Below are 57,671 nucleotides of genomic sequence, written 5' to 3'. Positions count from 1 at the left end.
CAGCTTTCGGTACGCCCGACGGGCGCCTCGCCACAGTCTGTGACCTCCGCCTGAGCAAGGTTCACGGACAGATCTCCTAGGCTGTTGTCCCATGAGTCATTCCGTGCCCGTCCCCGATCGTCGCCCTGCACGGGGGCACGCGCGGCGCGCCGCCCGGGCGGCCGTTCCCCTGGCATTGGGGCTGACACTGGTGGCGTGCGGCCCCTCCCCCGTCGACATGGTCGAGCACCCCATGACGACGACGCCGTCACGGATGGCGGGCGAGGAGCTGCAGCGCTCGGCTGAGCCCGAGGAGTCGTGCGCCCCGGCGCCGTTTCCATCGGAGTTCCCTGGTGCGGGTGACCGCCAGGTCCCCACCGAAGGGCCGGGCCCGGACACGGTGACGGTTCCGCGGTCGCCGGAACGGATCCTCGCGCTCGGTACGGGAGCGGTGGACACTGCTTGCGCACTCGGCCTGCAGGACCTCCTCGTCGGCACCTCCGGCCTGCCATTCGACGCCGATGTCTACCTGCCCGCCTCCCTCGTCGGACTACCGTCGATCGGTCTCGACACCGGGACGGATGCGAAGAAGGTCGAGGAGGCCGCGCGGAAGCTACGACCGGACCTCATCGTTGTGGCAGGATCACTGGAACTCGATTCGACCATCGTCGCGGCGCTGGGAGATGTCGCCCCCACGGTCGTCTACGACGCCGATGTGCTCGACTGGGCCGACGGCACCAAGTCGATCGCCGACGCCTACGGTCGGCCCCGAGCCGGCGGCGATCTCCTACTGGGTGTGATCGAACAGGCTCGGCGCGTCGCCAGTGCGGCTTCTCCATCAGATACCCGAGTCTCCCTAGTCTCGGTGACCGGCGGGGACGGTGATGGTGTGGCGGTGCAGCGTGCGGACACGCTGGGTTCTCTGATGCTGGAGGCCGTGGGTGCCGAGCGTCCGCCCGCGCAGCGCACGCGCGACGGCGAGCGCGTCCCTCCACTGCCGGAATCCCCTGCGCTCGGTGACGAGATGGACGGTGACGTGATCTTCGCGGTCGTCGGCGGCGAACCGGGTGCCGAGGATGCGGCGCGAGAGGTCTTCGCCTCCGACAGGTGGATGGCGCTCGAGGCCGTGGGGGCCCGACGCATGTTCGTGATGGACCGGGCCGTGTGGGAGGGTGCCGGGCCGGTGGCGGCACGCGCGGTTCTGGAGGACATCCGGAGTTCGATCAACGGGATCGCCCCCGACGGCTAGTCGCAGACACCGCCCCCGCCTGCGGACCGACGACGCCCCTGCGACCGTGCGCGGTCGCAGGGGCGTCGTGCGTCAGTTCTGGTGGGTCAGTGCTGACCGGGTCAGAAGTCCCAGTCCTCGTCCTCGGTGGCGACGGCCTTGCCCATGACGTACGAACTGCCCGAGCCCGAGAAGAAGTCGTGGTTCTCGTCGGCGTTGGGGCTGAGTGCCGCGAGGATGGCCGGGTCGACGTCGGTCTCGTCCTTGGGGAACATCCCCTCGTAGCCCATGTTCATCAGCGCCTTGTTGGCGTTGTAGCGGAGGAACTTCTTGACGTCCTCGGTCCACCCCACCGGGTCGTAAAGGTCCTCGGTGTAGTCCGCTTCGTTGTCGTACAGCTCGAACAGCAGCTCGAAGGTGTAGTCCTTGAGCTCGTCCCGCTCGGCCTGGGTGACGTGCTCGAGTGCGCGCTGGTACTTGTAGCCGATGTAGTAGCCGTGCACGGCCTCATCGCGGATGATGAGGCGGATGACGTCTGCGGTGTTGGTGAGCTTGGCCCGCGACGACCACCGCATGGGCAGGTAGAAGCCCGAGTAGAACATGAACGACTCGAGCATCACCGAGGCGATCTTCCGCTTGAGCGGATCGTCCCCCGCGTAGTACCCCAACACGATCTTGGCCTTGCGCTGGAGGTAGGGGTTCTCCTCGGCCCAGCGGAACGCATCGTCGACCTGCGGAGTCGAGCACAAGGTGGAGAAGATGGTCGAGTAGCTCTTGGCGTGCACCGACTCCATGAACGCGATGTTGGTGAGCACCGCCTCCTCGTGGGGGGTCGAAGCGTCGGGGATCATGCTCACCGCGCCAACAGTTCCCTGAAGGGTGTCCAACAGCGTGAGTCCCGTGAAGACGCGAGCGGTGAGTTGCTGCTCGTACTCCGTCAGGGTCTGCCACGACGGAATGTCGTTCGAAACCGGGACCTTCTCCGGCAGCCAGAAGTTGGTCGTCAGGCGACCCCACACCTGGTCGTCGACCTCGTCGGGGATGCGGTTCCAGTTGATGGCCGACACCCTGTCGACGAGCTTGGGCTGGATGCCGGCGGCGGGACTGTGGGATCCCGGAGCGTGGAGCTCGGCGGTCATCGGATCTCCTCCTGGTGGCGGGTGATGTGCGTGGCGCGGAACGGCAGCCGCGGGGTCAGAGCATGCACGAGACGCAGCCCTCGACCTCGGTGCCCTCGAGTGCGAGCTGACGCACACGGATGTAATACAAGGTTTTGATTCCCTTGCGCCATGCGTAGATCTGGGCGCGGTTGACGTCACGGGTTGTGGCGGTGTCCTTGAAGAACAAGGTCAGTGACAGGCCCTGGTCGACGTGCTGGGTCGCCGCCGCGTACGTGTCGATGATCTTCTCGTAGCCGATCTCGTACGCGTCCTGGTAGTAGTCCAGGTTGTCGTTCGTCAGGTAGGGCGCCGGGTAGTAGACGCGCCCGATTTTTCCTTCCTTACGGATTTCGATCTTCGAGGCGACCGGATGGATCGACGAGGTCGAATTGTTGATGTAGCTGATCGAGCCGGTGGGCGGGACAGCCTGCAGGTTCTGGTTGTAGATGCCGTACTTCTGCACGTCGGCCTTGAGCGCGCGCCAGTCGTCCTGGGTCGGGATCGAGACCTCTGCCTCGGCGAAGAGTTCACGCACCCGCTCGGTGGCCGGCTCCCACACCTGGTCGGTGTACTTGTCGAAGAACTCGCCCGAGGCGTACTTGGACTCCGGAAACCCCGCGAACCAGGTCCCGCGCTCGCGTGCGATGGCGTTGGACGACCGGAGCGCGTGATAGAGCACGGTGTAGAAGTAGATGTTCGTGAAGTCCACGCCCTCCTCAGATCCGTAGTAGATCCGCTCCCGTGCGAGGTAACCGTGGAGGTTCATCTGGCCGAGGCCGATCGCGTGGGACTCCGAGTTGCCCCGCTCGATCGATGGGACTGAGGCGATCGAGGTCTGATCAGACACGGCGGTCAGGCCGCGGATCGCCGTCTCGATGGTCTGCCCGAAGTCGGGCGAGTCCATGGCCTTGGCGATGTTGAGGGAGCCGAGGTTGCACGAGATGTCCTTACCCACGTGGGAGTAGGTGAGGTCGTCGTTGTAGGTCGACGGTGTGGATACCTGGAGGATCTCTGAGCACAGGTTGGAGTGCGTGATCCGACCGGCGATCGGGTTAGCCCGGTTTACCGTGTCCTCGTACATGATGTACGGGTATCCCGACTCGAACTGCAGTTCAGCGACGGTCTGGAAGAAGTGTCGCGCGTTGATCTTGGTCTTCTTGATCCGACTGTCTTCAACCATCTCGTGGTAGTTCGCCGAGATGTCGACATCAGCGAACGGCTTGCCGTAGATGCGTTCGACGTCGTACGGCGAGAACAGGTACATGTCGTCGTTACGCTTCGCCAGCTCGAAAGTGATGTCCGGGATCACGACACCAAGCGAAAGCGTCTTGATTCGGATCTTTTCGTCCGCATTCTCACGCTTGGTATCGAGGAACTTGAAGATGTCCGGATGATGGGCGTGCAGGTACACCGCGCCAGCGCCCTGACGTGCGCCGAGCTGGTTCGCGTAGGAGAAGGAGTCCTCGAGGAGCTTCATCACGGGGATGACACCCGAGGACTGGTTCTCGATGTGCTTGATGGGTGCGCCGTGCTCGCGCAGATTGGACAGCAGGAGTGCGACCCCGCCGCCGCGCTTGGACAGCTGCAACGCCGAGTTGATGCCGCGACCGATGGACTCCATATTGTCCTCGATGCGCAGCAGGAAGCAAGATACGGGCTCGCCGCGCTGCTTCTTACCGGAGTTGAGGAAAGTCGGCGTAGCGGGCTGGAAACGGCCCTCGATGATCTCGTCCACCAGTTGGCGGGCCAGCTTCTGGTCGCCGGCAGCGAGGGTGAGCGCGACCATGCAGACGCGATCCTCGTAGCGCTCGAGATAGCGCTTCCCGTCGAACGTCTTGAGCGTGTACGAGGTGTAGTACTTGAACGCACCCAGGAAGGTCTGGAAGCGGAACTTCTTGGCGTAGGCGTAGTCGAACAGTTCACGCACGAAGTTGCGCGAATACTGGTCCAGCACCTCGCGCTCGTAATAGTCCTTCTCGACCAGGTAGTCGAGCTTCTCGTCGAGGTTGTGGAAGAAGACCGTGTTCTGGTTGACGTGCTGGAGGAAGTACTCGCGCGCGGCCTCTCGGTCCTTCTCGAACTGGATGTTCCCGTCCGCGTCGTACAGGTTGAGCATGGCGTTGAGCGCGTGGAAGTCCAGACGCTGCCCCTCGGTCGCCATGGTGCCGGTGCTCTCGGGGGTCACTGTTGGTGCTGCCAAAACTCTTCCAATCCCTCTCGGACGCGGATGACGTCCTCGTGTGTACCCATCAACTCGAAGCGATAGAGGTACGGGACCCCCAGCTTTTTCGCGATTACATCGCCGGAGCGACCGAAGTCGCTTCCGAAGTTGGTGTTGCCGCCGGCGATGACTCCCCGGCAGAGACTTCTGTTGTGCTCGTCGTTGAGGAACGCGACCACCTGTCGCGGGACCGCGGCCCCGTTCTTCCCGGTTATTTCGAGGCTTCCCCCGTATGTCGGGACGATCAGAACATACGGATCCGACACTGTCGGCATCGGTTCAACCCTGCGCACCGGTATGCGCAGTGCGGGAAAACCTACCCGCTCGACGAATCGTTTCGTGTACTCGGACACGTTGGAGAAATAGACGATCCTCACCGGCTCCTCGGCCGGCATCGGAGCCGCCATCGCTGCCCCCTTGTCGAAGGAATTCTGGTGCTACCGCTTCGTCAGGCCGCGACGGAAGCCAAGGCCTTGATGCGGTCCGGGCGGTAGCCGGACCAGTGGTCAGACCCGGCGACCACCACGGGTGCCTGGAGGTAGCCGAGGGCCATGACGTATTCCCGAGCCTCATCGTCCATCGAGATGTCAATGATCTCGTATTCGATGCCCTGCTTGTCGAGCGCCTTGTAGGTGGCGTTGCACTGGACGCAGGCGGGCTTGGTGTAGACGGTGACCATGTGTCTCAGGACCTCTTTCGGCACGGCGCCCTGACGGCGCGAGGGGCTCTTCCAGTGACGGCCTCCCGGCCCGGGCACACGGCCCGGGCTGTGGATAACCGCGGTGTCTGTCGGGGGTTACGGTCCGAATCCCACGAATGGCATTCTCCGGCGCCGCAACACCTCTAGACACTACCCCTAGTGGCCGATGAGTCAATCGACCACAACATTTTGGTCTTACATCCCTGGTATTCCCAGGTCGCAATCCCGCCTTGTGGACACTTCGGTCCCCCGGTGGGAACTTCGCCCGGCGAACCTTCGCCCGGGGGCGCGTTCACCCACAGTCGCACGCCGGAGACCGTCCCGAACCGTCGGGTCGACATCCCACAGGACCTCCCCAGAGGCCCCACAGATTGTCCCCACACACTCCACAAGAGGCCCGCCCGCATGACCGCTCCTCCGCGAGGCGCGGCGACGCCGTTGTCGGGCCAGGACACCCCGCGCACCGAGTCACCGTCGGCCCGGGAGCGCGCCGCGGGAACGCAGTCTGGCGGGGAAACGACGACGAGGGCCCGCCGCCGGCGAACCGGTGGCGGGCCCTCGTGGGTGCGTGAGGACTCACGCGGACGCATCAGCCCTGACGGGCCTTGAACCGGGGGTCCTTGCGGTTGATCACGTAGACCTTGCCGCGACGACGGACAACCTGGGCGCCCGGCTTGTTCTTCAGCGACCGAAGGGACTTGCGGACCTTCATCTGGCGCTCCTTAGGCTCTCGGGGCGACCGTTATGGCCGCCGACACGACTGGGGATCACTGTGCGACACGTCCGCCCCAGGGGGCGGATGCACGACACACAACTGGTCCATCGTAACGGACGGCCCGGCCAGAACTCCAACCGGCGCCGGACCGCCCCCCACGCTCGCCAGGGATGTCACACGGGCGTCGCACACAGTTCCTATGCTGACGCAATGACCGAGATCCCGACCGACCGCGGCGACCTCCGCGCCACCATCATCTCCGAACTCGGCGTCCGTCCCGACATCGATCCCGCGCGGGAGGTCGAGTCGCGGGTCGCGTTTCTCGTGGACTACCTGCGCTCCACCCCCGCCACAGGCTTCGTCCTCGGCATCAGCGGTGGGCAGGACTCCACCCTCGCGGGCCGGCTCTGTCAGCTCGCCGCTCAGCGCCTGCGGGATGAGGGGATGTCGCAGGCCCGGTTCGTGGCCATGCGTCTGCCCTACGGAGAGCAGGCGGACGAGGCCGACGCGCAGACGGCGCTGGAATTCATCCAACCGGACGCGTGCCTCACGGTGAACGTCCGCGCAGCGTCCGACGCCGCGTCCGACGCCGCATCCACCGCGCTCGCGGCCCTGCCAGACCAGGCGGGGCCGCTCCGTGACTTCGTCCGCGGCAACGTCAAGGCGCGCGAGCGGATGATCGCCCAGTACGCCGTGGCCGGGCAGCTGAACCTCGTCGTCGTCGGTACAGATCACGCTGCGGAGGCGGTCACCGGCTTCTTCACCAAGTACGGCGACGGCGGTGTAGACCTGACTCCCCTGGCCGGTCTCACCAAACGTCAGGGCGCGGCGCTGCTGCGCCACCTCGGCGCGCCGGATTCCACGTGGCGCAAGGTCCCCACGGCCGACCTCGAGGATGACCGTCCGGGCCTGCCTGACGAGGCCGCGCTCGGCGTGACCTACGCCCAGATCGACGACTACCTCGAGGGCCGCGACGGCGTCCCGCCCGAGGCGTCCGCGCGGATCGAGCGGCACTTCCTTAGCTCTCGGCACAAGCGCACGGTCCCCGCCACCCCCTTCGACACGTGGTGGCGCTGACCGCGCAGCCCCGACAGCGACAGATCAGCGCAGCAGTGACCACACCGTCTCCAGCGCCTCACTCGTGCCGGGGACGTCGTAGGACTGGGTGGTGAAGACCGCCGCGGCCCGCCGGCGGCGACGGTCGACGTAACCGATGGTTCCCAGTCCCCCGGCCCACCCGACCGCACCGTCCGCACGGACCTCCACCTGAAACCCATAGCCACAGCCGGACTCCACGAAGCCCTCAGCGCTCGCCTTCTGCGTCGGGGTCAGATGATCGGTGGTCATCAGCCGCGCGCTCTCCGCGTCGAGCACCGGGCCACCGTCGACCAGCACCGACAACAGGTGCAGGTAGTCACCGACAGTCGAGACGAGCCCGCATGCCAGGGATTCGAACACCGGTGGTGACGAGAACCTCCCCTCGGTGTCGAGCGGCCGCGGTCGGCCGTCGGGCCCGGCGCCGTACGAGGTGGGCAGGCGGCCCGGAACGACCGTGAAACCCGTGTCCGTCAGCCCCAGGGGGCCCGTGATGTGCCCGGCGAGCAACTCCCCCACCGATGACCCGGTCACGCGCGCGAGAAGCACCCCGAGGATGTCGCTGCTCGTGTGGTACCACCAGCCCAGTCCCGGCTGACCCACGAACGGCAGTTCCGCCAGACGCCGGAGGTACTCGCCCGGCGGAACGGTCGGTGCGAACGGGCCGGGGGCGACGCCACGGGCGGACATCGCCTCCGTCAGCGCCGGATTCTCCCCCGCCCATCCGACGCCCGCGGTCATGGTGAGTAAATGCCGAAGCGTGACGGGTCGCTCGGCTGGGACTGTCCGATCCAGCGGGCCGCCCGGGTCGACGAGCACCCGCGGCGCAGCCATCTCGGGAAGGTGGGGGCTCACCGGGTCCTCGAGATCCAACACACCGCGTTCGACGAGTCGCATCGCGAGGATCCCGCCGACCGGCTTGGTGTTGGACGACAGCGGGAACACCGCGTCCTCCTCGAGCGCGGGCCCGCCCACAGCGCGGGTGCCGCCGGAGACGATCTGGGAACTCCCGCTCTCCCGGACGCCGCACACGTACCCGATCAGCCGACCGTCGTCGACCAGTCGGTCAAGCACGGCGGCGATCTCCCCAGGTTGCGCCATGCACCCGAGACTACGGTCGGCGACCACTCTGCGGAGGACGCCAAACGACGATGTCCCGGGACGTCGTTTCCGACCTCCCGGGACATCGTCCTCGGTGGAGCTAAGGGGACTCGAACCCCTGACCCCCACACTGCCAGTGTGGTGCGCTACCAGCTGCGCCATAGCCCCGTATCGATTTGTCCACCGGGCACCTCTCGGTGACCGGCCCGACTTAAGTTACACCACCCCGGTTCGAGCCTCCAAATCGGGTTCGGCCCCGCCGGGAAGGCGGGGCCGAACGCCGCACGTTCGCGTCCGGCAGGACCGCCGGACGCCTCTCCGGAAAAGCTACGCGAGAATGTCCTGGAGCCAGGCCGCGTTGCTGATCTCGACGACCTTGCCCTCGTACGCGACCGTCGGGGTGGACACGCGATCGGTGATCTCCCGGATGCTCTTCTGAGCGTTGTCGGCACTGTCGGACGCCTTGTCCATGCCCCCGTTGGTCTCGACGTTGCCGATGCACTCCACGGTGTCAGCGTTCGCACCAGCAGCCTCGGCGCTGCCCGCGAGCTCCCGGGTGGAGCGGTCGCCGCCGCCCTCCGCGGGCTGCTCGGCGAAGAAGGCGTTCTTGACGTCGAAGAACACAGGCAGGGATTCCTTGGCCGCCACACACTGGATGGCGGCGAGGGCACGCGTGGAGTACTCCCCGGACCCCGACTGGCCGTTGAGGAAGTTCAGGGTGTGGTACTCGACCCGCAGATCCCCGGCCTCCACGGCCTTGGAGATCGACTCACCGTACTGCGACTCGAACGAGCCGCAGGCGGGGCACATGTAGTCCTCCCAGATCTGCACGGTCGGCGCGCCCTGGGGGCCGACGACGACGACGCCGGCCTCTGTGATGTCGATGAGGTCATCGCTTGTTTCGCCGAACGTGATGGGGTTGGACTCTCCGCCCCGCTGTGCCATCCAGACGACGCCGCCGAGAACCACGACAGCGACCGCGATGAGCGCGACGACGGTGATGATCATCCCGTTATTTGATTTGGTCTGGAGGACCTTGGTGCTTCTGTTGGGCTTGGCGTTCACGTGTACGCGGGCCTTTCTCTACTGGGAGTCCGTCGACCTCTTCCGGGTGACCGGCACTAGGGAGAGGGTACAGAAGCTGCGCCCCCTCCCCCGATCCCCCGGGGAGGCTAAGCAACCGAAATGCACCACACCCCCGGTCGGTGACGACCGGGGGTGTGGCCCGAATGGTGGAGCTGCCGGGAATTGAACCCGGGTCCTCCGCAGCATCGGCAGGGCTTCTCCGTGCGCAGTCCGCGTTGGTCTCTGCTCGGATCTCGCCCTCATGCGGACATGTCGGCGATGACGATCCCAGTCACTGTGTGATGTCCCGACCCACCCCGTGACCGGGTGAGCCGGTGATCTCTCTAGATGATGCCGGTGACCGGGGCGAGAGCGACCCCGGGCCGACAGACTACGAGCTCGCTATCAGGCAGCGAGGGCGTAGTCGCGCTGATTAGTATCGGCGCGTAATTGGTTGCCACGACGCTTACGGTGGTCTCTGGCCTGCACCGGCACGCTTCCCCTGCGTCAGCTCACGTAGTCGAAACCACATCAGCCCCTCGCAGGTCCCACCGATTTTCGCCGGTGGACTACCTAATGTAACACGACCCGGACCTCTTCGATTCCCGGCAGCCGCCGGCGCACCACAAGCTGACCGCCGCTCAGGCCTTCATGCCCTTGATCTTCCTGCCCAGTTCGCTCACGGCTTCGCGCTCGGCGGTCCGGCGGGCGATGTCTTGGCGTTTATCGTGGGCCTGCTTACCCCGCGCGACAGCCAGCTCGACCTTCACGCGTCCGTTCACGAAGTAGAGCGATAACGGGACGAGGGTGGCGTTGCCGTCGCGCACCTTGCCCACGAGCGAGTCGATCTCGCGGCGGTGCAGCAGGAGTTTTCGGGCACGCTTCGGGGCATGATTCGTCCAACTCCCGTGCGAGTACTCGGGGATGTGGAGCCCGCGGAGCCACACCTCGCCGTCGTCAACCGTCGCGAAGGCGTCGACGAGTGAGGCCTTGCCCTCTCGCATGCTTTTGATCTCGGTCCCCACGAGAGCGATGCCTGCCTCGTGGGTGTCGAGGATGTGGAAGTCATGCCGAGCCTTGCGGTTGCTCGCGACGATACTGCCGTCGGTACCGAGGGACGACGCGCCCTTCTTCTTGTTCTTCTTGGCCACGCCGGTTCACCTCCATGTTGCCGTTCCGCAGCCCCCAGAGTCTAGAGGGAACGGTCGGTTAGTGCCGAACCGTCAGCCTCAGGGTGACCCACGCCGTGAGTGCGGAGACCACCGCGCCGGCCACCACGAGCCCCGGAGCGAGCACGAGAATGTCGGAGGTGGTGATCCGTTCGACCAAATTCGCGCGGTAGGCCTCCGCCAACACCCTGTCGAGGAAGACGTTCTTCGCCACCAGGAGGCCACCCACCGCCAGGAGGGCACCCGTCACCGCCGCGATCACCGCCTCGAGGACGAACGGGAGTTCGGTGTACCAGCGGCTCGCGCCCACCAGTCGCATGATCCCCAGCGCGGTCCGCCTGGTGATCGCCGCGATCTGGGTCATGTTCGCGATGAGCAACACGGTCGCCACCAGTTGGATGACCGCGATCGCGAAGGCCGCATTGCGGACCCCGTCGAGAACTGAGAAGACGCGTTCGACCAGTTCGCCCTGCCCCTGGACGATCTCGATCCCCGACACCTCGGACAGGTCCTGCGCCACGCCCTCAGCTCGGGTGGGATCGGTCAGGGTGAGGGTGAACCGCGAGCCGAGTGCATCCGGGGAGGTGGACTCCACCAGCACCGGGTCGGTGGAGGCGAACAACTCGACGAACTCGGCGTAGGTCTTTTGGGGGTTCTTGTACTCCACCGAGGCCACCCCGTTCGTCGCCTCGAGTTGCTCTCGGATACGGCCGCACTCGGCTGTACATTCCGGGTCTTCGACGGAGATCGACCGGTCCACGTAGACACGGAATTCGTTGAGGTAGTCGTACTTGGCCTGACTGGCGGACGCGGTCATGGCCACGAGCAGCCCCGCACCCAACATCCCCAGCGCCACGGCGGTGGTGATGATCATGGCCAACGTCATGGACAGGTTGCGTCGCAACCCCTGCGCGACCTCGGACGCGACGAACGGGACGGCCATCAGCGGTCCACCCCGTAGGTCCCGCGGGCGTCGTCGCGCACGACCGCACCGTCGACCAGTTCCACCACGCGTCTCCGCGAGCGGTCCACGATGTGCCTGTCGTGCGTGGCCATGAGCACGGTGGTCCCCGTCCTGTTAATCCTGTCGAGCAGCAACATGATGTCCTCGCTGGTCTCGGGATCGAGGTTGCCCGTCGGCTCGTCCGCGAGCAGCAGCACCGGCCGATTGACGAATGCCCGAGCGATCGCAACCCGCTGTTGTTCTCCCCCGGAGAGTTCGTGTGGTCGGCGATCGGCCTTGCCTCCCAACCCGACCATGTCCAGAGTCTCCGGCACGACCTTGTCGACCGTGCGACGGGACTTGCCGATCACCTGCAGTGCGAACGCGACATTCTCCGCGACCGTCTTGTTCTGCAGCAGGCGAAAGTCCTGGAATACACAGCCGAGGGTGCGCCGCAGAACGGGCACGTCGGAGCCCTTCATGCGCGTGAGGTCGTGGCCGGCCACGACGAGGGTGCCCGAGTCCGTCCGGTCTTCCCGGAGGACGAGCCGCAGGAACGTGGACTTGCCCGATCCGGATGCACCAATGAGGAACGCGAACTCGCCGTCCCCGATCTTCACGCTCACGTCGGACAGGGCCGGGCGCGTCGAGGACGGGTACGACTTCGTCACATGGGAAGCACTGATCACCCCGACAGGCTAACCGCAGCCGGATCCGGTACTGGACGGTCGGGGCCTTCACACCACCTTGCGGACCTCCCGCTTGAGGATTTTCCCGGACGCGTTGCGGGGGATCTCGTCGAGGACCACGAGGTCATGTGGCAGCTTGTAATGGGCTATCCGCTCGCCGCAGAACTCGCGCAACTCGTCGATGTTCAGCTCCGACCCATCGGCGAGTGTGACGACGGCGACAATCGATTCACCGAAATCAGGATGCGGACGGGCCACCACTGCACAATCCAACACTGCGGGGTGGGCGGCTACCGCGCCTTCGACCTCCACCGAATACACATTGCGACCGCCGGTGATGATCATGTCCTTGAGTCTGTCGACGACGGTCATATATCCATCGCCGTCGAGGAGCGTCAGGTCACCGGTGTGCAACCAACCATCGACAATCGTCTCCGACGTCTGCTCCGGCTTGCCCCAATAGCCCTTCATGACGCTGAGTCCCCTCAGCACCATCTCACCGACCTCGCCAGGGGCAACATCCTCCCCGTCCTCATCGACCACCCTGACCTCGAGGTTGATCAACGCACTACGCCCGGACGCGTCGGGGCGCGCCACCACCTCTTCGTGGCTGGCAAAGATACCCCCCGGCCCGGCCTCGGTCTGTCCACACAGTTGCATGAACTCCACGCCGGGGAAGGTCGCGACCAGTTTCTCCACTGCTGTCGCAGCCATTGGAGCGGCCCCGAACATGCCCGTGCGCCAGGCGGACACGTCACGATTCTCGACTCCCGGAACGCGCAACAGGAACTGGAACATCGTGGGCACCCCGAACATCATGGTGATGCGTTCAGCTTCCATTGTGTCGAGGACCGCCGAGGGGTCGAAGCCGTCGTGGATGATGTGAGTGGCCCCGCAGAACGTGCCCGGCAACAGCATGAGGTTCAGTTCGGCGGAGTGGTACAGGGGTGCGACGTGCAACAGGCGGTCGCGATCCTTTAACCCCACGCAGGCGATGAACGCCGCCGTGTGCCACATGAGTTGTCGCTGGTCGAACAAGGCACCCTTCGGTTTTCCTGTAGTGCCCGAGGTGTAGAGGATCTCGGCGTCGTCATCTCCTGACACACCCACATCGACCGGGGTCGATGGCGCATCGTTCGCCAGGGCGGTGAGGTCCGGGTGGCTCTGGTCCTCTCCAAGACACATGATCGTCAGCTCGTCCGGGAGTCCCGATCCCGTCGCGGCTCGGACCGCTGCGGCGACCTTCGCCGCAAACAGCAGGACAGACGCACCCGAGTCCCTCACGAGATAGTCGATCTCCGGACCCGTCGAAGCCGGGTTCACGGGTACCACGACTGCGCCGACGCGTTGCGCTGCATAGAACGCGATCACGAACCAGTCGGTATTGGTGGACATCAGCGCGACGCGATCCCCTGTGTGCACCCCGCGGTCGCGAAGTACGTGCGCCGCGCGGTCGACGGCGCGGTTCAATTCGGCGTAGGTGTACCGCTGTTGGCGATAGACCAGCGCTTCTCGCTCCGGTACACGCCTGGCTGTGGAGCGCAGCGCGCTTTCGATGGTGGGTGTGGGTGCTGGTCCCTGAAGGGGCACGACGATACCTCCGCGATCGCAGACTTTGTTGTCCACGTCACATCTTGCCCCGACTTGGCCGTCATGGTGCCCACTCGCGTGATGGCGCCCACCCACTCCCGCCTACCGATCCGCTCTGCGGAGTTACGGTGAGCCCGTCGCCCCAGAGTTATCGGCGGGAGAGTCCTGTTGTTGCTGCTGGGCTGGCGCCTGCTGCTGCCCTGCATCGCCCGGCGTCGGAACCGCCGTGGCTGTCTGCTGCTGCTGCGGCGGCGGCGCGATCGAGACCGTCGTGTCACCGGACTGCGTGGACTCGGCGGAAGTCGCCGCGCTCGACGTCAACGCGGATGTGGCCTCCGTCGCGGTCTGGTCTGACGGCGTGGCTTCGGACGGGGTCACCGAGGTGGTAGCGGTCGGCTCACTCGTCGATGGGCCAGACGGTGTTCCGACTCGAACCACCGGGTCGTCCCGAACGAACAGGTACACCGCCCCCACCACCACAAAGGCGACCAGCAGGATCGCCGTGCTCCGCGACATGCGAAAGAACTCACCGAGAAGGGAGATGAACTTCGGCCGGGCTTTTCGCGACGGCGCGTCCGGCGACGTTGCCTTCCCCAATCCCAGAGGATCTCCACTGATCAGGGGTTCCCTGGTGGTACCCGCCGAGGGGGACTGCTCGTCGCCGGTGGGTTCCACGCCGAAGCGGGCGGTGTCGTCGTCCTGTGATCCCGCCATCAGACGCTCTCCTCCCCGGTCTGCGGGCGCAGCATGCCGGCACGGATCGCAGCCAGCGCTTCCGGCTCCAGAACGATGCCCTCCTGGCGGAACCGGCGGAGGATGACCGCGCGCATCCGTCGCCCCACCTCCCACTGCATTCCCGGCTTGGTACGGGCGAGCAGTCTGATGACGGTCTGCTCGAGCCGGATGGATTGCACACCCATCACGGTGGGCTCGTCGAGGATGTACTCCCCCACCCGGTCATCGTTGACGATGTCCCGGCAGACGGCCGAAAGCACCTCGTTTGCCGTGTCCATGTCGGCGTTGTTCGGTACCGGCACATCGATGATCGCCCGGGCCCAGTCCTGCGATTGGTTGACTGCGGTCACAATCTGCCCGTTCGGCACGATGACCGCCTCGCCGTCGAGGGTACGCAGACGGGTGACCCGGAGCGTGACATCCTCGATCGTCCCGGCGGCGACGCCGGTCGAGGTCGTGAGTTCGACGATGTCGCCGTATCCGTACTGGCGCTCGGCGAGCACGAAGAAGCCGGCGAGGAAATCCTGGACGATCTTCTGCGCGCCGAACCCGAGGCCCGCACCGAGCACCGTCGCCGGCGCCACCAGCGTGACGAGGTTGACGCCGAAACGCAGCAGGATCTGGATGCCGAACAGCATGTACAGGACACCTACCGCGACATACGAGACCACCTGGATCACCGAATGCAGGTGTTTGGACTCCTCCGACCAGAACTCGTCGCCGGCGTGTCTGGCGTCCAGCCGACCGGTCCACATCCGGGCGATCTTGGCGATCACCCGGGTCAGCAGAGCGGCCCCGAGGATGAGGAGGACGACCTCCAGGCCTTCGTTACTGAGCCAGCCGCCGAGCCCGCCGAAGTCGGTCTGGAACGACACTAGGCGTCTGCCCCCTCCCGCATCCGCCAACGGATGCCGGCCTCGATGAACCCGTCGATGTCACCGTCGAGAACGGACGACGGATTGTTCACCTCATACTCGGTGCGCAGGTCCTTGACCATCTGGTACGGATGCAGCACGTAGGAGCGCATCTGATTACCCCACGAGGCGTTGCCGCCCGAACCCAGGGCGTCCATCGCAGCGCGCTCCTCCTGCCGCTTACGCTCCAGCAGCTTGGCCTGCAACACCTTCATCGCCGCCACCTTGTTCTGCAGCTGCGATTTCTCGTTCTGACACGTTACGACGATCCCCGTGGGGACGTGGGTGAGGCGGACTGCCGAGTCGGTGGTGTTCACGGACTGGCCGCCGGGGCCCGACGACCGGTACACATCCACGCGGACCTCGTTCTCCGCGATCTCGATCGAGTCGACGGTTTCCACCACGGGGAGAACCTCGACCTCGGCGAACGAGGTCTGCCGACGCCCCTGATTGTCGAAAGGGGAAATGCGGACGAGGCGGTGGGTGCCCTGCTCAACCGAGAGGGTGCCGTACATGTACGGGTCTTTGACCACGAAGGTCGCTGACTTGATGCCTGCTTCCTCTGCATAGGAGGTGTCGTAGACCTCCACCTTGTGGCCGGCCTTCTCCGCCCAGCGGATGTACATGCGCATCAGCATCTCGGCGAAGTCCGCGGCGTCGACGCCACCGGCGCCGGCGCGGATGTTGACCACCGCTTCACGTTGGTCGTACTCGCCACTGAGCATCGTCTTGACCTCCATGGCCTCGACGTCCTCACGCAGCTTCACGCGTTCAGCGTCCGCCTCCTCGACGGCACCGTCGCCCTCCTCCTCCGCCAACTCGTACATCAGCGGCAGGTCTTCGATCCGCTGCCGAAGGTCACGGCAGCGGCGCAGGTCGGCCTGGATGTAGGACAGCTCGCTGGTGACCTTCTGCGCCCGGTCCTGGTCGTTCCACAGGTCAGGGTCGGCGGCCATCTGCTCGAGCTCATCGACTCGGCGGGCGAGCTCCTCGATGTCGAGGACCTTTTCGACCGTGGTCATGGTCGCGTCGAGGGCTGCGATGTCAGCGGAGACTTCTGGGTGCACGGTATCCAACTCTACGCGGCCCGGACATCATTCAGCGTTTGACCACCCGCCCGCTTCGCGTGGCCTTCCACACCTCCGGTCGACGCCGCACGGGGGTAGCGTCGGATGCTGCGGACCCGCTACCGCCCGTGTTCAGCGAGCCGCCACGGCCCAGCGGAGGAAGTGAACGACCATGGACGCCCGCCACCCGGATCCCCTGCACGGCACGCCCACCTCGGAGATGACCGACGCCGACCTGGCCGCCCGCCTCGTCGTCGACGCGGGAACCCTCGCGCGGCGCCTACGCGAGAAAGGTCTCGACGTCCGGCGCAAAACCTCCATATCCGACGTCGTCACCGAGGCCGACGACGCCGCCGAGCGGCACATCACCGCGCTCCTGGCCGTCCACCGCCCTGACGACGGCATTCTGGGCGAGGAGGGCACCCTGGTCGCCGGCGATCGCGATCGGCGATGGGTCGTGGATCCGGTGGATGGCACCTACAACTTCGTCTCCGGTTCCGACTACTGGTGCTCTGCCGTCGCGGTCACCGGCGGCGACGACTATCTTCTCGGAGCCATCCACCGACCGCTGACCGGTGAGACCTTCGTCGGCGGATCCGATGTATCGACCCGCCGCAACGGAGTACCGGTGACGCGCCTGACCCCCGGGGACCTGGCCGCGGGCAGTCTCGCCACGTACCTCCATCCGCCCTTCTTCGACGATCCCCACCTGGCCGAGCCCTTCCACCGGGTCAGCCGGGGCGCTGCGACCATCCGCATGCTCGGGTCCGGATCGGTGGACCTGGCCTCCGTCGCCTGCGGGATCCACACGGTCTGGTGTCAGCACTCCTGCCCGGAATGGGATTGGCTACCTGGCCGCGCTCTCGTCGAGGGGGCGGGCGGGGTATGCACGACGGTCGAGGTCAACGGTTACGACTGGTTCGTCGCCGGCCGCCCCGGCGCGGTCGACCAGGCGGTCGCCCTTCTCCGCGGCTGACTCCCGCCCGACCAGCAGCGCGAACTTGTTCGGGGAATGTGTGGCGCGCGGAACTTACTCCGAAGTAAGGTGTGTGAGACAGCACCGTCCACCGTCCGTCACGAGAACAGCTGGTGATGATGAGCAAGAACCCCACAGCCCCGTCCACGACCGGACGCGCGGAGACCTCGACACCCGGCAAGAACCCCACACGCATCGACGCCATCGGCGCGGCGATGCGCGCGTTGACCACCATTACCGGCTCGGAGTTCGCAGAGCGCTTCGGGCTGCGGCAGAAAGTCGACCGGGTCACCTACGAGGCCACCAAGACCGGCTTCAAAACCCTCGGCGCCGCGACCAAGTCGTTCAAGAAGGTCTCCGCCGGAGGCGCGCCCAAGCGCCTGCCTGACGCCGACGCCGAGGCCCGGCCCGACCTGTTCGACCTCACGCTGGACGACGACCAGCAGATGATCTCCCAGACCGTGCGCGAGTTCGCCGCCGAGGTCATCCGACCGGCGGCCCACGACGCCGATGCCGCAGCCGAGGCACCCGCCTCGCTCCTCGAGCGATCGGCGGAGATCGGCGCGACCATGCTCAACGTGCCCGAGGAGTTCGAGGGCATCGCCTCCGAGCGCGGCGTGGTGACCAATTCCCTGGTAGCCGAGGCCCTGGCCTACGGCGACATGGGATTGGCGCTGCCGATCCTGGCCCCCTCCGGGGTGGCCACGACCCTGACGCAGTTCGGTTCGGACACCCAACAGAAGTCCTACCTACCGGCGTTCGCCTCCGAGCAGGTTCCCGCCGCCGCCGTCGTGGTGGCCGAACCGCGGCCGCTCTTTGACCCGTTCGCGCTCGAGACCACCGCCACGCGTACGGCTGGTGGATTCTCTCTGAGCGGCGTCAAGTCGATGGTGCCCACGGCCGGTAGCGCGGAACTCTTCGTCGTCGCCGCCTCTCTCGACGGCGCGCCGACCTTCTTCGTCGTGGAATCCGACACCGATGGACTCGTGGTGGAGGCCGACCCGTCCATGGGGCTGCGCGCCGCCGGGCTTGGCCGTCTCGTCCTCACCGACGTCTCGCTGCCCGCCGACGCGATTCTCGGCGACCCGGATGACTCCGCGGAGGACCGGTCCGCCGCCTACGCCGACATCATCCGTCTATCGCGGCTCGGCTGGGCCTCCCTCGCGGTGGGTACCTCCCACGCCGTCCTCGACTACGTGACCCCGTACGTCAAGGAGCGTCACGCCTTTGGCGAGCCCATCGCACACCGCCAGGCGGTCGCGTTCGCCGTAGCCGACATGGCCACCGAACTCGACGGAATGCGACTGGTCACCTGGCGAGGCGCGTCCCGCGCCGAGCAGGGCCTATCCTTCGCCCGCGAGGCCGCACTCGCCCGCAAGATCGCCGCGGACAAGGGCATGAAGATCGGACTCGACGGCGTCCAACTTCTCGGTGGCCACGGATTCACCAAGGAGCACCCGGTCGAACGCTGGTACCGCGACCTGCGGGCCGTGGGAGTGGCCGAGGGCGTGGTGGTCCTGTGACGCTCGCCCGCTCCACCACCCTCCCGAACCGGACCAAGGACCTGAAGCGATGATCAACCTCGAACTCCCGACGAAGCTACAGGCGGGCGCGAACCAGGCCCGGCAGGTGGCCACCCAGATCTTCCGACCCGTCTCCCGCAAGTACGACCTCGCCGAGCACGAGTATCCCGTCGAACTGGACACGCTCAAGGCGATGATGGAGGCCATGGAGGACGCCGGAAAGGCTCCTTCCGGCGCCACGATGGGGTCCGGTGGCGCACCCCGGCGTGAAGGCGTGTCCAATGGCGGCAACATGAAGTCGCTGCTCAACATCATCGAGACCTGTTGGGGCGACGTCGGTCTAACACTGTCGATACCCCGCCAGGGACTGGGCAACTCCGCGATCGCGGCCGTGGCGAACGACGAGCAAATGGAGAAGTTCGGCCGGGTGTGGGCCTCGATGGCCATCACCGAGCCGGACTTCGGGTCAGACTCGGCGGCAGTCTCGGCCACCGCACGGCTGGATGGCGACGAGTACGTCATTAACGGCACCAAAATCTTCGTCACGTCGGGTGAGCGCGCGGACCACATCGTGGTGTGGGCGACCCTGGACAAGAGCAAGGGTCGCGCCGCCATCAAGTCCTTTGTCGTGCCGCGCGATCATCCCGGCGTCTCCGTGGACCGGCTCGAGCATAAGCTCGGAATCCGCGCCTCCGACACCGCACAGATCAGCTTCACCGACTGCCGCGTGCCGAAGGAGAACCTCCTGGGGGACCCGGAGATCCGTGTGGACAAGGGTTTCGCTGGTGCCATGCAGACCTTCGACAACACCCGCCCGTTGGTCGCCGGCATGGCCGTGGGTGTGGCGCGCGCCGCGCTCGAGGAGATCCGCACACTTCTCGAGGAGGCGGGAATGGAGATCGACTACGACCGTCCCGCCACCAGCCAGCCGGCCGCCGTGGCCAAGTATCTCGAGCTCGAAGCCGACTGGGAGGCGTCCTACCTGCTCACGCTGCGCGCGGCGTGGATGGCAGACAACAAGATGCCCAACACCAAGGAAGCCTCGATGTGCAAGGCCAAGGCCGGACGCACCGGTTCTGCCGTGACCCTGGGTGCGGTCGAGCTGGCGGGCAGCTACGGCTACTCCGAGCGCAGTTTCCTGGAGAAGTGGTCCCGAGACTCCAAGATCCTCGACATCTTCGAAGGCACCCAACAGATCCAGCAGCTCGTGATCGCGCGCCGAATCCTGGACCTGTCCAGCGCCGACCTGAAGTGAGCAGCTCGCGCCGCCCCAGCCGCGCGTAACTTGCGGGGACGAGTCCCCACCACAGACGAGGGGCCCGGTACCGATCACGTCGGTACCGGGCCCCTCTCAGCGCTACCCGCTTAAGCGCTACTCGTCTGAGAGCAGCGCGCCAGGCGCTCAGGCCATCTGGAAACCGCGTCCGGGCCAGTTTCGTGCAGTGGCATCGGCGACGACCGCGTCGAAGGAGTGTCCCAGTGCAGGCAGGAAGAACGGCGACTGCGCCGGGTGGATGCACGAGGGCAGGACTGAACCGAGGCTCCCGGCGGGACCGGCGGCGGGCGGCATGTGCCCCCCGGAGACGAGCCCCACAAGAAGACCGTCACGGGTGATGGGACCGCCGGAGTCGCCGTAGCCTGCGCACGCCTGGCTCCAGAACCGGTCGCCTTCACGTTGCCAGGTGATGCCGCAGGTGTGTCCGGTGGACATTCCGTCCTTGCAGACGATGTCACCGAACTCCGGGGCGGGCGCACGGCCCACGACGCCGGCCTGTCGGACGGGGACGGCAACACCCGGGTCCAGGCGGATCACCGAGTAGTCGAGGATCTCGTTGCGAGTGGCGATGGTGCCGATGACACCGGCTCCCTTGTTGTCCCGTAGGAAGACCGGGGCGTTGATCTGATCGCTGCAGTGGGCAGCGGTGAACGCGACCGGCGCTCCTGCGGCGTCATACCCGGCGGCGGTGATCGTGCATCCCGCCACTCCCCCGACCATGACCGGGGTCGCGCCCCCGACCGGCACGGCGGCCTGGGCCGCTGCGGGCGCCATCAGGGTGGCGGCACCGGCCATCGCGGCCGTCGCGACGAGCTTGCCCAGACGGGTGAACCTCATGAGCGTGTCCTTCCCACCGCGAGCAGAATGCCCGGGTATACGCCTTTGACAGGGTAGCGGCGATCGGCCGCCCGCGCACTATGCCGGGGTCCCGGGCGCCCTCCGCGTCGTTGGAGCACCGGCGTCGGCAGCCTTGCCCTAGTCAGCGCTCCTCAACTGTGATGCGGATAGTGGGGCACTCGTGTGGGTCGCCATCGATCTGAGCCCAGATGGCCGCGACGACGGGCTCCAGGAACAGCTCCCCCACCTGCCCCATCAACGTGCGTACCACCTGGACCTTGTCCGAGGACCGCGTCGAGGCGTGGCCACCTCGCCGCAAGCTGTCGACCTCCCTGGTGGTGAGCTCGACGATCGCCCGGAGAAGCGGGGCGCCCCGCCCGTCGGGCTCGAGGAGCGCCCGGTTGATGTATTTCACCAGCATCGGGTTGCGCTCGAGCATCTGCCGCACCGCGGCATCCCGGGCGGCCACGACCTCGACCGCCGATCCGGTGTGTTCGACGGTCGCCAGCGCCGCCACCACCTGCTCCACGACGAGTTCGTCGACGGCACGGCGCAGCCCCTCTTTGGTGCCGAAGTGGTGCTGTATCAGCCCGATGGTCACCCCGACCTCGGCGGCTACGCGGCGCATGGAGACTCGGTCCTCGCCGTGGCCGGAATACAGCTCCAGCGCCGCGTAGCGGATTCGGGCCCGTGCGGTGAGATCAGCGTCGGCGGGTCGTGGTGAGCCGCCACCCGCCACGGGTTCCACTGCGCTCACCCGCCCCACCTCGTTCCGCTGCGACGTGCGGCGCCTATGGGCACCGTCAAAGCGTTGACCATACACATGCATGCAGACCTATGCAGTTGTATGGTGATGGTTGTTATCGCCGCCACCGGCCCTCACCTCATCGCTGGAGACCCCGTGTTAGAAACCGCCCCTTTCCGATCCCCTTGGATGACCGAAGATCTGGACGCGCTGCGCACCCACACTCGTGCGTTCCTCGAAAAGGAGACCGCACCGAACCTGGAGCGGTGGGCCGAGCAGGGCGCCGTGGACCGTGAGTTCTGGAACAAGGCAGGCGATGCCGGGCTGCTGTGCATCTCCATCCCAGAGGAGTACGGCGGGGGCGGCGGCACGTTCGCCCATGAGGCCGTGATCGCCGAGGAGCAGGCCCGCGCACTCGATGACGGGTGGGGCAACTCGGTCCACAGCACGATCGTGGCGCACTACATTCTCCAGTACGGCACCGAGGAGCAGAAGCAGCGCTGGCTCCCGAAGCTCGCCACCGGCGAACTGGTCGGCGCCATCGCGATGACCGAACCGGGTGCCGGGTCGGACCTGCAGGCGCTGCGCACCTCGGCGACGAGGGACGGCGACGACTTCGTGGTCAACGGGTCCAAGACCTTTATCTCGAACGGCATGCACTGCGACTTGCTCGTTATCGTCACCCGCACGGGCGGTGAGGGCGCTCAGGGTCTGTCGCTCCTTGTGGCGGAGACCACCGACCTGCCGGGCTTCACCCGGGGCCGCAAGCTGGACAAGATCGGCCTGAAGTACCAGGACACGATGGAGCTGTTCTTCGACGACATGCGGGTGCCCGCCGGGAACCTCCTGGGCGGCGAGGATGGGCTGGATCAGGGGTTCATCCAGCTCATGCAGCAGCTACCGCAAGAGCGCCTCATCATCGCGGTGACCGCGGTGTCCGCAGCGGAGACCGCCGTGCAACTGGCGACGGACTACGCCAAGGAGCGCGAGGCGTTCGGCAAGCCCATCCTCAAGTTCCAGAACCTGCGCTTTGAACTGGCCGAATGCAAGACGGAGGCACTCGCGTCGCGCACCCTCCTCGATCACTGCATCGGCCTGCACCTCGAGGGCAGGCTGGATCCGTCGACCGCGTCGATGGCCAAGTATTACTGCACCGACAAGCAATGCGAGATCATCGACCGCTGCTTGCAGGTCTTCGGCGGCTACGGATTCATGACGGAATACCCGATCGCGCGGATGTACGCCTCAGCCCGCGTGCAGAAGATCTACGGAGGCACCAACGAGATCATGAAGGAACTGATCTCGCGGACCCTCTAGAGATCGGCGACGATCGCGCGTACGGCTAGAGATCGGCGACGATCGCGCGTACGGCGTCGCGGCCCGCCCGGTTGGCCCCCACGGTCGACTGGGACGGGCCGTAGCCGATGAGAAACAGCCTCGGCTCGTCGAGCGCCCGCCCGTCGGACACCCGGATGCCACCCTCGGGCGTGCGCAGCCCCAGCGGTGCCAGGTGGGCGACCGCGGGTCGGAAACCGGTCGCCCAGAGGATGACGTCTGCCGGTTCGAGTCGCCCGTCGGGCATCCGCACCCCGTCCGGCTCGATGCGGGTGAACATGGGGTGGCGGACCAGGACGCCGCGCTCGTCTGCGCGCTCGATCCACGGCGCCCGGTAGTTTCCGGTGACACTGATGACGCTCTGCGGGGGCAGGCCTCTCGCGGTGCGCTCGGCGACCTTGTCGATCGCGGCGGAGAAGTTCTCCGGAGCCGGGTCCGTCTCCCATTCGACCTCCCGCCGGGTCACCCACAAGGTGTCGGTGACGCGTGAGATCTCCTCCAACAACTGTGTCGCGGAGATCCCCGCGCCCACGATCACCACGCGCTGCCCGGCGAACTCGTCTGCGGCGACGTAGTCGTGGACGTGGAGCTGCCGCCCGCGGAACGTCTCGTGGCCGGGGTAGTACGGCCAGAAGGGCCGGGTCCAGGTGCCGGTGGCGTTGATGACGTACCGAGCCGCCCAGGTCTCGGGGCTCGGGTCATCAAGGTCGGTGACGAGGTCAGGGCGATGGGGTGCGCCGTCCCGATCGGTGACGACGACGAGTCGGTCAGGCCCCGGACCATCCCGCCCGGGCGCGGATCTGCGGACCGAGCGCACGCGGACCGGCCGTCGCACATGGAGCTGGAACCGGTCCTCGTAGTCGGCGAAATAGGGCGGCAGGACGTCCCGGCTCGGGGCTGTGCGGTCGACGTTCGGGACCGCCTGGCCCGGCAGCTCGAAGATCCCATTGACAGTGCTCATGGTGAGCGATTCCCAGCGGTGCCGCCACGCCCCACCTGGGCCGTCCTCGGCGTCGAGTATGACGAAAGAGCGCGCCCGCTCGCCTGCGCGGTTGATCGGGTCGAATCCCCGACGTCGGAGGTGGTAGCCGGCCGATAGCCCCGCCTGTCCGGCGCCGATCACCACCACGTCGACCCGGCGGTCAGGTGTCTCACGGGCAGGTGTCACGCCCCCATGGTCGGTCATCCGGCTCCTGAGCGGGAGGGAGGGCTCGCGACTCGGTGCCCGTGGGTGCGCGGGCTCCGGGTCACGAGCTGTGAGCCTGCGGGCGCGCAAGCCAATTCCCTGATCCCCTGATCGTCGCGCCGATACCCGGTCCGCTCCGTCAATCGAGTTCCAGAACACACCGCTGACCTTCCGCGGCTTCTCCTCAATGAACTCAGGCCCGGCTCCCTTTCGGGAACCGGGCCTGGTGCGTGGTAGCGGGGACAGGATTTGAACCTGCGACCTCTGGGTTATGAGCCCAGCGAGCTACCGAGCTGCTCCACCCCGCGTCGTTTGCGTCTATGACATTACGTGCCACACATCGAGCAACGCAAATCGGTTAACGCGAAACGGCCGAAAGGTGACGCAACTCACGCTTCAGCGGGCAAAGCTGCAGGTCACGTCAGTTCCCCAGACGCTGGTAGGCGTCGACAGCGGTCTGCAGGTTGTCGAGCGCCCGACCCAGATCGGAGAGGTTTCCCCCGCTCTGCGCCGAGCGGACCGCGTTCAATGCCGAGTTCAACTCGCGGACGGCGGCCGCCCGATCGGCGTCACTTGCCCCTCCCCCCGTGGCCGGCGGCGCCGGCTTGGGGGTGGAGTTCTCGGCGGGCCGGGAGGTGTTCCCCTCGGCCTTCGCCTCTGCCTTACCCGTCTCGTCGATCCGGACGGCGTCGGGATCCGTGTCGATACCCACCTGCCGGAGTGCCTCATAGAGGGTGGGCGCGTAGCCGACGGCGCGGTCGTAGCTCACCATCACACGCAGCAGACGCGGGAACGCCGATTCCTGGTCCTTGCGCTGTGTGTAGATCGGCTCGACGTAGAGCACCGAGTCACCGGCCAGCGGGAGCGCCAGTAGGTTTCCCTCGGTGATCTCGGCGGTCTCTCCCCACAGGCGCCGGTCCTGGGCGATCGCCGGGGAGGCGATCATGATGTCCTGGGCCTGGTTCGGCCCCTGCGCCAATGGCTCGGTGCGCCGTTGGACACGCACCGTGATCTTCCCGTAGGTCTCGGGATCTGAGCTCGCCGACATGTGCGCGGCGAGGAATTCACGCTCGTAGCCTCTGAAGGCCGAGATGAGCTGGAACGACGACTTGTCGGACTTCGGCTCCGTCGGGTCGGATGCCACCACGTAGTACGGCGGCTGGGCCGGTCCCTCCCGGCTTGCGGTCTGAGCGCGTGCCGGGCCGCCGGCGGGACCACCGGCGGGACCACCTACGGGGCCGCTCGCGGGCGGGGTCTGCGGATTCTGGATCGAGCGGGTCACCGTCGGGTCGGACGGCACGGACCAGAACGCGTCATTGGTGAAGAACTGGCCCGGGTCGTCGACCTGGTACTTGGCCAGCAACTCGCGCTGCACCTTAAACAGGTCCTCGGGGTAGCGAAAGTGCTCCTCCAACTCCTTGGAGATGGCGTCGCGGGGCTGGACGATGCCGGGCAACGCCTTCATCCAGGTCTGCAGGACCGGGTCCGACTCGTCGAACGCGTACAGATCCACGGTGCCGTCGTACGCGTCGACCGTGGCCTTGACCGAGTTACGAATGTACGAGACCTTCTCGTCCGGCAGCACCCGACCGCTCGCATCATTGAGCGAATCCGAGGTCATGGCCTCCAGCGAGCTGAGTTCGGCGTAGGGATAAGTCTTGAGGGTCGTGTACCCGTCGACGATCCATTTGATGCGACCATCGATCACAGCCGGGTACGTGTTGGTGTCCGTGGTCAGCCACGGCGCCACCTTCTGCACCCTGTCCCGCGGATCGCGGTCGTAGATGATCTTGGAGTCGTCACCGATCACGCTGGACAGCAGAATGTTTCGTTCGGCGAACTTGAGCGTGTACGCGATCCGATTGACCCAACCGCTGATGGGCACACCGCCCTCGCCGGTATAGGTGTACTGCTCGGCATCGGTGTCGTACTCACGCGGCCCGTCGCCGTTGTCTCCGACGATCGCGTAGTCCGGATCCGACTGGGCGATGAGTTGGCCGAAGTAGATCCGCGGCTGGGAAACGGGGATCATCATCTTCTCGCCGTTGTTGATCGCGTCGAGGTCCGAGACCTGGTAGTTGGGCAGACCGCCGCGGTCCGAACCGGCATCGTCGGCGATCTCGTTGACCCGGTTGGCCGGTGCCGCAACGAAGCCGTTGCCGTGCGTGTACACCGTGTGGCGGTTGATCCAGTCACGCTGGTTGGCCTGCAGCGACGCCGGGTTGAGCTCGCGAGCGGCCACGAGGAAGTCCCGCATCTCGCCATCGATCGTGTACCGGTCAATGCTCAGGGTGTCCGGGAAACCATAGAAGTTGCGCAACTGCTGCTGCTGCGTGAATGTCGGAGCCAGGACGTTCGGGTCGAGCACGCGGACATTGGACAGTGTCGTGATGTCCGAGGCCGCCTCGCGGGGATTCGGGTTGGCCGAACCCCAATTCTCGGCGTATGTCACCCGATCGTCACCAATGTCGTACGCGGCGCGCGTCGCCTCGATGTTGCGGGCGATGTACTCCCGTTCCTTCTCGGCACGGTTCGGTTTGACCGAGAACTGTTCGACGGCGAGCGGCCACGCCGAACCCACGACGAGCGCGGAGAACAGCAGCAGCACGGTCGCGAGCGCGGGGATACGAAGGTCCCTGATGACGATCGCCGAGAAAAAGGCGATCGCGCAGACGATCGCGACCGAGAACATAAAGATCTTGGCGGGCATGAGGGCGTTGACGTCGGTGTAGCCAGCCCCGGTGAACGTGGCGTTCTCTCCGAAAAGGAGCTCGTAGCGGTCGAGCCAATACGCCGCGGCCTTGGCCATCACGAACAATCCGGCCAGTGTCACCAGCTGGATCCGGGCAGCGCGGGTCAGCGCGCCCTCGCGTGCACCAGGCCGCAGCCCACCCACGAGGTAGTGGGTGAACAGGTTGGCCAGGAAGGCCAGCACGATGGCCACCATCAGCCAGGTGACGACCGCGCGCCACATCGGCAAGTCGAACGCATAGAAGGAGATGTCCAGCCCGAATTGGGGATCGGTCTCTCCGAACGGAGTCGAGTTGAAGAAGGCCAGGACTGTCTTCCAACCGGTCTGCCCGATCGCTCCGGCCAGGACGCCAAGGACAACCGGGATCCAGAGCACGGCCTTACCGGGCGAGGCCCCCATGGCCGCCCGGTAACGGGCCAGTGCGTCCGGAATCCCCGGCTGCGCGAGGAACACCGGGCGGTACCGGTAGGCCAGGATTATCCCGGCACTGACCGCAAGTCCGACCAAGAGCGCGACCACGACGAAAAGACCGAGCCGCGTCAGCAGTTCGGTCCGGAACACGCTGGTGGCGTCGACACTGCCGAACCACAACCAGTCCGTGTAGGCGGTGTTCAGCCTGGGGAGGACCTGGATGAGGAGGATGAGGACGACGACGACGGCGGCGACGGCCCGACCGCGACGAGAGATCGCGATAGGCCGACCGGGGGAATTGCCGGGTGGGCGGACGGACACCTGGAAAGCTCCTGCACTGCTGGGGCGGACATGCTCGTGGGTCCCACCTTACGGAAAAGCCGCGCCTCAGCCGCAGGTCGGTGGCTGCCCCCCGGAACTGGCCGTCTCCAGCGCATCGAGCGCGCCTTCCAGGGTCTCCACCTCGATCAGTCGGATGCCCTCCGGCGGGCTCTGCACAGCCTCCGCACAGTTGACGGCCGGGACCAGGAAGTCGCTGACCCCGGCCTCGTGGGCCGCCCGGATCTTGTGTCTGATGCCGCCGATCGCCCCGACCGTGCCGTCGGGTCGGATCGTGCCCGATCCCGCGACCCGCGCACCCCCGGTGGCATCACCCGGCGACAACTTGTCGACGATCGAGAGGGACAGCATCAGACCGGCCGAGGGGCCGCCGACCGCCGGGTCCACCGTGATCTCGACGTCGGTCCCGTCCGCCGGGGTGTCCCCGACCAGGATGCCCAGTCGGCCCTGTTCGGGATCACCATCCGGCCCGGCGGGCTGCAACGTCGCCGTCGTCGTCTCCTCACGACCGTCCCGCGTGAACCCGATGCGGATCTCGTCACCCGGGCGGCGCTGTCCCACCCGCTCCACCACGGCAGTGGCATCGCTGACGGATTCACCCCCGACCGAGGTCAACACATCGCCCGGGCGAAGGCGCCCGGCGGCAGCCCCGTCCGGATCCACCCTCTCGACGCGAGGCTGCATGGCGATCCCCAAGTAGCGGTACGCGGCTGCCTCGGCCGAGTTCTCCGACCCAATCATCTCCGCGGCGTTGGACTCGCGTACCTCGTCCCGCGATCGGTCCGGCGGGAAAACCTGGTCGCGCGGCACCACCACCTGCGCCGGATCCAACCAGAACCGCATGGCGTCCAACAGCGTCAGCCGATCACGCACCGCCACCGTCGTCATGAATAGGGACCCGGCGGTCTCATCGGCCTTCCTGCCCACCACGTCGACCACGGGGACGCGTTCCGTGTCGCCGTCCTCGGTCTCGACCTCCGCCGACCCGAGCGTGTCGTAGACGGGTCCGGGCCCCATCGACACCAGCGGAACGGTGGCCGACGTCGCGAGGGCGAGCAACAGCACAGCCGGGACCAGCGCGGCGAGAACGGTGAACAGGCGACGACTCACGGGGGCAAGGGTAGACCGCACGCGTCGGGCACCGCGTCGCGGCCGGACCCCGGGCACCTGCACGCTGTACCGTTGTGGCATGAACCAGCCCTTCGGTTTCTCTGCTTCCGACGACGACGGGCGCGACGACGACCGGGATCGCGGCCCGGGCGGGCCCGGCGGCTTCGACCCCTCCCAGTTCGGCAATTTCGGTCAGATGCTCTCCCAGTTTGGTCAGATGCTCGGCTCGATGGGCTCGGCCATGTCCGGGCCCGGCAGTTCGGGTCCCGTCAACTACCAGCTGGCACGGACAGTCGCCCTCCAGTCGCTCGGGCGCACGCCCGTGATCACCGACTCGTCGCGCACCGCCGCGCAGGAGTCGGTCCGCCTCGCGGAGCTCTGGTTGGACGAGACCACCCTGTTTCCCTCAGGCGTGCACCGGACCGAGGCCTGGACCCCCCAGCAGTGGGTCGAGCACTCACTGCCGACCTGGGAAAAAATCTGCACGCCCATCGCGGAGCAGATGAACTCGGCCACCAAGGGGGCCATGCCCGAGGAGGCCCGACAGCTCGCCGGGCCACTCCTGGGCATCCTCGACCAGATGGGCGGCATGGGCTTCGGCATGCAACTCGGGCAGGGACTGGGCAAGCTCGCGCCAGCCGTGCTCTTCTCCTCCGAGGTCGGGATCCCGTTCGGCGACGACGGGGTGGCCGCGCTCAGCCCGTCCGCGATCGACGCGTTCTCCGACGAACTGGAACTTCCCCGTCAAGATGTTGTGGTCTTCCTCGCCGCGCGCGAGGCCGCACACCTGCGCCTCTTCTCCGGCGCCCCCTGGCTGCGCGCCCGGTTCCTCGCCACCGTCGAGGAATACGCGCGTGGCATCCGGGTGGACACCTCCGGGCTCGACGACCTCGCCTCCGGACTGGACCCGTCCATCCTGCAGGACCCGACTAAGCTCCAGGAACTCCTTTCCGGAGGGGCCGGAGCGATCGGACCCAAGATCACCAACGTCAACGAGGCGGCGCTCGGCCGCCTCGAGACGCTGCTGGCCCTTGTCGAGGGCTGGGTCGACGCCGTGGTGACCGACGCGCTCGGGGACCGACTGCCCAGCGCAGACAAACTGCGTGAGATGTGGCTGCGACGTCGGGCCACCGGTGGAGCCGCCGAGCAGGCCTTCGCCTCCCTCGTCGGGCTCGAACTGCGCCCGCGTAAGGCCCGGGAGGCCTCCGAGTTGTGGCGCCGGGTCGGCGAGGCCGTCGGCATCGAGCGCCGCGACGGCCTGTGGAGCCACCCCGACCTGCTGCCGGTCGGTGATGACCTCGAAAACCCGGCGGCCGTCATCGACCGACTCCTCGACGAGTCGACCGGGGACTCCAGCGGCGTCGACGAGATCGAGCGGTTCCTCCGCGAATCCGGCGGCGGCGGGACCGACAGTTCCGACGGGTCCGCCCCCGAGGAGCCGCGCGACGAGTCCTGATCGGCGTCCGCGGTGACGGGCGATCGGCCTAGACCCGGCCGAACTCGTCGTCGTCCCCCTCGACCAGATCCCCGACCCCCTCACCGCTGTCGTCCGGTCCTCCCCCACGACCGGAGGTCTCTGTTCCGGCCCCGGGTCGGAGCACGCGGGAGTAGGCCTCCAGGAACCCCATCGCCCGCTCCGTGCGCGGATACCGGTGCACCACTTCCCAGAACTCGGGCGGGTGCCCGCCGGGGACGACCAGGTGTGCCAACTCGTGCACCACGACGTAGTCCAGCACGTAGGTCGGCACCTCCCGCAACGTCTCGCTGATCCGGATCTCTCGAGAGTCCGGCGAGCAGGACGCCCAGCGGGTGGTCATCGCCGCGACCCACCGCACCGATGCCGGCCGCGCGCGACCGTCCAACCATCTGTCCGAAAGTTCAGTGGCGCGGCGCATGAGATCAGCGTCAGAGGTGGTGGTGCGCTTCCGGCGTCCGGACCGGGCGAGGCGGGCGAGCATGTCAGTGATGAGACGGCGCTCTTCCGCACGGGGCAGCCCAGCCGGCATCAGCATCACCACGGTCTCGCCCTCAACCCGCGCCGACACCGTCCTCTTGCGGCGCGTGGAGCGGCGGACCTCGATCCGCGGGTCGTCCGGGTCGGTGGGCAGCGCTGATGCCGGTCCCCGAGCGACCGTCGGCCGGTGAGCGGACCTGTCAGCGGGGCGTGGGGCGGGCGACACGCGGACCACCGTAGACCACCGGGAGCGGGATGGTTATCCACAGGCGGTGGTGACTCGGGTGGCCTGTGGACAACGACACCGAGCACGCGCCGACAACGGTGGCCACGTGCCACGATGTGTCCCGTGACCCCAGTGACCGTCCCCACAGGCGACCCCACATATGTCGCCGACGGTGCCGCGACGGCAGTCCCCGTCCCGACGCGCACCGTCGTCCCCGTCATCGCCGCACCTGCCGCACCCCCGAAGTCTCGGGTCCGGGCGACTCTGCGTCCCGGCACCGTCGTGGTCGCCCGTGACCGCCACACCGTGCAGGTGGGGCTCGCCCCGGACCGGGCCGTGGTCGTCGACGCCCCCGCCTCCGTGGGGGCGCGCCGCCTCACGGCCCTACTCGCCGGACTCGACGGAAGCACCCACCTCGACGAGGTGGCGGCCTGCGCGGGGATCGACGCATCGGAGATGGCTGCCGTGGCCCGGATCCTCGCTCACCTGGCCGAACTCGGCCACCTGCTCCTCGATCCACCGGGTCCGGGCTCTGCGACCACGGACCCCACCCCGCGCCCGGAGCCGGTCCGACGGGTCCACATCCTGGGCACCGGCCAGATGTCAGAGGTATTGCGGGGCCCGCTGGCCGTGAACGGCTGTCGTGTGACGACAGGCCCCAGCCCGGGATTGACCCTCGACGCCGAGCGACCTCCGTGGTTCCAGCGGGGCCGGAGTCCTGACCTGGTCATCCTCACCGGAGCCGTCTCCGTGGACCCTGTGGTGACAACGGCCCTCACACGGTCCGGACAAGCCCACATGCACGTGTACTGCCGCGACGCCCGGGTGGTGGTGGGTCCGACCGTGGTGCCGGGCAGCAGTGCGTGCCTGCGCTGCACGGACTTGTTCCGCGCACGTCGGGACCCGCGGTGGCCGTTCGTCGCTGCCCAGCTCATCGGGCTCTCCCCGAACGCCGCCGTCCCCGCTCTCACCGCTGCGGCCGCGCTGGTGCTGGCGGAGATCGCCGCCACACGCGAACCCGGGGCCGTGCTCCAGACCCTCGGCGCGACCGTGGAGATCAATCCATCCGAGGGGCTATGGCGTCGCCTCGAGTGGCAGGCCGACGAGGGCTGCGACTGTGGCGCCGCCCGGCATCCTCGTCCTCTGTCATGATTGAAGGCGTGTCCGACCTACCCCGTACCTCGTCCCGCCGCGCTGCACGCCTCGCCGGACTACCCCTGGGCATCGCCGGCCGCGCCGCCGGGTCGCTCGGCCGTCGTGCCCTGGGGCGGGGGGATGGGGACCTGAGCGAGGAACTGGCAGACCAGGCCGCCGAGCAGGTCTTCGCCGTCCTCGGGGAACTCAAGGGCGGCGCTATGAAGGTCGGCCAAGCGCTGAGTGTGTACGAGGCCGGGATGCCGGACAAGTATGCCGAGCCATTCCGGGAGGCCCTGACCAAGCTCCAAGCCGAGGCTCCACCCCTACCCGCGGCCGAGGTGGAAAGGGTTCTCGACACGCAACTCGGTCTGCGCTGGCGAGAGCGGTTCGCCGAGTTCGACGGTGAGGCCGCCGCGGCCGCCTCCATAGGGCAGGTACACCGCGCCATCTGGTCCGATGGTCGTGAGGTCGCCGTCAAGGTCCAGTACCCCGGCGCCGACGAGGCCCTCCGTTCAGATCTTCGCCAGCTCCGAAGACTGGCTCCCCTACTGCGGCCACTGAACCCGGGAACCGACATCAGGGGGATCATCGACGAGCTTTACGACAGCACCGTGAGCGAGCTCGATTACCGCACGGAAGCCGACACCCAGCGGGTCTTCTCGGCGGCATATCGCGACGACCGGCTCTTCCGGGTTCCCTCCGTTCTGGCATCAGCACCGAAGGTACTGGTCACAGAGTGGGCGGACGGGAGGCCGCTGAGCCGGATCGCCAGCGATGGCACCCCCGAGGAACGCAACCGGGCCGGCGAGCTCCTCACCGAATTCCAGTTCAGCTCTCCGGTCCGTGCCCGGATGATGCACGGTGATCCACACCCCGGCAACTTCCTGCTGGCCGACGACGGCCGGCTGGTGGTGTTGGACTTCGGTGCGGCTGTCCAGTTGCCGGAGGGCATGCCAGCGGTGCTGACCTCCATGATGCGGCTCGCGCTTGCCGGCGAGGCCGAGGAACTGGTCACGCTGATGACCCAGGCCGGCTACGTCGGCCGGGGAGGCCTGGATCCCGCCGATGCGATGGCGTTCCTCAATCCGTTCATCGAGCCGATGCGTGAGCCCGTCTTCCACTTCAGTCGCGCCTGGATGCAGCGCATCATGTCCGTGTACGGCGACGTGTCTGGGCGGGAGTTCCGCACCGCTCGCTCGTTCACCTTGCCCCGAGAATACGTTCTGATCCACCGGGTACTGTCGGCCTCGGTGGGCATGTTGTGCCAGCTCCAGGCGTCCGCACCGTACCGGGAGATCGTCCAACGCTGGATGCCGGAGATCTTCCCCGACGAAGACTGACCCCGCACTGTGCGGAGCGCACCCGTGGCGGGCGGGTTCAGGTGGCGCGGATCAGTTTCAGCACGTCGTCGCCGTACTCGCTCAGCTTGTGCGCCCCGATCCCGCCGATCCTTCCCAGGGCGCGGGTGTCGGTGGGCCGCTCACGGGCGATTTGGGCGAGCGTGTCGTTGGTGAACACCGTGTAAGCGGGCTTGCCGATGCGCTCCGACGTCTCTTTTCGCCAGTCTCGCAGTCGTTCGAACAGCCCGGTGTCAACCTCCGCCGAGCACTCCGGGCACAGCCCGAGAGCACGGTGCATGGGCCCGGTGAGTTTCTCCCCGCACCCGCGGCACCTGCCCTTGTCCGACGTGTCGGTGGATCGGCGAGGCCCGGCCGGTGACTGGGCCGGGCGGACGGGGTCGAGGAACCGACTGGGCCGACGAGTTGCCCGGCCGCCTGCGCGGCGACTGCGGCTCCACGACACCGTCAGGTACTCCCGGGCGCGGGTCACACCCACATAGAGCAGGCGTCGCTCCTCCTCGATGGCGTCCGGCCCGGCGTTGATCGCGTGGCTGATCGGCAGACTTCCCTCGTGGACACCGATGAGGAAGACCGCATCCCATTCAAGTCCCTTGGCGGCGTGGAACGACGCGAGCGTCACGCCCCGCTCGTCCGGGGCGTGGCGTGCCGCCGCACGTTCCCGTAGTCCCGCGACCACCGGCAGCAGACCCTGTCGTGCCTCGCCGGTCGCGATCTCCTCCGCGAGTCCCACCAGCGCGTTCAGCGAGTTCCAGGTCTCACGCGCCTGGGCACCGGAGGGCTCGGCGGAAGTGAGGCCCAGGGGCTCGAGCGTCTGCCGGATGACGGCGACGATCTCCGTGGGCTCAGACAGTTGCGCATACGACTGAGACCGCGCCTCATCAGTGCCGTCGATCAGCCGGTCGATCGCCGACATCGCCCGGCGCACCACGGACCTCTCGAAAAAGCCCTCGCCACCCTTGAGTCGGTACCCGATGCCCGCCTCGTCCAGTGCCGCCTCGACCCGTTCGGATTGGGCGTTGACGCGGTACAACACCGCGATCTCCGAGGGATCCATGCCGCCGTGGACGAGATCGGCCACAGCCCCCGCCACGGCCTCGGCCTCGGCATCTTCGTCGGGGTACTCCGCGAGAACCGGCTCCGGCCCAGGTGGACGCATGCCGCGCAGAGTCAGTCCCGCGGTGCGGAAGCGCCCGCTTCCCGCCCCGATCACCGCGTTGGCCAGTTCCACGACCTGCGGGGTCGAGCGGTAGTCGGACTCCAGACGTACGACAGTCGCGCCCGGGTAGCGGTCCGCGAACCCGAGCAGGAAATCCGGCTCGGCGCCGGCGAACGAGTAAATGGTCTGGTTGACGTCCCCGACCACCGTGAGGTCGTCCCTATTGCCCAGCCACGCGGTCAACAACCGTTGTTGGGCCGGGGTGACGTCCTGGAACTCATCGACGACGAAACAGCGGTAGCGGTCCCGGAACTCTTCGGCGATCGCCGGGACGTCCTCCACGAGCTCTGCCATGTGGCTCAACAGGTCGTCGAAATCGAGCATCCGAACCGGCCCGGACACCTTGAGGTCCTCGTAGGCCCGGAACGCTCGAGCGACCTCGGGGGCCGGGACCGGCAGGTCACGGCCCAGGGAAACGGCCTGCTCCGCGTAGGTATCCGGGGTCAGCAGGCTCGCCTTGGCCCATCCGATCTCGGTCAGGACGTCACGGATTGTCTCGGTGGCGGGGTCCAGCCCGACACGGCGTACGGCTTGAGCGACCGCGCGGAACTGCCCGTCCAGCAACTGCCACGGCTCCTCCCCGTATACCCGCGGCCAGAAGTACGACAGGTTGCGAAGGGCGGCCGAGTGGAAGGTGCGGGCCTGCACAGGCCCGGTGCCTGCGTCCGCGACGCCCAGTCCCGCCAGCCGCATGCGCAGTTCCCCGGCGGCGCGGGAGGTGAATGTCACCGCCAACACCTGGTCGCCGCGCACATGCCCTGTGGTGACCAGGTGAGCGATGCGCCGGGTGATCGTGCGGGTCTTTCCCGTCCCGGCGCCGGCGAGGATGCACACGGGGCCGCGCGGTGCCAGCACGGCGCGACGCTGTTGCGGGTCGAGGCCTTCGAGGGCGGACTCCGCACCGACTCCCCGGCCTGACGCCTGGCCGCGCCACATGTCACTCACGCCTCCATCGTGGCATCTTGCTCGGACATCCCGCTGCGGGCCTCCCCCGGGATGATTCCCACGCTCGTGCGCGTTACACCCCGTCATGAGCGATGTGACGACGAACAACGATGCCGGCGCCCTGACCCTGTACACCACCACGTGGTGCCCTTTCTGCACCCGGCTCAAGAAGCTGCTGGATGAGAAGGAGATCGACTACATCGAGATCGACGTGGAAGCGGATGCTGAGGCAGCCGCGTTCGTCGAGAGCGTCAACGAGGGCAACCGGGTCGTCCCGACTGCGCTGTACTCGGACGGGACCACGGCCACCAATCCCCCGGCCTCGCAGGTGCGCGCGAAACTCGCTGAACTCGCCGCTGTCTGAGGATCACGCCCGGTAGGTCGCTGAGACTCTGTGTTTCAGCCCCTACCGTCCCGGTCGACCGCCGAGACCCACGAGCGCAGCATCACGTGTGCGATGGACACCGGAGATGCGACCACGAGGTCACCCCGGCCGGCCAGTGCGTCACGCACCTCGTCGACGTCGAACCATGCGGCTTCGCTGATCTCCTCGTCTTCGAGCACGATGGGCGCATCCGGGTCGCCGATGGCGTGGAAGCCGACCATGAGGGACCGGGGGAACGGCCAGGGCTGGCTCCCCAAGTAGCGCACGCGGTCGACGACCACACCGACCTCCTCCGCGACCTCGCGGCGGACGCAGCCCTCCAGCGACTCGCCCGCCTCGACGAATCCAGCGACGTGCGAGTACATGCCCGCAGGCCAAATCGGTTGGTGGGCGAGGAGTACTCGACGCCCACCATCGTGGACAAGGCAGATCATCGCTGGGTCTGTGCGCGGGTACTCGAGACCTCCGTGAAACGGGTCTTCGATCGCCCATCCGGCGTCGACGCTGCGCGGGTGGTGGGCACGGTCGCGTCCACGGACGTTGTCGCGATGCCATCCCAGCAGGGCCACGGCCTGCGTGGCCAGCGACCCGTCGCCGTCGACCAGCTCGGCCCCGCACTCCCGGAGTGAGGTCACCGCCGGGTCGTCCGGGAGCTCGTCCACCGGGACGGCCCAGATGTGTCGGTGTTCCTCGGTTTGGCCGAGGAACACCGCATCATCGGGAAGCGAATCTGCGAGATCAAGAGCGGGTTCAAGGTGGACCCGCTGTTTATCTTCGGGGGCCGGCTCGATCGCGAACCGGTTGCGCCGGTCCACCCGAATAACCCGGGCTGACGCCCAGCCCCGGGCCAGACTCTCGGCATCCTGCCGCAGGGGCGCCGCCCTGTCGGGGGCCGCAACGGACAGAACGGGGTCGGAGTCAAGGGTGAAGTCCAGCGGCATCGTGAGGGGTCCTTTCACCGGGTCGCGAGGGGCGCCGATCAGCGTAGTCCGGCCTCCCCGACGAACCCGTCTGCCCCGCGGCTCAGCTGGAGACCATCCGGATGTAGAGCAGCCGGTCGCCGCTCTCGAGCGCATCCGCCTTGGGCTCGTTGACCTTGATGAGCTGGCCCTTGCGCACGACACCCAGGACGAGTTCGGTCAGATGTCGCGGGGAGCCCCCCACCTCGGATTCCTCGACTCGACGCTCTGCAATCGAGAAGCCCTCGTCGGGGGTGAGCAGGTCCTCCATCATCCCCACAACGGTCGGGGTGATGGTGGCCAGGCCGAGCAGTCTGCCCGCGGTCTCGGCAGAGACCACCACGGAGTCGGCACCGGACTGCTTGAGCAGATGCCTGTTGTCACTTTCCCGGACCGTCGCCACGATCTTGGCGTTCGGCGCCAACTCGCGCGCGGTGAGAGTGACCAGGACGGCCGTGTCATCGGTGTTGGTGGCGACCACTACAGCGGCGGCCCTGGTGACTCCCGCCAGTTTGAGTACGTCGGACCTGGTGGCGGAGCCGTGGACGGTGACCAGCCCGTGGGCGGCCGCGGCCTTGAGCGCCTGGGGGTCGGTGTCGACGACGACGATGTCGTCGGGGGCGGTGTCGTCGGCGAGCATCGCCGCGACGGCGGACCTGCCCTTGGTGCCGTAGCCGACGACGACGGTGTGATTACGCACGAGACTTCTCCATCGCTGGATCTTAAAGGCCTGACGGGACTGCTCGGTCAGCACGGACAGTGTCGTGCCGACGAGGAGGATGAGGAACACCACGCGCAGCGGGGTGATGACAAGTGTGTTGATCAGTCGCGCCTGCTGAGTGATCGGTGTGACGTCACCGTAGCCGGTCGTGGAGAGCGAGACCGTGGCGTAGTAGAAGCAGTCAACGAGCGTCATCTCGCCGTGTGCGCCGCCGCCGCCGGTATAGCCGCCCCGGTCGAACCAGACCACCAGCACGCCCAGGCACAACGCCGCGACGGCCATGGCGACTCGCTTCCCGATCAGACGCCAGGGGCCGCCGATGTACTCAGGGATACTCACCACGCCGACGAGCGCGTGGTCAGGGCTCTCATCCAGCGTGTCGTTACTACGGAACCGCGACGACAGTGCGTGCTTCTTGATCATTGGACTCCGTTTCCGCGACTGGTCCCACGAGTGAAACCTGCCGTCTTCGACAAGAATCGTCGCCTATCACCCGCCCCGGGACAACAACCGGCCCCGGCCGGGCCGCTCGGCGAGGAGCTTGAGTAGCTCATCGGCGTCCGGCAGGTCGGCCGGTTCAATCGTTTGACCGGACCGTACGTAGTGGAACGCGGCACGCACGCGCTCGAGCGGAACAGGTCGTCCCAGTCGTGCGGTGGCGATCTTCGCCCAGGCGTATCGGTAGACCGCCAACTGGAGTGCCACTGCGGGCATGTCCCGTTCGGCGGGCACCCGTCCGGTCTTCCAGTCCACGACTATCCAGCCGTCGTCATCACCATCACCGTCGGCGGTAGTGAACACGGCGTCCATCCTTCCGCGCAGCAGGTGTTCGCCGAGTCCCACTTCGAAGGGCACCTCGACGGCCTCGGGGGTCATGCGGGCCCATCGGGACGCTTCGAACGCCTCCTGCAGTGCGGTCAGGTCCGCCTCGGACAGTCCGTCGACGGCCCCCTGGTCGCCGGCGCCGGGCAGATCGTCGAGGTCCAACAGGTGGGTGGCTCCGAAGCGGTGCTCCAACCAGGCGTGGAATCGGGTCCCACGCCGGGCGAAGCGGTCGGGTCGGAAAGGGACCGGCCTGCGGAGGCGGTCGGCGAACTCTTGGGGGTCGGAGGCCAACGCGACGATCTGACCCGCCGTCAGTCGACGCGGGAGGATCACCTCGTCGCGCTGTTCGGCCGCCCGCCGAGCGTCGGCCAGCAGCGTTGCGGCGGCCAGGTGCCAGCGACGCGCAGGCCCCGATTCCGGCGGGGCCTCGGTCTCGGGGTCCACGGGAACGGCCGCGTCGACCGCACGTGCGACCGCGACGCGGTCCGGAGCTGCCGGCCGGGGCCATGTGGCCTCCACCGTGGTCACCGTCGCGGGATTGATGGGAGAGGGTGTGACGACGAGGTGGTCGATCTCGCCCAGTGGGTCGTCTCCCCCGCAGGCTCCGATGACCTCCTCGAGAAACTCGGAGGGCCCCTTGGGTTTGGCGGCCGTCCCGATCCAGTGTGACCCGGAAAGCAGTAGTGTCTGTTCGGCTCGTGTCACCGCCACGTAGAACAGTCGACGGTCCTCGTCGAGGGAGCGGCTCTTGACCCGCTTGATATGGCTCGTCAAGGCCTCCTGCAGGAGTTTCCGGTCGGTCACCTCGCCCAGTCGGGGAACAGGGACACCGCCCGGGTTGTCCTCGGACTCGCGGTCCCCCCGCAGTAGCTCGGGAAGCTGGGTCGCCGTGCGCACCGAGGTTTGCGGCGCCTGGTCCGAGGGGAAAACCCCCTGCGCCAGGTGCGGGACGGCGACGATCTCCCATTCGAGCCCCTTGGCCGAGTGAACGGTGAGGATCTGCACCCGCCCCGGGGTCGCGGCGACCTCGCCGCGGGCGAGACCGCCGTCGACCGTGCGCGCGAGGTCGAGGTAGGACAGGAACGCGTCCAGCCCTGTCCCCCGGTCCGCACGGAACCCCGCCGCGACCTCCTGAAGTGCATCGAGCTGTTCTCGGGCCTCGCCTGCTCCTGCTCGTTGACGGAGACGAACCTCCGCGTCCAGCCCGAGCGCCTGCTCGGCGGCTGCGACCAATCGGGCGGTCGGTGCTGCGGACCGCGAACGCAAGCCCGAGATGATCCCCGCGAGCTCACTGATACGCGCGGCGCCGACGGGGCTGTAGTACCGCTCCGGTCCAGGATCTGCCAGCGCGTCGGCCAGCCCGGCCGAATCGATCTCCTCGCCCCTGGCGATGCCGTCGAGGATGTCCTCCAGTTCGTCGAGCCCGGTCACCGCCCCACTCGGAGCCGCGGATCGGCGCAGGGACAGCTGCGAGGCGCGCCGGGAGAGGGCGGCGAGGTCTGCGGCCCCGAGTGAGAATCGGGAGCCGGTGAGCAGGCGCAGCAATGCGGGGCCGGCTCCCGGTCGGGCGACCACCGTCAGCAAGGCGACGACGTCGGCGATCTCCGGAACGTCGAGCAGCCCGCCGACCCCCACGACCTCGACGGCGAGGCCGCGTTCTTCAAGCGCGTCGGCGATCGCTGCGGAATCCCCGTTGCGACGTACCAGGACAGCCGCGGTCGGGATGTGGCCGGTCTCGGCCGCCGCGCGGTACCTCGCGGCGAGCGTGTCGGCCAACCATTCCCTCTCGTCTGCCGCGGTGTCCAGTACTGCGACTCTGAGGTCGGCGGCCTCGGCGCCGGGCCGGGCTCGCAGCTCGGGCACGGAGATCGACCCCGGCCGATCTCGCAGCGGCGCGGTGATCCGGTTGGCCAGGGTCAGCACTTCCGGGGGATTCCGCCACGAGGTGGTGAGTTCGCGCAGGTGCGATCGCTGTCCTCCAGCCAAGGGGAAGTCCTCGCGGAATCGGTCGAGATTGGATGCCGAGGCCCCCCGCCAGCCGTATATCGATTGCATGGGGTCACCGACTGCGGTCACCGACGGGACCGGTCCCGCCCCGCCCCCGAACAGCGATGCGAGCAGGACCCGCTGCGAGTGCCCGGTGTCCTGGTATTCGTCCAGCAACACCACCCGGAACGCCCGACGCTCGGACTGCCCGACCTGGGGATGGTCGCGGGCGACCGTGGCCGCCAGCGCCATCTGCGAACCGTGGTCGAGCGCTGACTCCGCGCGCATCCGGGCCGCGACCGCGTCCACCAAGTCTGCGAGCTCGTCGCGATGGCCCTGCACCACCGCCGTCTCCTCGAGCCACGCGGTGGGGGTCTGGCGTTGCCTCGGCCCGGGGGGCAGGGTCGCGATGAGGGTGGTCACCAGGTCGGGGTGGGCGCGTAGGTCGTCGGTGGTCACGAGATGGTCGGACAGTTGTCCACTGAGCGTGAGCACGTCCCGGGTCACTCTTCCGGGGCTCGATCCCGTCGTCAGTGGGCTCTCCCACCTCGACACCACCTCGTGCGCGAGCTGGAAAGCGGCGGTGGGCGTGAGGAGCCGAGAGTCCGGTTCGACGGGGACCAGGAGCCCGTACGTCCCGAGTAGCGTTCCGGCGAACGCGTGGTAGGTCGAAATCTGCGGATCCTCGGTGCGGATGGCCTCCGCGATTCCGGGTGCCGATCCGGGGCCGGAGCACAGCGGACTCCGGGCGAGTGCGTCGAGGCGGCGGCGGATCCGCCGGGACAACTGCTGGGCCGCCTTGCGGGTGAACGTCAGCCCGAGGATCTCCCCCGGGCGCGCGTACCCGTTGGCCACCAGCCACACCACACGGGCGGCCATCGTCTCGGTTTTTCCGGCACCTGCGCCAGCCAGGACAAGTGTCGGCTCCGTCGGACCCGCGATCACCGCAGCCTGCTCGGGGGTCGGCCGGTGGATCCCGAGCGCGTCGGCGATCGCCTCGGGGTCGATCGTCGTGGTCACCCGATCACCTGCTCTCCCTCGGGCTGCGCGGGGCAGCTGGATTTGACGTCGCAGTGCTCACACCACTGGCCCACCCTCGCTGAGTAAGACGGCCCGATTGTCGCGCGGCCAGCCTCGGTCACCCGCTGCGTGAGCTGCTCGGCTGCGCCCGGTCCGAGCGGATCCTGCATCCGCACGGCCGGAGCCCGCCCCTCCCTGCCCGCCAGGTAAAGCAGGATCCCCCCGCCGGGTTCCCGGCCGGCGGCGGAGTGCACTGCTCCGTGTGCCACAGCGAGTTGGTATAGGGCCAACTGCGGGTGCGCGATCGCCTCCGCATGGGTGGCCGCCGCCCGGGAAGTCTTCACGTCGACCGGGATCACCTGCCCCGCAGTGGTCGCCTCGAGCCGATCAATCCGGCCGCGGACCCGAACGGGTCCGTCGACATCGAACTCGAAGGCCTCTTCGACCCCGGCGGTCGTGTACTCGTCGCGGGTCGAGGCGCGCCACCGGCGGAACGTCTCGGCCATCTCGACCATGGATTCAGCGCCCCGCTCGGCAAACCATCCGCGAGCCAGGGTCAGTGCTTCTGCCCGTCGCTGGACAGCCGTGCGCAGTGCGTCCTCGGAGATCCCTCCCTCCACTGCCTGCGTCAGAGCGTGGACGGCCGAGCCACGCACGAGCGGTGCCGCCGCTCCGCCGTCGGCGGAGTCCCCGCGTACGTTCTGGAGGAACCACCGCAGAGGGCACTCCTCCAGCGCGCCGAAACCCGAGGGCGACAGGACTGCGATGGGCTCGCCGGGCGTGGCGGTGACCACCGGAGTGGCGGAGGACGGCTCTGCAGCGCCGAACCAGGTTCGCGGATCAGCGACCCCTACCCCTGCGTCGCGGAGTCCGGCCAGGAGTCCGGCCGCGTGCCGGGCGTCCGCGGGGCTGTTCAACGGGTCGTGGAGTGCCGCCCGTAGGTCCACGGCGAGGTGCGGCAGCGTGAACACGGTCGGCGCCTGCCGGGGCGGACCCGCCGGCCCCGCGGTGGGAACCGCTGCGGAGGTCACAGTGGCCAGGTCGGAGATCTCGTCGACGAAGCGGGAGGGAGCGACGTCGCCCTCCTCGGGGGACTCGACCGCAGTCACCAGGAGGTGCTCACGGGCGCGGGAACAAGCGACGTAGAACAGACGCCGTTCCTCGGCTGACCTGGCGGCGGCGGAGGACACGGCCCGCTCCGTCTCGGACGGGACCGGGCCGTCGCCGGCGATCTCGGTCAGGTCGACCAGCTCGTCGACACCCAGTAGGCCGGAACGCCGGCGGGGCGCGGGCCATACCCCGTCCTGTACTCCACAGACCGCCACGGCGCGCCACTGTCTGCCCACAGCGGCGTGCGCGGACAGCACACTGACGGCTCCGCCGCGGGCTCTGGTGTCTGCGCGTCCGGGCGCGGGCAGGTCCTCGCTGGAGACGACGTCGCAGAAGAGGGCCACGGATCCGCCCGGCACCCGGTCAACAAAGTCGGCGGCGTGGTCGAACAGCGACACCACGGCGTCGAGCGAGCGGTCCGCGGACCGCGACCACGGATCGGAGGCAATCGCCTGCCGGACCAGACGCCGCTCCAATCTCGAGGCCGACCACGCCGCCCAGAGCGCCTCCTCCGCGGTCCCGCCCGCCTCGAGTTCTGCCAGGACGGCCGCGCGGGCCCGCCGGACCCTGGTCACCGGCGCGAGCTCCACGGCGGTCAGCCCCGGCGGGATCTGGTCCTCCTTCGCGAGTACCAGCCGACGCAGCGTATCCGCGCTCGGTTCGAGACCGCCTATCCCGGAGCGGCGCAGACCGCGCCTGAGGCGGCGCATAGCTACCGCGTCCGCGCGACCGATCGGACCTGAGAGCATCGCCAGGGTCCGCTCGGCGTCGGTTCCGGCCTCGCCCTCCACGGCGGAGCGCACCAGCAGTAGCAGCCCTGACGCGACGGGGTCGTGGGCGGGCGGGATCTCCGCACCCGCGTCGACGACAGGGACGCCTGCGGCGTCGAGTGCCGCCAGGAGCGCGTCCGCCACGCGGGGCAGGGAGCGGGTCACCACCGCCATGTCCCCGTAGTCGATGCCGTCCAGAACGTGGCGGCGGCGTAGGAAGTCCGCGATGACCGCGGCTTCCGCGGCGGCCGATCCAGCGACGCTCACCCCGACCGACCCGTCGGCCCCGCCCGTCGCTTCGCGGGGTCGGTGACGGGCGGCCCCGGGGAGTCGCGAGGCGACGCGCGCGGCGACGGCCGTGATCGCAGGCGACATGCGGTGGCCGGCGCGCAGGTCGACCGCGCGGCCGCCTTGCTCGGCCACGGCCCGTGCGAGCCCCCCGTCCGCCCCGCGGAAGCGGAACACCGACTGGTCGCCGTCCTCGGTCACGAGCAGGACGTCCGCCCCGCCTCCGACCGTCGCGACGAACTCCGCGGCGAGGGGATCGAGGTGGTGTGCGTCATCCACCGCGACGAGTCGGCGCGACCGGAAGATCTCGCGCAGATCGGGATCGGCGGTGAGCGCGTCCAGGGCGGCTCCGACTAGTTCCGCGGCGTTGAGCGCTTCAGGTATGTCGGACTGTCCGGAGCGCACCCCAGAGCGCAGCGCCATCTGTTCCTCGTGACGCTGGAAGAACCCGGCGGCAGCGACCCATGCGGGCCGGCCGGCGGTGCGGCCCAGCCGCGCGAGTTCGCGGGGTCCGATGCCTCTCTCGAGCGAGCGTAAGAGCAGGTCGCGGAGTTCGCGGGCGAACCCGACCGTGGACAGTGCCGGGCGCATCTGTTCGGGCCAGTGCGGGGCCCCGTCCGACAGCTCGCCGAGGAGGGTCTCGCGTACCACCGCATCGTGTTCGGCTCCCGTGCGCAGGCGCGGCGTCGGGACGTCCGCACGGGAGGCCGCGAACCTGACGACCGCGTGGGCAAGGGAGTGGACGGTACGGACGGGAGCGTCCGTACCCACCACCAGTTCCGGCGGCATTCCACGGGTGGCCTGCTCGAACAGTGAAGCCGCAGCCGTGGCCGAGCCCGCGAGGACAAGGACACCGTCCATCCCTATCCCGCCGGCCACCGCGGATCGGACCACGTCGACGATGAGCGAGGTCTTCCCGCTGCCCGGGCCCCCGCGGACGACCCATCGATCCTGCCGACCGGTGCGGGCCGCCGACCAGTCGCGGCCGACGAGGTCGTCGAGTACCGGCGGCCACGACGAGCCGGGGATACCGGCCGTGGGGGCGGCACGGGTGTCAATCGGGGTGTCGGCGAGCTCTGTCACGGCTCGATGAGACCACACGGCTACGACACTCCACCGGCTCGCCCATGTCCGGCAACCCGGCTACTGGGTGTCCTGCACACCGCGGCCGTGAGCTGCGCCTGCCCTGAGGGGTCCGTGCAGGGTGTCCTCGAGCATGTTCGGGCGGCACGCGGTCCGCGAGACCGCCGTCATCACGACCAGCACCACGGTGAGGAACGCCAGGCCAGCGGCTAGTCCCGGACCGTTGAACAGCATGCCGAAGACGATCGGGCCCAGACTCGCGGCTGTGTAGCCGACGCCCTGAGAGAAGCCAGACAGCGCCGCCGAGCCTGCCTGGGTGCGGGTGCGCAGATTGATCAGCGTCAGGCACAGCGGGAACGTGCTGGGCCCGACCCCGAGCAGACAGATCCACAGCCATGGCGCAAACCCGGGCGCCCAGAGCAAGCCGGCGAAAGCGGCCAGGTAGGACACGACGGAGGCGACGACGACGGCGTACGGATCATCGAACCGGCCCGCGATCCACGGCACGGCCAGTGCTGCGATGAGGCCGATCGCGGAAAACACCGCGAGTGCCATGCCTCCCTCCGCCCGCGTCATGCCGATGGATTCCGCGACGGCCGGGAGCCAGGTGAAGAACGCGTATGTACACAGCGAGTTTGTGCCGAAGAACAGGGCCAGCGCCACGCCGACAGGGGAACGCCACGGCCGGATCCGCTGCACTGGGGCCGCAGCCGCGCCGGCGGGCGTATCAGGATTTCCGGCAAATGCGACAGGAGCGCTGGTGGAGGTGTCCGGGCGTAGGATTTCGATGACCCAGGGGACCGCCGCGACGACGGCGAGGGCAGCCCACCACCCGATGGAGACCCGCCACCCCGCGGCCTCCTCGACGGGCACGGCCACCAGCGCGGGGACGACGGTGCCCATCTGCAGTCCCGTGATGTAGGCCATGCTGACCGCCGCCACGTGGCGGGGGAAGTACTTTTTGACCAGCGGCGGGGCGACGACGTTACCGATACCCATCCCGGCCAGCGCGATGATCGATCCGGCGCCCATCACCCAGGGATCGTGGGCGGCGGCACGGACGAGCTGCCCGACGGCAGCCGCGGCCATCGCCAACACCGTCAGCATCTCCAGTCCCATGCGTCGCAGGACCAGCGGGGTGAGCACACCCCATACCGCGAACATCGCCGTAGGGACCATCCCGAGCAGGCCCATCCCGGCGACGCCGAGGCCTATTTCCGCGTCGATCACTCCGAGCAGCGGGCTCAGAGAGGTCACGGCGGTCCGGAGGTTCAGCGAGACGAGAACCACGCCTACGAGCGCCACAAGCGGGAATGCGAGGGCCCCCTGGCGAGATGCCGCCCCCGGGTAACGCGGCATCATGCGGCCGGGTCCCCGACGAACTCTCCGACCTCGCGGGCCATGGATTGCAAGCCGTCCATCGCGTGCGGCCGCGAACCGGGATGCAACGCGTGCACCGACAGGCGGAACACAGCAGCGCGCAGCACCATCTGGGGCCACTGCTCGAGATGGCGCCACCGCCTGAGGACACCCGAGTCGACCGTGCCCCACGACAAATGGTCGACCGCGACGACCGCAGCCGACCACGAGGCCGGCCGGTTATAAGGGACAACATCCGTTAACGCGGGCTCGGCGGACGAATCGAAGAGCAGACCCCGGGCCAAGTCCCCGTGCACCACTCCGGCCACGGGCGTCATGTCGAGCGGCCGGCGGTGCCGGATGAGGCCCGTCGCACCGAGCAAGGCAGCCGCACGGTGGGTCGCGAAGGGCGTACCTCGGTCCTCCATCCCCGGCGCCAAGTCATGCTCCGGATCGCCGTCCCAGGCGGCCGCCTCGGCCAACGCGAAAAGGTCGGTCTCGGCCCACGGTCTCCTCGCCGGGCGCGCGGCCAGCCGCGGGCGCTCGACGTCGGCAAGCGCCGCGTTGATCCTGGCCGACCATGCGATGGTCTCGTCGGCCCGCGCCTCGGGGCGGCCGGACACCACCCGGTCGGCACGCCAGCCACTGACGACGTGACGGCCGTCGGTGGAGCGCACCGGCAAGGCCACGCGGAGCCCCGTCACATCAAGTTCCTCGCGGATTCGGGCCGACCAATTGGCCATCGCCGTGTCCGCGACGGGCCGGAGCACGATGGCGGCCCCGGACGTGGACACCAGCCAACCGGTCCCCGAGCCGGCGACCACAGCCACGGCCGGGCCGTCCGCCACGCCGAACGCGCCGCGGACGTGTTCGGGGACACTCACGTCGTTCACTCCGCCCACGCTACTCATCCCCTCGGTCAATACCCGGGCAGGGACGGGTCGACATCGCGTGTCCACGCCTCGATCCCCCCTGCCAACGACCGGACCCAGTCGAAACCGGCGCCGGACAGCGTCGTGGCGGCGCGGGCGGATCGCACACCGGACTTGCAGTACAGGACCAGCGGACCCCGGGCGGCCGCACGTCCGAGGACCCCGGTCGGATCTGCGGCGACCTCGGCGATCGAATCCAGCGGCACCCAGACGGACGGGTCGATCCGGGCGATGGACCGCTCTCCCGCCCCGCGGACGTCCACGAGCACTGGGGCGAGCGCACCGGAGTGTCCGGCCTCCGCCAACTCCTGCGCGAGCTCGACAGCGGTGACGGTCGGAACGGACGCGATTTCGGGGGCCGGCACCTCACAGGAGACGTCGTCGGCCCCGTCGGGCAACTGGGTGACCGGGTCCCTGGACGGATCCGGTCGGATCGTCACGGTCCGGTGGGTGGAGTCGAGCAGATCCATCAGCACGAGCCGGCCGAGCAGCGGCCGGCCCGCGCCGGTGACGAGCTTGACCGCCTCCATGGCCATCATCGATCCGACCGTGCCGCACAGCGCGCCCACGACGCCGGCCTCGGCACAGCTGGGCACCGAACCCGGCGGCGGCGGAGACGGATAGAGATCCCGCAGCGTCACCGGGTCGGCGGGCTCGGGTGGTCGCGACCAGAACACGGCAAGCTGCGCCCGGAAGCGGTCGATGGTGCCCCAGATGAGCGGGATCCCGGCGATCTCGCACGCGTCGGACACCAGGTACCGGGTCGCGAAGTTATCGCTGCCATCGATCACGAGATGATGGCCCTCGAGCAGGGCACTGATGTTCAGGGCATCGAGCCGCGTGTGAAGTGCGTCGACCCGGACCCCCGGCGCCAACTCCGCCAGCCGGTCTCGGGCCGAGTCCACCTTCGGTCGGCCCACCGCCCCCACGGAGTGGATGACCTGCCGGTGCAGGTTGCCGAGGTCCACCTCGTCGTCGTCGACGACCGTGATCCGTCCGACGCCCGCCGCGGCGAGGTACATGAGCACCGGGGCGCCCAAGCCGCCGGCCCCCACCACGAATACCGACGCGGCCCGCAGGCGACGTTGACCCACGTCGCCGATCGCGCCCAGGAGCAAGTGGCGTGAATACCGCTCCCGCTCCTCCCTGCTGAGGTCGGAGACCGGGTCCACCAGGGGCGGCAGGGTGCGGTCTGCTGATCCGCCCACGGCGCTCATCCCGCCACCGGGGGCCCGTCGGGGAACGGCCACGCGTTGTACCGACACGTTGCGTCGTTGTCTGGGACGACACCCTCGGGGTCCAGTTGGTGGATCTCGCCGTTGTTCACCCCGAACGTCTGCTGCATCATGATCGGCGCCAGGGCCCCGTCCGCGGGGCACGGCGCGTGCGCCGGATGACCGACCGCATGGCCGACCTCATGGTTGACGAGGTACTGGCGATACGAGCCGATGTCGCCTTGGAAAGACCTGGCTCCGCGCACCCAGCGCGCGAGGTTGAGGTAGACGCGTCCCGTGGCGGAGTTGTAGCAACTCGCCTCGAGCTCGATGTCATACCCACAGTTCTCGCGGACAGTGATGGGGCTGGCCAGCGAGACTCGGAACGTGGGGTCCTGTTCCGTGATCCGCTGGAAGGCGACGGCGCCGTCAGCCGTCCAGCTCTTGGGGTTCGCGAGGGTCGCGTCGACCATCCTGGCGACCGAGTCGTCCCCGCCGAAGTCGACGGTGTCTATCCCGTCCTCGATCTCCACGCTGTAGGTGAACCGCTCTGCGGTCTGACGCCCCACCAGATCCGTCCCCCCGGGGACGATCCTGAATTCGCCGCTCGCGGCCCCGATGAAGGGCCCCCCCTCGGGCAACTCTCCGCTGGGCGGGACCTCGCCGTTCGAGGGCACACCGAGAATGGCCGGCGTCTCCTCGGCCCGGGCCACCTGGTTCTCATCCGATCCTCCCGGCGAGGCGACCGCGTCGCCGATCACCAAGGCAGTGAGCACCACGAGCACCGGGATCGCGTACGCTCGCCAGCCCCAAGTGGAGAAAAACCGACCGATCGGGGTCTGGCGCGGCAGGTGATCCCGCGATCCGGGAACCGACCTTCGACGGCCCGGAGCCGACTCCTGAGGGTCCCACGGCGCGCGCAGCGGCTCTCCGTGCGGAGGGTAGTACGGCGCCCGCTGACGGTCCCCGGGGTCCACACCGCCCGACATCCGGCGACGGCCGTCACTCATCCGTGCACCTCCACGTCCGCTCCTCGGTCACGGTCTCCACAATCCCACATGCCGGGTGACCACGTCCTCCCGCACTCCACCGCTGCAGGTATTGTCCGTCTGGCCCGGACGACTGTCGACTCCCGCCCGGGCGGACAAGGAGCCAGCAGATGACGAGCCCGGACGGAACCTTCCCGGCCGCCGCGGGCCGGACCAGGGCGGCCCGACTCCCTCGCGGGGCCCGGCGCAGCCAACTGATCGACGCCGCCGGCACCGTGTTCGTCGACCAAGGCTTCCACGCGTCCGGGATGGACAGCATCGCCGTCCTGGCCGGAGTCTCGAAGCCGGTCCTCTATCAGCATTTCGATTCCAAACGCGACTTGTACATCGAGGTACTGAGGCACCACGTAGACGAACTGCTCGGACGCATCCGCGCAGCACTGGAATCGACCTCGGACAACAGGCGCCGAGTCGAGGCTGCGGTCGACACGTTCTTCGCCTACGCCGACTCCGACACCCGCGGGTTCCGGCTGGTCTTCTACTCCGAGTCCGGTGACGAAGCCGTCCGTCGCGAACTCGACAGGGCCACCGACGGCTGCATCGACGCGGTCCACGACCTCGTGCGCGGCGACTCCGGACTCGATGCCCACCGCTCGCGACTGTTGGCCGTCGGACTGGTCGGCGCGAGCCGGGTCAGCGCCGGTCACTGGCTCGACGCAGGCCGTCCGATCCCGCGCGCGGACGCCGTCTCCACAACCGTCACCCTCTGCTGGGGCGGACTGTCGAAGATCCCCCGCCACGGAGGGGATCGGCCCGGCCCGGAGTCCTAGGCCCGGGCCGGGGGCCACGGAGGGGTCAGACCCTCAGGAGAGGAACCCGACCGCGCGGCGTGCCGACTCGCCGATCTCGACGTAGGCCACCCGATCAGTGGACACGAGGTAGCAGCGACCCTTCTCGTCCTCGAGTTCCAGGACTGCCTTGGCTTCCGCGGTCAGGGCTGCCTCGACGCGCTTCTGCACGTCCTCGGGCGCCATCCCGGTCTTGAACACGAGCTCACGGTTGCTGTCGGCGATGCCGATCTTGACCTCCACGGTGCCTGCCTTTCTCGTTATTGGCGCATGTCACGCCGTCATCAGTGAAATGTGAGGTCCAGGCTAGCCCGACGCGCTCGAAAGGCGGCGGCACGGGATAGGATGTGGACACGTGGATCACTCCCCGGATCCGGATCGCTCCGGCGTCGGGCGTGACGGATCCCGTGGAAATGTGCGCGCGCCCCGCTCGCGAGGCCGGACCTTGTGCGGCCCCAACCCTCCGCGCGCGAGACGAGAAAGGCACCGCCCTGTCCACCACAGATGTCACCACCGAAGAAGTAGATGGAATGGCCACGACGACAGCCGTCGTCGACGCCCCGTCCTCCGACTCCTCCCCCAGCTTCGCCGAACTCGGCGTCCGCCCAGAGATCGTCACCGCGCTCGCCGAACGCGGTATCACCCACACCTTCGCCATCCAGGAACTCACCCTCCCACTGGCACTGGCGGGCTCTGACCTCATCGGTCAGGCCAGAACCGGCATGGGAAAAACGTACGGGTTCGGCGTCCCGTTGCTGCACCGCATCGCGACCGGCGAGGCCACCCGGACGCTTGACGGCACCCCGCGCGCCCTGGTGATCGTCCCCACCCGCGAACTGTGCATCCAGGTCACCCAGGACCTCAAGATCGCTGCCACTGGCCTCACCGCGCCCTCCGGCTCCGGCACCCGCCCGCTCAAGGTCCTCGCGATCTACGGCGGTACGCCCTACGAGCAGCAGACCGAGGCCCTGGAGAAGGGCGTCGACGTGGTCGTGGGCACTCCCGGTCGACTACTCGATCTCGCAAACCAGTCAAAGCTCGTGCTGGGCAAAGTCGAGGCCCTTGTCCTGGACGAGGCCGACGAGATGCTGGACCTGGGGTTCCTGCCCGACATCGAGAAGCTGCTGCGCATGGTGCCGGAAAAGCGCCAGACCATGCTGTTCTCGGCTACCATGCCGGGCCCGATCATCACCCTGGCACGCACGTTCCTCACCAAGCCCACTCATATTCGCGCCGAGGCCGCCGATTCCGGGGCCACCCACGAGAACACCACCCAGTACGTCTACCGGGCCCATTCGCTCGACAAACCTGAGCTGGTGGCCCGAATTCTGCAGGCCGAGGGTCGGGGCGCCACCATGATCTTCTGCCGCACCAAGCGTACCGCCCAGAAACTGGCCGACGATCTCGCGGAACGAGGCTTCCGGGTGGGAGCAATCCACGGCGACCTCGGCCAAGGCGCGCGCGAGAAATCGCTCAAGGCGTTCCGCACCGGTGACGTCGACGTGCTCGTCGCCACCGATGTCGCGGCCCGCGGAATCGATGTCGATGACGTCACCCACGTCATCAACTACCAGTGCCCCGAGGACGAGAAGACCTACGTACACCGGATCGGCCGCACCGGGCGGGCCGGGCGGAAGGGCGTCGCCGTCACCCTCGTGGACTGGGACGACCTACCCCGGTGGGGCCTGATCGACAAGGCCCTCGGGCTCGACTCCGGTGAACCCGCCGAAACCTACTCGACCTCCTCGCACCTACGGTCCGATCTCGGGATCCCCGAGAGTGCCGGGGGGCGTGTCGGTGCCGCCACCGGAACCGGCTCCGGCCGCCGTTCCGCCGAGCGCGACCCACGGGGGCCCGCCGGGGACTCCGGGACCGGGTCGAGGTCCCGCCAGCGACGTACCCGGACCGGCGCCTCCGGCGCGGATGGGCGCCCGACGCCCACGACGGCAGATGGCCACGCTCCTGGGACTGCGACCGGGGAAGATGCAGCAGCCTCCGGGGAAGCACTCGCGCGGCGCCGCCGTCGCCGTCGGCGCCCCTCGTCGTCAGATCAAGCCGGTCGGGACTGACCGGGCCAGCGGCGTCCCCCCACACTGCACGTGCGCGCACGCAGACCCGACACCGGCGCCAGGGGCCGGAGACCCTCCCTCGTGCCCTCCGAGCGGAGAACACGACGTGACCTGGTGACCACAGCCGTCATCATCGTCGTCATGGCGGTGGTGGCTGGCGCCGTGCTGCTGTCGGGCAGCGCCGCCCGGTCACAGTTCCGCACCGCCGATGACGACCAACCCGTCTACGGTCCCGCCGTCGCTCGGCCTACGTCGCTCCAACCCCTGTGGTCGCACACGTCGGAGGGCACGGGCGACCCGCTGACGACAAAGGGCAACCTCGTCACCATCGACGACGACGGGACCCTCATAGGGCGCGATGCCGGCTCAGGCGATCAGCAGTGGTCCTACTCGCACGCGGGCCGACCGTGTGCGGCCGTGTTTTACGCCGACATCCTGGCTGCGGCCTTCGACGGAGCATCCGGCTGCAGCGACGTCACCGCCCTCGACCCCACGACCCAGCAGTACACGAGCACCCGACAGAGTGCTTTTCCGGATGTCATGCAAGTGACAGCGACTTGGCGGCACGCGCTCGCGTCGAGCGCCGACCGGCTCGAGATCTGGCGCGACGATCTTGTCCGCACCGTCGAGTACGGCGCCGTCGAGGCGCCCCAGGAAGCGGGCATGCAACCACGCGTCGACTGCACACTCGGAACGGCGGACCTCACGGACGACCGTTTCGCCGTCGCCGAACACTGCCCCGGTGACGACTCCGCACGCTTGACGTTGTCCGAGACCGTCCCCGACGACAGTCGCAAACCCGAGGAGATCGCCTCGGACACCACAGGGGCCGACGACCTCTGGATAATCGACGTCAGTGACGAGGGCGTCCTCGCACTCACCGACCGGGATGGTGCCTGGGCCGTCGAATGGTTCACCGCCCCGCGTCAGTACTCCCCCGTCCTGCGACTGGACTCCGAACCAGCGAAAAAGCCGGGCCTCACGACCCTCTCCGGCGACGACACCCAGGCACGGTGGTTCGACGGCGCATCCACCCACGCTTTCAAGACCGATAGCGGCCAGCATGCCTGGACGACGGGTGGGACCACCGGCCCAGGACTGACTGGCGGGTGGTCACGCGACCCCGACGTGCGCACCTCACGCGACTGGGTGCTCCTACCCGTTGTCGGCGGTTTCGGCCTCCTGGACCACGACACGGGGCTCGAGACCCTCCGCCTTCCCGCCTCGTCCACGGAGGGTGAGGGTGTCACCGGGCTGGCACAGATCGGCGACATACTCTACGAACGCCGGGCTGGCGCCATCCACGCCTACAAGCTGATTGCCTGACCGGGCCGCGCCGGTCGACTGCCGTCGTCAGGCGGCGTACCACGCGATCGACTCGCGCCGGAACAACGCCACCAGGGCGGTCGCACACACCACCGCGAGCACGATCCCGGGCAGGTACTGGTGCGAGCCCACCCCCACGTACCAGGCGACGAAGAGCAACAACAGTTCGGCGATCACCACAAGCCCACGCCCCCACCGCAGCCCTCGCAGCAGCCCCACTCCGGCGGCCAATAATCCGCCCCCGAGAATCGCGAACCACAGGGCGGTCCCGTAACCGCTGATGACCACGGTCTCCTCGCGATGGCCGCCGATCGCACGGACCAACAAGACCACCGCGACGGCTACACCGATCAGCCCCTGACCAGATGCGATCCAGCCCGCGAGCCGGACCGGGCCGGGGATCGAGTCCGGTAGGTCAGCCGGGATACGGTGCTCATCAGGTCGACTCACGTTCACCTCTCAAGACTATGCGGCGTCGAATTCACGATGTCGCGCAGCCCGCGCGGACCCCACTTCACTTAGGTCATTACCGCCTCTGGGGTGCGGTAACGCGCCGATTTGACAACCCGCGTGACGTTTACCACATACGCAATCAAGAGGGTTGACTTGTCAGGGAATCATGGCACGATCAGTCGTAACAGCGCAGACACACCGTGTTTGCCTTGCCTTAACCGGGAGCCACTCCAGTTGGAGCGAGCCCGCGGAGCGGGTAGTACCCCCACCATTTCGCCGGGAGTCATCGAACACGCTCGTTCTCGTGCTGACCATACAGGTCCGCGCGTGAACGACGTTTTTTCGTGCTGCCCGGTGCACCCGATCACGGCCTCATATCGAAGGAGTTCCCATGGACTGGCGCCACAAGGCCATCTGTCGCGACGAGGATCCCGAGCTGTTCTTCCCCGTCGGCAATTCCGGACCCGCCCTCGCACAGATCGCCGAGGCGAAAATCGTCTGCAACCGTTGCCCTGTCACCGCAGAATGCCTGACTTGGGCCCTCGAGTCCGGCCAGGACGCCGGCGTGTGGGGCGGCATGAGCGAAGATGAGCGTCGCGCGCTCAAGCGCCGCCGCGCCCGCACCCGCACCGCGGTCTGACGCACATCGCTTGACGCGCTTGTCGTCCGGACACAGACGACGATCACACGAGAGGCCGGTTCCCGCCCCGATCAGGGTGGGAACCGGCCTCTCCGCGTAGCGGCAGTCGATCGTCAGCTGATGACCGCGATGAGGTCCCCCGCCTGGATGACGTCCCCTGGCTTCACCGCGACCTCGGTCACGGTCCCCGAGGTCTCACACAGCACCGGGATCTCCATCTTCATCGACTCCAGGAGCACGATTGTGTCGCCCTCGGCGACCTCGGTGCCGATCGCCGCGACGACCTCCATGACGTTCGCGACCATTTCGGCACGGACCTGTTCAGCCATATGGATAGTTCCTCTTCTTCCTCGACAACGGCCCCCGGACACCTCCAATGCAACCACACGGGGCCGCGCATGGAAGACTTGTCCACTGACGAAAGGAGGCGACCATGAGCAAGCGTGGCCGCAAGAGGCGGGATCGCCGTAAGAAGAACGCCAACCACGGTAAGCGTCCGAACAGCTGAGTCCGGACCCCGTAGACGAGAAAGGGCGGGCACCTGACCGGTGCCCGCCCTTTTCTGTACCTCCCGAGCGTCTGCGGCTCAGGTGATGTCGCGTTGCTCGACGGTCGTGTGGCGGTGAACCACCGTCGTGCCATCCGCATCCGTCGTGGTCACCGTGGTGCGCCGAATCTCCACCATGAGGCGTTCACGCAATCCGGTGGGCGCCTTCTCGCAGCACGAACTGGAGAGCTTGGCCTTGAGACGACGCTCCGACAGGAACAGCTCCCGGCAATCAGGGCAGCCGGCGAGATGATGCTCGAGACGCGAACGGCAGGCATCGTCACACTCGAGATCCACCAGCAGGGACAGGTCGCGCTTCGCCGACTGGCAGTCGATCTCGTCTAGTCGTGGGTCGTGCTCCCTCATCACTTCGCCCCCTCCTCACGACCGCGGCCGAAACCACGCTCGGTGGCGACGTCGCGCAACAGCTCGCGCAACTGCTTGCGCCCTCGGTGCAGACGCGACATCACGGTCCCCAGTGGGGTGTCCATGATCTCCGCGATCTCCTTGTATGGCAGGTCCTGGACGTCCGCGTAGTAGACCGCCATCCGGAACTCCTCCGGCAGCTGGGCCAGCGCCGCGCGGATCTCGTCGTCCGGCAGCAGTTCCATTGCCTCGACCTCGGCCGAACGCAAGCCGGTCGAGGTGTGCTCGGCCGCGGCGGCCAACTGCCAGTCCGTAATCTCGTCAGTCGGGTACTGCGCGGGCTGGCGCTGACGCTTCCGGTAGTGGTTGATGTACGCGTTGGTGAGGATGCGGTGCATCCAGGCACGGAAGTTGGTCCCCGGCTTGAACGAGTGGAACCCGGCGAACGCCTTGGCGTACGCCTCTTGCACCAGGTCCTCCGCATCAGCGGGATTCCGGGTCATCCGCAAGGCCGCTCCGTAGAGCTGGTCGAGGAGTGGCATTGCCAGTTCCTCGAACTTCTCCGCGCGCTGGTCTGCCTCGTCGGGCTGCAACTCGGTCGGCAACCGGAACTCCTCACCTGTCGATGTCCCGGAGTCTAACTGCACGCCCGGGGCGTCGAGGACCGCGGTCCGCATCGCACCCTCCTTCCCAGACCCGGGACATACCCCGGGCACTTGCCTACCAATAACGCGAACGGCTGCTGAGGTATTCCGGGAGGGCCACGCGCTAGGCTCCCCTGACGTGGGCAGCAGGAACAGAAAGAGCGGCGCCGCGGCGACTCCGGCGATCGCCGCGTTGCGTGATGCCGGCATCGAGCACGTGGTGCACACCTATGACTCGACCGATCGCGACTATGGCGAAGAGGCCGCCCGCGTGATGGGTGATCGTCTGGGAGTGGACGCGGACCGCGTGCTCAAGACACTGGTCCTGGCTACCGACAGACCACCCGAGGGGTTCCGGGTTTCACTGGCGGTGGCCGTCCTGCCCGTGACGACCTCGCTGGACCTCAAGGCCGCAGCCGTCGCCCTGGGATGCGGTAGGGCCGCTCTCGCACCTGTCGAGATCGCGGAGAAGTCCACTGGGTACGTCGTCGGAGGGGTGTCACCTGTCGGCCAGAAGCGGCGCCTCGCGACGGTGGTGGACACCTCAGCGCTCGACCACCCCACGATCCTGTGCAGCGCCGGTAGACGCGGGTGGGAGATCGAACTCGCGCCCGCGGACCTGGTGGCGATCACCCGGGCCGAGACCGCACCGATATCGACGGGTCAACGGGGGGCACGACTGACTAACAGCGCCCGGTGACAACGACCTATACCCGGGGACGGTGCGACTAGAACAGTGTCCCCTCGGCGGGGTCGACCGGCCGCACCAGCTCCGGCCCGTCGTTACGCACGTTGGACACCGCCGTCGACACAGGCCTGATCTCTACCGACTCGGCCCACGCACCCAGGTCACCGCCCGCGCCGTCCACCAGCGCCCGCGGGTCACCCATCACCTCCGGATCGAGCCAGTCCCCGAGCACATCTGGGTGCACGACAAGCGGCATACGGTCATGGACCCGGCGCAACGACCCGATTGCTTCCGTCGTGAGGATCGTGCACGACAGCTGCGTGACCGTCTCGTCCACCGGGTCGCGTCGGGCCTCCCACAATCCGGCCATGAGCAGACCACGGTCGCCCGGCAGGCTCATGTAATACGGCTGCTTGGGTCCCGACTTCCCGCCGGAGGTCGTGGGCTCGCCCGGCACCCACTCGTACCAACCGTCCATCGGGATCACGCAGTGGCGGCGGGCGACCGCGTTCCGAAACGACGGCTTCTCGAACGCGGTCTCCACCCGGGCGTTGAACAGAGTGGGCAACCGCTGTGTGTCCTTGGCCCACGACGGGACCAGCCCCCACCGCATGGCACGCAGCACCCGCCGAGGCGTACCCGGGCCTGCCACCACACCCGGTCCGGCCTGCTCGTCGAGCCACTCCTCGCGTGGTGCGTCCAGCGCCAGCACCGGGATGGCGGTGGTGGGCGCGATGTTGAACCGCGGC

Annotated in this window: 51 protein-coding genes, 2 tRNA genes and 1 other RNA gene (1 of these 54 running past the window's edge); 16 read left to right on the top strand and 38 right to left on the bottom strand. The window is 68.0% G+C overall.

Annotated elements, in window-relative coordinates; translation table 11 throughout:
• Window positions 1-91 precede the first annotated feature (91 nt).
• Window positions 92-1,228, top strand: a complete 1,137-nt coding sequence (locus FQ137_RS12755; protein WP_255584278.1) for an ABC transporter substrate-binding protein — start codon at window positions 92-94, stop codon at window positions 1,226-1,228.
• Between the two features lie 101 nt (window positions 1,229-1,329).
• On the opposite strand, the gene nrdF is transcribed toward FQ137_RS12755, so the two are convergent.
• The 5 genes from nrdF to ykgO all read right to left on the bottom strand — a co-directional run bounded on the left by nrdF (window position 1,330) and on the right by ykgO (window position 6,000).
• Complete coding sequence (nrdF, locus tag FQ137_RS12750; RefSeq protein WP_149292996.1) at window positions 1,330-2,346, bottom strand: class 1b ribonucleoside-diphosphate reductase subunit beta; 1,017 nt, start codon at window positions 2,344-2,346, stop codon at window positions 1,330-1,332.
• A 55-nt stretch (window positions 2,347-2,401) separates the two neighbouring features.
• On the bottom strand, window positions 2,402-4,528 hold the full coding sequence (gene nrdE, locus FQ137_RS12745; protein ID WP_149293294.1) for a class 1b ribonucleoside-diphosphate reductase subunit alpha: 2,127 nt from the start codon (window positions 4,526-4,528) through the stop codon (window positions 2,402-2,404).
• A gap of 20 nt (window positions 4,529-4,548) precedes the next feature.
• Window positions 4,549-4,995, bottom strand: a complete 447-nt coding sequence (nrdI, locus tag FQ137_RS12740) for a class Ib ribonucleoside-diphosphate reductase assembly flavoprotein NrdI (RefSeq protein ID WP_149292995.1) — start codon at window positions 4,993-4,995, stop codon at window positions 4,549-4,551.
• Window positions 4,996-5,036: 41 nt separating this feature from the next.
• Complete coding sequence (locus FQ137_RS12735; protein ID WP_149292994.1) at window positions 5,037-5,267, bottom strand: redoxin NrdH; 231 nt, start codon at window positions 5,265-5,267, stop codon at window positions 5,037-5,039.
• Window positions 5,268-5,877: 610 nt separating this feature from the next.
• The gene (gene ykgO / locus FQ137_RS12730) at window positions 5,878-6,000 is read right to left on the bottom strand and encodes a type B 50S ribosomal protein L36 (RefSeq protein WP_010541956.1); all 123 of its coding nucleotides are present in this window, start codon (window positions 5,998-6,000) and stop codon (window positions 5,878-5,880) included.
• Window positions 6,001-6,213: 213 nt separating this feature from the next.
• Between ykgO and nadE the strand changes: the two genes are divergently transcribed.
• Entirely contained in the window at window positions 6,214-7,080 is an 867-nt protein-coding gene (nadE, locus tag FQ137_RS12725) for an ammonia-dependent NAD(+) synthetase (RefSeq protein WP_149292993.1), read from the top strand.
• 24 nt (window positions 7,081-7,104) lie between these two features.
• Here the strand turns inward: nadE and FQ137_RS12720 are convergent, their stop codons facing one another.
• The 11 genes from FQ137_RS12720 to prfB all read right to left on the bottom strand — a co-directional run bounded on the left by FQ137_RS12720 (window position 7,105) and on the right by prfB (window position 16,371).
• On the bottom strand, window positions 7,105-8,199 hold the full coding sequence (locus FQ137_RS12720; protein WP_149292992.1) for a serine hydrolase: 1,095 nt from the start codon (window positions 8,197-8,199) through the stop codon (window positions 7,105-7,107).
• A gap of 95 nt (window positions 8,200-8,294) precedes the next feature.
• Window positions 8,295-8,367: transfer RNA gene (locus tag FQ137_RS12715), tRNA-Ala, on the bottom strand.
• A gap of 159 nt (window positions 8,368-8,526) precedes the next feature.
• Window positions 8,527-9,264, bottom strand: a complete 738-nt coding sequence (locus tag FQ137_RS12710; RefSeq protein WP_255584276.1) for a thioredoxin domain-containing protein — start codon at window positions 9,262-9,264, stop codon at window positions 8,527-8,529.
• Window positions 9,265-9,429: 165 nt separating this feature from the next.
• Window positions 9,430-9,803: a transfer-messenger RNA gene (gene ssrA, locus FQ137_RS12705) on the bottom strand.
• 102 nt (window positions 9,804-9,905) lie between these two features.
• Window positions 9,906-10,415: an SsrA-binding protein SmpB gene (smpB, locus tag FQ137_RS12700; protein ID WP_149292991.1), complete on the bottom strand. Its 510-nt coding sequence runs from the start codon at window positions 10,413-10,415 to the stop codon at window positions 9,906-9,908.
• Window positions 10,416-10,473: 58 nt separating this feature from the next.
• Window positions 10,474-11,376 (bottom strand): permease-like cell division protein FtsX, encoded by a 903-nt coding sequence (gene ftsX, locus FQ137_RS12695; RefSeq protein WP_149292990.1) that lies wholly within the window; start codon window positions 11,374-11,376, stop codon window positions 10,474-10,476.
• The gene (gene ftsE, locus FQ137_RS12690) at window positions 11,376-12,065 is read right to left on the bottom strand and encodes a cell division ATP-binding protein FtsE (RefSeq protein ID WP_149292989.1); all 690 of its coding nucleotides are present in this window, start codon (window positions 12,063-12,065) and stop codon (window positions 11,376-11,378) included. The genes ftsX and ftsE overlap by 1 nt, the downstream gene beginning before the upstream one ends.
• A 48-nt stretch (window positions 12,066-12,113) precedes the next feature.
• On the bottom strand, window positions 12,114-13,655 hold the full coding sequence (locus tag FQ137_RS12685; RefSeq protein WP_255584273.1) for a class I adenylate-forming enzyme family protein: 1,542 nt from the start codon (window positions 13,653-13,655) through the stop codon (window positions 12,114-12,116).
• A gap of 123 nt (window positions 13,656-13,778) precedes the next feature.
• Complete coding sequence (locus FQ137_RS12680) at window positions 13,779-14,369, bottom strand: hypothetical protein (RefSeq protein ID WP_149292988.1); 591 nt, start codon at window positions 14,367-14,369, stop codon at window positions 13,779-13,781.
• Window positions 14,369-15,265 (bottom strand): mechanosensitive ion channel family protein, encoded by an 897-nt coding sequence (locus tag FQ137_RS12675; RefSeq protein WP_149292987.1) that lies wholly within the window; start codon window positions 15,263-15,265, stop codon window positions 14,369-14,371. Before FQ137_RS12675 ends, FQ137_RS12680 begins: the two co-directional genes overlap by 1 nt.
• A complete protein-coding gene (prfB, locus tag FQ137_RS12670) occupies window positions 15,265-16,371 on the bottom strand; it encodes a peptide chain release factor 2 (protein ID WP_149292986.1) in 1,107 nt (368 codons plus the stop codon). Before prfB ends, FQ137_RS12675 begins: the two co-directional genes overlap by 1 nt.
• Before the next feature lie 172 nt (window positions 16,372-16,543).
• Between prfB and FQ137_RS12665 the strand changes: the two genes are divergently transcribed.
• The 3 genes from FQ137_RS12665 to FQ137_RS12655 all read left to right on the top strand — a co-directional run bounded on the left by FQ137_RS12665 (window position 16,544) and on the right by FQ137_RS12655 (window position 20,125).
• Window positions 16,544-17,347 (top strand): inositol monophosphatase, encoded by an 804-nt coding sequence (locus tag FQ137_RS12665; RefSeq protein ID WP_149292985.1) that lies wholly within the window; start codon window positions 16,544-16,546, stop codon window positions 17,345-17,347.
• 116 nt (window positions 17,348-17,463) lie between these two features.
• Entirely contained in the window at window positions 17,464-18,870 is a 1,407-nt protein-coding gene (locus tag FQ137_RS12660; RefSeq protein ID WP_149293291.1) for an acyl-CoA dehydrogenase family protein, read from the top strand.
• A 49-nt stretch (window positions 18,871-18,919) separates the two neighbouring features.
• A complete protein-coding gene (locus tag FQ137_RS12655; RefSeq protein ID WP_149292984.1) occupies window positions 18,920-20,125 on the top strand; it encodes an acyl-CoA dehydrogenase family protein in 1,206 nt (401 codons plus the stop codon).
• A 147-nt stretch (window positions 20,126-20,272) separates the two neighbouring features.
• On the opposite strand, the gene FQ137_RS12650 is transcribed toward FQ137_RS12655, so the two are convergent.
• Window positions 20,273-20,983, bottom strand: a complete 711-nt coding sequence (locus FQ137_RS12650; RefSeq protein WP_149292983.1) for a S1 family peptidase — start codon at window positions 20,981-20,983, stop codon at window positions 20,273-20,275.
• Window positions 20,984-21,125: 142 nt separating this feature from the next.
• On the bottom strand, window positions 21,126-21,740 hold the full coding sequence (locus tag FQ137_RS12645; RefSeq protein WP_370452395.1) for a TetR/AcrR family transcriptional regulator: 615 nt from the start codon (window positions 21,738-21,740) through the stop codon (window positions 21,126-21,128).
• A gap of 177 nt (window positions 21,741-21,917) precedes the next feature.
• Here FQ137_RS12645 and FQ137_RS12640 point away from each other — a divergent pair, with 177 nt between their 5' ends.
• Window positions 21,918-23,045, top strand: a complete 1,128-nt coding sequence (locus FQ137_RS12640; RefSeq protein WP_188065021.1) for an acyl-CoA dehydrogenase family protein — start codon at window positions 21,918-21,920, stop codon at window positions 23,043-23,045.
• A gap of 25 nt (window positions 23,046-23,070) precedes the next feature.
• Here FQ137_RS12640 and FQ137_RS12635 read toward each other — a convergent pair whose 3' ends face one another.
• The 4 genes from FQ137_RS12635 to FQ137_RS12620 all read right to left on the bottom strand — a co-directional run bounded on the left by FQ137_RS12635 (window position 23,071) and on the right by FQ137_RS12620 (window position 28,861).
• Window positions 23,071-24,249 carry an FAD-dependent oxidoreductase gene (locus tag FQ137_RS12635; protein WP_149292980.1) on the bottom strand — a complete coding sequence of 393 codons (1,179 nt, stop codon included), beginning with the start codon at window positions 24,247-24,249 and terminating at the stop codon, window positions 23,071-23,073.
• 231 nt (window positions 24,250-24,480) lie between these two features.
• Window positions 24,481-24,557: transfer RNA gene (locus FQ137_RS12630), tRNA-Met, on the bottom strand.
• A 113-nt stretch (window positions 24,558-24,670) separates the two neighbouring features.
• Window positions 24,671-27,733: a UPF0182 family protein gene (locus FQ137_RS12625; RefSeq protein WP_188065019.1), complete on the bottom strand. Its 3,063-nt coding sequence runs from the start codon at window positions 27,731-27,733 to the stop codon at window positions 24,671-24,673.
• A 66-nt stretch (window positions 27,734-27,799) separates the two neighbouring features.
• The gene (locus FQ137_RS12620) at window positions 27,800-28,861 is read right to left on the bottom strand and encodes a PDZ domain-containing protein (protein WP_149292979.1); all 1,062 of its coding nucleotides are present in this window, start codon (window positions 28,859-28,861) and stop codon (window positions 27,800-27,802) included.
• Window positions 28,862-28,940: 79 nt separating this feature from the next.
• Between FQ137_RS12620 and FQ137_RS12615 the strand changes: the two genes are divergently transcribed.
• Complete coding sequence (locus FQ137_RS12615; protein ID WP_149292978.1) at window positions 28,941-30,317, top strand: zinc-dependent metalloprotease; 1,377 nt, start codon at window positions 28,941-28,943, stop codon at window positions 30,315-30,317.
• Window positions 30,318-30,345: 28 nt separating this feature from the next.
• Here the strand turns inward: FQ137_RS12615 and FQ137_RS12610 are convergent, their stop codons facing one another.
• Window positions 30,346-31,041 (bottom strand): M48 family metallopeptidase, encoded by a 696-nt coding sequence (locus FQ137_RS12610; protein WP_255584260.1) that lies wholly within the window; start codon window positions 31,039-31,041, stop codon window positions 30,346-30,348.
• 123 nt (window positions 31,042-31,164) lie between these two features.
• Here FQ137_RS12610 and FQ137_RS12605 point away from each other — a divergent pair, with 123 nt between their 5' ends.
• The gene (locus tag FQ137_RS12605) at window positions 31,165-32,193 is read left to right on the top strand and encodes a hypothetical protein (RefSeq protein ID WP_255584259.1); all 1,029 of its coding nucleotides are present in this window, start codon (window positions 31,165-31,167) and stop codon (window positions 32,191-32,193) included.
• An 8-nt stretch (window positions 32,194-32,201) separates the two neighbouring features.
• Complete coding sequence (locus FQ137_RS12600; protein ID WP_149292977.1) at window positions 32,202-33,518, top strand: AarF/ABC1/UbiB kinase family protein; 1,317 nt, start codon at window positions 32,202-32,204, stop codon at window positions 33,516-33,518.
• A gap of 37 nt (window positions 33,519-33,555) precedes the next feature.
• On the opposite strand, the gene FQ137_RS12595 is transcribed toward FQ137_RS12600, so the two are convergent.
• On the bottom strand, window positions 33,556-35,691 hold the full coding sequence (locus tag FQ137_RS12595) for an ATP-dependent DNA helicase UvrD2 (protein WP_149293287.1): 2,136 nt from the start codon (window positions 35,689-35,691) through the stop codon (window positions 33,556-33,558).
• A gap of 94 nt (window positions 35,692-35,785) precedes the next feature.
• On the opposite strand from FQ137_RS12595, the gene FQ137_RS12590 reads away from it, so the two are divergent.
• Window positions 35,786-36,064, top strand: coding sequence for a mycoredoxin (locus tag FQ137_RS12590; protein WP_149292976.1), 279 nt, complete (start codon window positions 35,786-35,788; stop codon window positions 36,062-36,064).
• 35 nt (window positions 36,065-36,099) lie between these two features.
• On the opposite strand, the gene nudC is transcribed toward FQ137_RS12590, so the two are convergent.
• From nudC to FQ137_RS12550, 8 genes are all read right to left on the bottom strand, one after another.
• Window positions 36,100-37,026 (bottom strand): NAD(+) diphosphatase, encoded by a 927-nt coding sequence (gene nudC, locus FQ137_RS12585; protein ID WP_149292975.1) that lies wholly within the window; start codon window positions 37,024-37,026, stop codon window positions 36,100-36,102.
• Between the two features lie 82 nt (window positions 37,027-37,108).
• The gene (locus FQ137_RS12580; RefSeq protein WP_149292974.1) at window positions 37,109-38,188 is read right to left on the bottom strand and encodes a TrkA family potassium uptake protein; all 1,080 of its coding nucleotides are present in this window, start codon (window positions 38,186-38,188) and stop codon (window positions 37,109-37,111) included.
• A gap of 66 nt (window positions 38,189-38,254) precedes the next feature.
• Entirely contained in the window at window positions 38,255-41,596 is a 3,342-nt protein-coding gene (locus FQ137_RS12575) for a UvrD-helicase domain-containing protein (RefSeq protein WP_149292973.1), read from the bottom strand.
• Complete coding sequence (locus tag FQ137_RS12570) at window positions 41,593-44,847, bottom strand: PD-(D/E)XK nuclease family protein (RefSeq protein WP_255584258.1); 3,255 nt, start codon at window positions 44,845-44,847, stop codon at window positions 41,593-41,595. Before FQ137_RS12570 ends, FQ137_RS12575 begins: the two co-directional genes overlap by 4 nt.
• A 60-nt stretch (window positions 44,848-44,907) precedes the next feature.
• Window positions 44,908-46,209, bottom strand: coding sequence for a CynX/NimT family MFS transporter (locus FQ137_RS12565; protein ID WP_149292971.1), 1,302 nt, complete (start codon window positions 46,207-46,209; stop codon window positions 44,908-44,910).
• Entirely contained in the window at window positions 46,206-47,099 is an 894-nt protein-coding gene (locus FQ137_RS12560; protein ID WP_255584257.1) for a TIGR02569 family protein, read from the bottom strand. The genes FQ137_RS12565 and FQ137_RS12560 overlap by 4 nt, the downstream gene beginning before the upstream one ends.
• Before the next feature lie 26 nt (window positions 47,100-47,125).
• Window positions 47,126-48,355: a ThiF family adenylyltransferase gene (locus tag FQ137_RS12555; protein WP_255584255.1), complete on the bottom strand. Its 1,230-nt coding sequence runs from the start codon at window positions 48,353-48,355 to the stop codon at window positions 47,126-47,128.
• Complete coding sequence (locus FQ137_RS12550) at window positions 48,352-49,362, bottom strand: DUF3152 domain-containing protein (RefSeq protein WP_149292968.1); 1,011 nt, start codon at window positions 49,360-49,362, stop codon at window positions 48,352-48,354. The genes FQ137_RS12555 and FQ137_RS12550 overlap by 4 nt, the downstream gene beginning before the upstream one ends.
• A 149-nt stretch (window positions 49,363-49,511) precedes the next feature.
• On the opposite strand from FQ137_RS12550, the gene FQ137_RS12545 reads away from it, so the two are divergent.
• Window positions 49,512-50,171 carry a TetR/AcrR family transcriptional regulator gene (locus tag FQ137_RS12545; protein ID WP_149292967.1) on the top strand — a complete coding sequence of 220 codons (660 nt, stop codon included), beginning with the start codon at window positions 49,512-49,514 and terminating at the stop codon, window positions 50,169-50,171.
• A gap of 33 nt (window positions 50,172-50,204) precedes the next feature.
• On the opposite strand, the gene FQ137_RS12540 is transcribed toward FQ137_RS12545, so the two are convergent.
• Window positions 50,205-50,432 carry a DUF3107 domain-containing protein gene (locus FQ137_RS12540; RefSeq protein WP_149292966.1) on the bottom strand — a complete coding sequence of 76 codons (228 nt, stop codon included), beginning with the start codon at window positions 50,430-50,432 and terminating at the stop codon, window positions 50,205-50,207.
• Between the two features lie 287 nt (window positions 50,433-50,719).
• Here FQ137_RS12540 and FQ137_RS12535 point away from each other — a divergent pair, with 287 nt between their 5' ends.
• Entirely contained in the window at window positions 50,720-52,258 is a 1,539-nt protein-coding gene (locus FQ137_RS12535) for a DEAD/DEAH box helicase (RefSeq protein ID WP_149292965.1), read from the top strand.
• A gap of 114 nt (window positions 52,259-52,372) precedes the next feature.
• Entirely contained in the window at window positions 52,373-53,584 is a 1,212-nt protein-coding gene (locus tag FQ137_RS12530) for a PQQ-like beta-propeller repeat protein (RefSeq protein ID WP_255584254.1), read from the top strand.
• A 27-nt stretch (window positions 53,585-53,611) separates the two neighbouring features.
• Here FQ137_RS12530 and FQ137_RS12525 read toward each other — a convergent pair whose 3' ends face one another.
• Window positions 53,612-54,040, bottom strand: a complete 429-nt coding sequence (locus tag FQ137_RS12525) for a hypothetical protein (protein ID WP_149292963.1) — start codon at window positions 54,038-54,040, stop codon at window positions 53,612-53,614.
• A gap of 388 nt (window positions 54,041-54,428) precedes the next feature.
• On the opposite strand from FQ137_RS12525, the gene FQ137_RS12520 reads away from it, so the two are divergent.
• Window positions 54,429-54,677, top strand: a complete 249-nt coding sequence (locus tag FQ137_RS12520; protein ID WP_149292962.1) for a WhiB family transcriptional regulator — start codon at window positions 54,429-54,431, stop codon at window positions 54,675-54,677.
• Window positions 54,678-54,790: 113 nt separating this feature from the next.
• Here the strand turns inward: FQ137_RS12520 and FQ137_RS12515 are convergent, their stop codons facing one another.
• Complete coding sequence (locus FQ137_RS12515; protein ID WP_223146517.1) at window positions 54,791-55,006, bottom strand: biotin/lipoyl-binding carrier protein; 216 nt, start codon at window positions 55,004-55,006, stop codon at window positions 54,791-54,793.
• A gap of 104 nt (window positions 55,007-55,110) precedes the next feature.
• Between FQ137_RS12515 and FQ137_RS15710 the strand changes: the two genes are divergently transcribed.
• Window positions 55,111-55,185, top strand: coding sequence for a 50S ribosomal protein bL37 (locus FQ137_RS15710; RefSeq protein ID WP_370452405.1), 75 nt, complete (start codon window positions 55,111-55,113; stop codon window positions 55,183-55,185).
• A gap of 78 nt (window positions 55,186-55,263) precedes the next feature.
• Here FQ137_RS15710 and FQ137_RS12510 read toward each other — a convergent pair whose 3' ends face one another.
• Window positions 55,264-55,590, bottom strand: a complete 327-nt coding sequence (locus tag FQ137_RS12510; RefSeq protein WP_149292961.1) for a zf-HC2 domain-containing protein — start codon at window positions 55,588-55,590, stop codon at window positions 55,264-55,266.
• Window positions 55,590-56,267 (bottom strand): sigma-70 family RNA polymerase sigma factor, encoded by a 678-nt coding sequence (locus FQ137_RS12505; RefSeq protein WP_149292960.1) that lies wholly within the window; start codon window positions 56,265-56,267, stop codon window positions 55,590-55,592. The genes FQ137_RS12510 and FQ137_RS12505 overlap by 1 nt, the downstream gene beginning before the upstream one ends.
• A gap of 106 nt (window positions 56,268-56,373) precedes the next feature.
• On the opposite strand from FQ137_RS12505, the gene FQ137_RS12500 reads away from it, so the two are divergent.
• Window positions 56,374-56,934 carry an aminoacyl-tRNA deacylase gene (locus tag FQ137_RS12500; RefSeq protein WP_255584252.1) on the top strand — a complete coding sequence of 187 codons (561 nt, stop codon included), beginning with the start codon at window positions 56,374-56,376 and terminating at the stop codon, window positions 56,932-56,934.
• A gap of 28 nt (window positions 56,935-56,962) precedes the next feature.
• Here the strand turns inward: FQ137_RS12500 and FQ137_RS12495 are convergent, their stop codons facing one another.
• On the bottom strand, window positions 56,963-57,671 hold the 3' portion of the coding sequence (locus FQ137_RS12495) for an SOS response-associated peptidase (RefSeq protein ID WP_149292959.1). 116 nt of this gene lie beyond the right edge of the window; only the last 709 of its 825 coding nucleotides appear in the window; the start codon falls outside the window, past its right edge; the stop codon is at window positions 56,963-56,965.

It is taken from the genome of Dietzia sp. ANT_WB102 (genome assembly GCF_008369165.1).
Lineage (GTDB): Bacteria > Actinomycetota > Actinomycetes > Mycobacteriales > Mycobacteriaceae > Dietzia.
This window is presented reverse-complemented; position numbering and strand designations above follow the sequence as displayed.

Bases quoted from the DNA above. Each gene is read 5' to 3' on its own strand.
- FQ137_RS12755 (WP_255584278.1), top strand. From the start codon at position 92: ATGAGTCATTCCGTGCCCGTCCCCGATCGTCGCCCTGCACGGGGGCAC.
- nrdF (WP_149292996.1), bottom strand. From the start codon at position 2,346: ATGACCGCCGAGCTCCACGCTCCGGGATCCCACAGTCCCGCCGCCGGC.
- nrdE (WP_149293294.1), bottom strand. From the start codon at position 4,528: ATGGCGACCGAGGGGCAGCGTCTGGACTTCCACGCGCTCAACGCCATG.
- nrdI (WP_149292995.1), bottom strand. From the start codon at position 4,995: ATGGCGGCTCCGATGCCGGCCGAGGAGCCGGTGAGGATCGTCTATTTC.
- FQ137_RS12735 (WP_149292994.1), bottom strand. From the start codon at position 5,267: ATGGTCACCGTCTACACCAAGCCCGCCTGCGTCCAGTGCAACGCCACC.
- ykgO (WP_010541956.1), bottom strand. From the start codon at position 6,000: ATGAAGGTCCGCAAGTCCCTTCGGTCGCTGAAGAACAAGCCGGGCGCC.
- nadE (WP_149292993.1), top strand. From the start codon at position 6,214: ATGACCGAGATCCCGACCGACCGCGGCGACCTCCGCGCCACCATCATC.
- FQ137_RS12720 (WP_149292992.1), bottom strand. From the start codon at position 8,199: ATGGCGCAACCTGGGGAGATCGCCGCCGTGCTTGACCGACTGGTCGAC.
- ftsX (WP_149292990.1), bottom strand. From the start codon at position 11,376: ATGGCCGTCCCGTTCGTCGCGTCCGAGGTCGCGCAGGGGTTGCGACGC.
- FQ137_RS12680 (WP_149292988.1), bottom strand. From the start codon at position 14,369: ATGGCGGGATCACAGGACGACGACACCGCCCGCTTCGGCGTGGAACCC.
- FQ137_RS12665 (WP_149292985.1), top strand. From the start codon at position 16,544: ATGGACGCCCGCCACCCGGATCCCCTGCACGGCACGCCCACCTCGGAG.
- FQ137_RS12660 (WP_149293291.1), top strand. From the start codon at position 17,464: ATGATGAGCAAGAACCCCACAGCCCCGTCCACGACCGGACGCGCGGAG.
- FQ137_RS12655 (WP_149292984.1), top strand. From the start codon at position 18,920: ATGATCAACCTCGAACTCCCGACGAAGCTACAGGCGGGCGCGAACCAG.
- FQ137_RS12650 (WP_149292983.1), bottom strand. From the start codon at position 20,983: ATGAGGTTCACCCGTCTGGGCAAGCTCGTCGCGACGGCCGCGATGGCC.
- FQ137_RS12640 (WP_188065021.1), top strand. From the start codon at position 21,918: ATGACCGAAGATCTGGACGCGCTGCGCACCCACACTCGTGCGTTCCTC.
- FQ137_RS12635 (WP_149292980.1), bottom strand. From the start codon at position 24,249: ATGACCGACCATGGGGGCGTGACACCTGCCCGTGAGACACCTGACCGC.
- FQ137_RS12615 (WP_149292978.1), top strand. From the start codon at position 28,941: ATGAACCAGCCCTTCGGTTTCTCTGCTTCCGACGACGACGGGCGCGAC.
- FQ137_RS12595 (WP_149293287.1), bottom strand. From the start codon at position 35,691: ATGTGGCGCGGCCAGGCGTCAGGCCGGGGAGTCGGTGCGGAGTCCGCC.
- FQ137_RS12590 (WP_149292976.1), top strand. From the start codon at position 35,786: ATGAGCGATGTGACGACGAACAACGATGCCGGCGCCCTGACCCTGTAC.
- nudC (WP_149292975.1), bottom strand. From the start codon at position 37,026: ATGCCGCTGGACTTCACCCTTGACTCCGACCCCGTTCTGTCCGTTGCG.
- FQ137_RS12580 (WP_149292974.1), bottom strand. From the start codon at position 38,188: ATGATCAAGAAGCACGCACTGTCGTCGCGGTTCCGTAGTAACGACACG.
- FQ137_RS12565 (WP_149292971.1), bottom strand. From the start codon at position 46,209: ATGATGCCGCGTTACCCGGGGGCGGCATCTCGCCAGGGGGCCCTCGCA.
- FQ137_RS12555 (WP_255584255.1), bottom strand. From the start codon at position 48,355: ATGAGCGCCGTGGGCGGATCAGCAGACCGCACCCTGCCGCCCCTGGTG.
- FQ137_RS12550 (WP_149292968.1), bottom strand. From the start codon at position 49,362: ATGAGTGACGGCCGTCGCCGGATGTCGGGCGGTGTGGACCCCGGGGAC.
- FQ137_RS12545 (WP_149292967.1), top strand. From the start codon at position 49,512: ATGACGAGCCCGGACGGAACCTTCCCGGCCGCCGCGGGCCGGACCAGG.
- FQ137_RS12535 (WP_149292965.1), top strand. From the start codon at position 50,720: ATGGCCACGACGACAGCCGTCGTCGACGCCCCGTCCTCCGACTCCTCC.
- FQ137_RS12520 (WP_149292962.1), top strand. From the start codon at position 54,429: ATGGACTGGCGCCACAAGGCCATCTGTCGCGACGAGGATCCCGAGCTG.
- FQ137_RS12515 (WP_223146517.1), bottom strand. From the start codon at position 55,006: ATGGCTGAACAGGTCCGTGCCGAAATGGTCGCGAACGTCATGGAGGTC.
- FQ137_RS12510 (WP_149292961.1), bottom strand. From the start codon at position 55,590: ATGAGGGAGCACGACCCACGACTAGACGAGATCGACTGCCAGTCGGCG.
- FQ137_RS12505 (WP_149292960.1), bottom strand. From the start codon at position 56,267: ATGCGGACCGCGGTCCTCGACGCCCCGGGCGTGCAGTTAGACTCCGGG.